At 67.9% G+C, this 57,671-nt stretch carries 48 protein-coding genes (2 of these 48 only partly in view); 13 read left to right on the plus strand and 35 right to left on the minus strand.

Translation table 11 applies throughout. The annotated features are described in order from the left end of the window. The 4 genes in view from MOQ72_RS17795 to MOQ72_RS17810 are tightly spaced (at most 53 nt apart) and all read right to left on the minus strand, a layout consistent with a single transcriptional unit that may run on beyond the window. Positions 1-502, minus strand: the 5' portion of a protein-coding gene (locus MOQ72_RS17795) for a DnaJ C-terminal domain-containing protein (RefSeq protein WP_242184857.1). 419 nt of this gene lie to the left of the window's left edge; the window shows 502 of its 921 coding nt (coding positions 1-502); its start codon is at positions 500-502; its stop codon lies off the left edge, out of view. A 7-nt stretch (positions 503-509) separates the two neighbouring features. Then, positions 510-1,037, minus strand: coding sequence for a nucleotide exchange factor GrpE (locus MOQ72_RS17800; RefSeq protein ID WP_242184859.1), 528 nt, complete (start codon positions 1,035-1,037; stop codon positions 510-512). A gap of 8 nt (positions 1,038-1,045) precedes the next feature. Then, the gene (gene dnaK / locus MOQ72_RS17805; protein WP_242184860.1) at positions 1,046-2,926 is read right to left on the minus strand and encodes a molecular chaperone DnaK; all 1,881 of its coding nucleotides are present in this window, start codon (positions 2,924-2,926) and stop codon (positions 1,046-1,048) included. Between the two features lie 53 nt (positions 2,927-2,979). Continuing rightward, positions 2,980-3,447 (minus strand): Hsp20/alpha crystallin family protein, encoded by a 468-nt coding sequence (locus MOQ72_RS17810; protein WP_242184861.1) that lies wholly within the window; start codon positions 3,445-3,447, stop codon positions 2,980-2,982. Positions 3,448-3,820: 373 nt separating this feature from the next. On the opposite strand from MOQ72_RS17810, the gene MOQ72_RS17815 reads away from it, so the two are divergent. Further along, positions 3,821-5,524, plus strand: a complete 1,704-nt coding sequence (locus MOQ72_RS17815; protein WP_242184862.1) for a PucR family transcriptional regulator — start codon at positions 3,821-3,823, stop codon at positions 5,522-5,524. Between the two features lie 70 nt (positions 5,525-5,594). On the opposite strand, the gene trxA is transcribed toward MOQ72_RS17815, so the two are convergent. The 6 genes from trxA to MOQ72_RS17845 all read right to left on the minus strand — a co-directional run bounded on the left by trxA (position 5,595) and on the right by MOQ72_RS17845 (position 13,289). After that, positions 5,595-5,951: a thioredoxin gene (gene trxA / locus MOQ72_RS17820; RefSeq protein ID WP_242184863.1), complete on the minus strand. Its 357-nt coding sequence runs from the start codon at positions 5,949-5,951 to the stop codon at positions 5,595-5,597. A gap of 242 nt (positions 5,952-6,193) precedes the next feature. Next, positions 6,194-7,573, minus strand: coding sequence for an FUSC family protein (locus MOQ72_RS17825; RefSeq protein ID WP_242184864.1), 1,380 nt, complete (start codon positions 7,571-7,573; stop codon positions 6,194-6,196). A 19-nt stretch (positions 7,574-7,592) separates the two neighbouring features. Beyond that, a complete protein-coding gene (locus tag MOQ72_RS17830; protein WP_242184865.1) occupies positions 7,593-8,534 on the minus strand; it encodes a PrsW family intramembrane metalloprotease in 942 nt (313 codons plus the stop codon). 32 nt (positions 8,535-8,566) lie between these two features. Further along, on the minus strand, positions 8,567-10,483 hold the full coding sequence (locus tag MOQ72_RS17835) for an MFS transporter (RefSeq protein WP_242184866.1): 1,917 nt from the start codon (positions 10,481-10,483) through the stop codon (positions 8,567-8,569). Positions 10,484-11,051: 568 nt separating this feature from the next. Then, positions 11,052-12,881 carry a glycoside hydrolase family 15 protein gene (locus tag MOQ72_RS17840; RefSeq protein WP_242184867.1) on the minus strand — a complete coding sequence of 610 codons (1,830 nt, stop codon included), beginning with the start codon at positions 12,879-12,881 and terminating at the stop codon, positions 11,052-11,054. A 132-nt stretch (positions 12,882-13,013) separates the two neighbouring features. Continuing rightward, positions 13,014-13,289, minus strand: coding sequence for a hypothetical protein (locus MOQ72_RS17845; protein ID WP_242184869.1), 276 nt, complete (start codon positions 13,287-13,289; stop codon positions 13,014-13,016). 175 nt (positions 13,290-13,464) lie between these two features. Here MOQ72_RS17845 and MOQ72_RS17850 point away from each other — a divergent pair, with 175 nt between their 5' ends. After that, positions 13,465-13,827, plus strand: coding sequence for a hypothetical protein (locus MOQ72_RS17850; protein WP_242184871.1), 363 nt, complete (start codon positions 13,465-13,467; stop codon positions 13,825-13,827). Positions 13,828-13,845: 18 nt separating this feature from the next. On the opposite strand, the gene MOQ72_RS17855 is transcribed toward MOQ72_RS17850, so the two are convergent. The 4 genes from MOQ72_RS17855 to MOQ72_RS17870 all read right to left on the minus strand — a co-directional run bounded on the left by MOQ72_RS17855 (position 13,846) and on the right by MOQ72_RS17870 (position 17,014). Further along, complete coding sequence (locus MOQ72_RS17855) at positions 13,846-15,561, minus strand: FAD-dependent oxidoreductase (protein WP_242184872.1); 1,716 nt, start codon at positions 15,559-15,561, stop codon at positions 13,846-13,848. 26 nt (positions 15,562-15,587) lie between these two features. Then, positions 15,588-15,854, minus strand: coding sequence for a UBP-type zinc finger domain-containing protein (locus MOQ72_RS17860; protein ID WP_242184873.1), 267 nt, complete (start codon positions 15,852-15,854; stop codon positions 15,588-15,590). 65 nt (positions 15,855-15,919) lie between these two features. Continuing rightward, positions 15,920-16,057, minus strand: a complete 138-nt coding sequence (locus MOQ72_RS17865; RefSeq protein ID WP_242184874.1) for a hypothetical protein — start codon at positions 16,055-16,057, stop codon at positions 15,920-15,922. A gap of 327 nt (positions 16,058-16,384) precedes the next feature. After that, positions 16,385-17,014 carry an STAS domain-containing protein gene (locus tag MOQ72_RS17870; RefSeq protein ID WP_242184875.1) on the minus strand — a complete coding sequence of 210 codons (630 nt, stop codon included), beginning with the start codon at positions 17,012-17,014 and terminating at the stop codon, positions 16,385-16,387. A gap of 533 nt (positions 17,015-17,547) precedes the next feature. Between MOQ72_RS17870 and MOQ72_RS17875 the strand changes: the two genes are divergently transcribed. Beyond that, the gene (locus tag MOQ72_RS17875; RefSeq protein ID WP_242184876.1) at positions 17,548-18,075 is read left to right on the plus strand and encodes a phosphate-starvation-inducible PsiE family protein; all 528 of its coding nucleotides are present in this window, start codon (positions 17,548-17,550) and stop codon (positions 18,073-18,075) included. Positions 18,076-18,324: 249 nt separating this feature from the next. On the opposite strand, the gene MOQ72_RS17880 is transcribed toward MOQ72_RS17875, so the two are convergent. Further along, complete coding sequence (locus MOQ72_RS17880) at positions 18,325-18,804, minus strand: inorganic diphosphatase (protein WP_242184877.1); 480 nt, start codon at positions 18,802-18,804, stop codon at positions 18,325-18,327. Between the two features lie 107 nt (positions 18,805-18,911). After that, positions 18,912-19,274 carry a hypothetical protein gene (locus MOQ72_RS17885; protein WP_242184878.1) on the minus strand — a complete coding sequence of 121 codons (363 nt, stop codon included), beginning with the start codon at positions 19,272-19,274 and terminating at the stop codon, positions 18,912-18,914. A gap of 365 nt (positions 19,275-19,639) precedes the next feature. Between MOQ72_RS17885 and MOQ72_RS17890 the strand changes: the two genes are divergently transcribed. Then, positions 19,640-20,179 (plus strand): YflT domain-containing protein, encoded by a 540-nt coding sequence (locus MOQ72_RS17890; RefSeq protein ID WP_242184879.1) that lies wholly within the window; start codon positions 19,640-19,642, stop codon positions 20,177-20,179. A gap of 512 nt (positions 20,180-20,691) precedes the next feature. On the opposite strand, the gene nhaA is transcribed toward MOQ72_RS17890, so the two are convergent. Beyond that, positions 20,692-22,551, minus strand: coding sequence for a Na+/H+ antiporter NhaA (gene nhaA / locus MOQ72_RS17895; protein ID WP_242184881.1), 1,860 nt, complete (start codon positions 22,549-22,551; stop codon positions 20,692-20,694). Positions 22,552-23,098: 547 nt separating this feature from the next. Here nhaA and MOQ72_RS17900 point away from each other — a divergent pair. Then, positions 23,099-24,208 (plus strand): acetate/propionate family kinase, encoded by a 1,110-nt coding sequence (locus tag MOQ72_RS17900; protein ID WP_242184883.1) that lies wholly within the window; start codon positions 23,099-23,101, stop codon positions 24,206-24,208. A 305-nt stretch (positions 24,209-24,513) separates the two neighbouring features. Here the strand turns inward: MOQ72_RS17900 and MOQ72_RS17905 are convergent, their stop codons facing one another. Further along, positions 24,514-26,103: a restriction endonuclease gene (locus tag MOQ72_RS17905; RefSeq protein ID WP_242184884.1), complete on the minus strand. Its 1,590-nt coding sequence runs from the start codon at positions 26,101-26,103 to the stop codon at positions 24,514-24,516. 187 nt (positions 26,104-26,290) lie between these two features. On the opposite strand from MOQ72_RS17905, the gene MOQ72_RS17910 reads away from it, so the two are divergent. The 5 genes from MOQ72_RS17910 to MOQ72_RS17930 all read left to right on the plus strand — a co-directional run bounded on the left by MOQ72_RS17910 (position 26,291) and on the right by MOQ72_RS17930 (position 32,176). Next, positions 26,291-27,949, plus strand: coding sequence for a UvrD-helicase domain-containing protein (locus tag MOQ72_RS17910; protein WP_242184885.1), 1,659 nt, complete (start codon positions 26,291-26,293; stop codon positions 27,947-27,949). A gap of 286 nt (positions 27,950-28,235) precedes the next feature. After that, a complete protein-coding gene (locus MOQ72_RS17915) occupies positions 28,236-29,792 on the plus strand; it encodes an alkaline phosphatase D family protein (RefSeq protein ID WP_242184886.1) in 1,557 nt (518 codons plus the stop codon). Beyond that, on the plus strand, positions 29,792-30,655 hold the full coding sequence (locus MOQ72_RS17920) for a hypothetical protein (protein ID WP_242184887.1): 864 nt from the start codon (positions 29,792-29,794) through the stop codon (positions 30,653-30,655). The genes MOQ72_RS17915 and MOQ72_RS17920 overlap by 1 nt, the downstream gene beginning before the upstream one ends. A 793-nt stretch (positions 30,656-31,448) precedes the next feature. After that, complete coding sequence (locus MOQ72_RS17925; RefSeq protein ID WP_242184888.1) at positions 31,449-31,865, plus strand: ribonuclease domain-containing protein; 417 nt, start codon at positions 31,449-31,451, stop codon at positions 31,863-31,865. Between the two features lie 83 nt (positions 31,866-31,948). Next, positions 31,949-32,176 carry a hypothetical protein gene (locus MOQ72_RS17930; RefSeq protein WP_242184889.1) on the plus strand — a complete coding sequence of 76 codons (228 nt, stop codon included), beginning with the start codon at positions 31,949-31,951 and terminating at the stop codon, positions 32,174-32,176. Positions 32,177-32,910: 734 nt separating this feature from the next. On the opposite strand, the gene MOQ72_RS17935 is transcribed toward MOQ72_RS17930, so the two are convergent. After that, positions 32,911-33,048 carry a hypothetical protein gene (locus MOQ72_RS17935; RefSeq protein WP_242184890.1) on the minus strand — a complete coding sequence of 46 codons (138 nt, stop codon included), beginning with the start codon at positions 33,046-33,048 and terminating at the stop codon, positions 32,911-32,913. 355 nt (positions 33,049-33,403) lie between these two features. Here MOQ72_RS17935 and MOQ72_RS17940 point away from each other — a divergent pair, with 355 nt between their 5' ends. Beyond that, entirely contained in the window at positions 33,404-34,099 is a 696-nt protein-coding gene (locus MOQ72_RS17940) for a GntR family transcriptional regulator (RefSeq protein WP_242184891.1), read from the plus strand. Positions 34,100-34,646: 547 nt separating this feature from the next. On the opposite strand, the gene MOQ72_RS17950 is transcribed toward MOQ72_RS17940, so the two are convergent. From MOQ72_RS17950 to MOQ72_RS17985, 8 genes are all read right to left on the minus strand, one after another. Then, positions 34,647-36,218, minus strand: a complete 1,572-nt coding sequence (locus MOQ72_RS17950) for a gamma-glutamyltransferase family protein (RefSeq protein ID WP_242184892.1) — start codon at positions 36,216-36,218, stop codon at positions 34,647-34,649. Continuing rightward, positions 36,215-36,787 carry an SGNH/GDSL hydrolase family protein gene (locus MOQ72_RS17955; RefSeq protein ID WP_242184894.1) on the minus strand — a complete coding sequence of 191 codons (573 nt, stop codon included), beginning with the start codon at positions 36,785-36,787 and terminating at the stop codon, positions 36,215-36,217. The genes MOQ72_RS17950 and MOQ72_RS17955 overlap by 4 nt, the downstream gene beginning before the upstream one ends. Before the next feature lie 37 nt (positions 36,788-36,824). Continuing rightward, positions 36,825-37,505 (minus strand): GntR family transcriptional regulator, encoded by a 681-nt coding sequence (locus tag MOQ72_RS17960; protein WP_242184897.1) that lies wholly within the window; start codon positions 37,503-37,505, stop codon positions 36,825-36,827. Between the two features lie 172 nt (positions 37,506-37,677). Further along, positions 37,678-38,802, minus strand: coding sequence for an ABC transporter ATP-binding protein (locus MOQ72_RS17965; RefSeq protein WP_242184898.1), 1,125 nt, complete (start codon positions 38,800-38,802; stop codon positions 37,678-37,680). Continuing rightward, positions 38,795-40,585 (minus strand): ABC transporter permease, encoded by a 1,791-nt coding sequence (locus MOQ72_RS17970; protein ID WP_242184899.1) that lies wholly within the window; start codon positions 40,583-40,585, stop codon positions 38,795-38,797. Before MOQ72_RS17970 ends, MOQ72_RS17965 begins: the two co-directional genes overlap by 8 nt. Then, a complete protein-coding gene (locus MOQ72_RS17975) occupies positions 40,582-41,613 on the minus strand; it encodes an ABC transporter substrate-binding protein (RefSeq protein ID WP_242184900.1) in 1,032 nt (343 codons plus the stop codon). The genes MOQ72_RS17970 and MOQ72_RS17975 overlap by 4 nt, the downstream gene beginning before the upstream one ends. A 641-nt stretch (positions 41,614-42,254) precedes the next feature. Next, a complete protein-coding gene (rocD, locus tag MOQ72_RS17980; RefSeq protein ID WP_242184901.1) occupies positions 42,255-43,487 on the minus strand; it encodes an ornithine--oxo-acid transaminase in 1,233 nt (410 codons plus the stop codon). A gap of 126 nt (positions 43,488-43,613) precedes the next feature. Beyond that, entirely contained in the window at positions 43,614-44,579 is a 966-nt protein-coding gene (locus tag MOQ72_RS17985; RefSeq protein ID WP_242184902.1) for a threonine/serine dehydratase, read from the minus strand. Positions 44,580-44,751: 172 nt separating this feature from the next. Between MOQ72_RS17985 and acnA the strand changes: the two genes are divergently transcribed. Together acnA and MOQ72_RS17995 are read left to right on the plus strand one after the other, a co-directional pair. Continuing rightward, complete coding sequence (gene acnA, locus MOQ72_RS17990; protein ID WP_277954266.1) at positions 44,752-47,439, plus strand: aconitate hydratase AcnA; 2,688 nt, start codon at positions 44,752-44,754, stop codon at positions 47,437-47,439. A gap of 148 nt (positions 47,440-47,587) precedes the next feature. Then, entirely contained in the window at positions 47,588-49,915 is a 2,328-nt protein-coding gene (locus tag MOQ72_RS17995; protein ID WP_242184903.1) for an aminotransferase class III-fold pyridoxal phosphate-dependent enzyme, read from the plus strand. A 5-nt stretch (positions 49,916-49,920) separates the two neighbouring features. Here MOQ72_RS17995 and MOQ72_RS18000 read toward each other — a convergent pair whose 3' ends face one another. The 8 genes from MOQ72_RS18000 to MOQ72_RS18035 all read right to left on the minus strand — a co-directional run. Continuing rightward, positions 49,921-51,351 carry a serine hydrolase domain-containing protein gene (locus tag MOQ72_RS18000; RefSeq protein WP_242184905.1) on the minus strand — a complete coding sequence of 477 codons (1,431 nt, stop codon included), beginning with the start codon at positions 51,349-51,351 and terminating at the stop codon, positions 49,921-49,923. 161 nt (positions 51,352-51,512) lie between these two features. Continuing rightward, the gene (locus tag MOQ72_RS18005; RefSeq protein WP_242184907.1) at positions 51,513-52,343 is read right to left on the minus strand and encodes an alpha/beta hydrolase; all 831 of its coding nucleotides are present in this window, start codon (positions 52,341-52,343) and stop codon (positions 51,513-51,515) included. A gap of 71 nt (positions 52,344-52,414) precedes the next feature. Continuing rightward, positions 52,415-53,149, minus strand: a complete 735-nt coding sequence (locus tag MOQ72_RS18010) for a cupin domain-containing protein (protein WP_242184908.1) — start codon at positions 53,147-53,149, stop codon at positions 52,415-52,417. Beyond that, positions 53,146-54,522: an NAD-dependent succinate-semialdehyde dehydrogenase gene (locus MOQ72_RS18015; RefSeq protein ID WP_242184909.1), complete on the minus strand. Its 1,377-nt coding sequence runs from the start codon at positions 54,520-54,522 to the stop codon at positions 53,146-53,148. Before MOQ72_RS18015 ends, MOQ72_RS18010 begins: the two co-directional genes overlap by 4 nt. A 39-nt stretch (positions 54,523-54,561) precedes the next feature. Beyond that, on the minus strand, positions 54,562-55,650 hold the full coding sequence (locus MOQ72_RS18020) for an isocitrate/isopropylmalate dehydrogenase family protein (RefSeq protein WP_242184910.1): 1,089 nt from the start codon (positions 55,648-55,650) through the stop codon (positions 54,562-54,564). 118 nt (positions 55,651-55,768) lie between these two features. Beyond that, positions 55,769-56,602, minus strand: coding sequence for an ABC transporter ATP-binding protein (locus tag MOQ72_RS18025; protein ID WP_242184911.1), 834 nt, complete (start codon positions 56,600-56,602; stop codon positions 55,769-55,771). A 148-nt stretch (positions 56,603-56,750) separates the two neighbouring features. Then, positions 56,751-57,563, minus strand: coding sequence for an ABC transporter ATP-binding protein (locus MOQ72_RS18030; protein WP_242184933.1), 813 nt, complete (start codon positions 57,561-57,563; stop codon positions 56,751-56,753). A 5-nt stretch (positions 57,564-57,568) separates the two neighbouring features. Then, positions 57,569-57,671, minus strand: partial view of an ABC transporter permease gene (locus tag MOQ72_RS18035; protein WP_242184912.1) — the final stretch only. 758 nt of this gene lie beyond the right edge of the window; only the last 103 of its 861 coding nucleotides appear in the window; its start codon lies beyond the right edge, outside the window — the gene reads right to left on this strand; its stop codon occupies positions 57,569-57,571.

Raw genomic sequence — 57,671 nt, forward strand, 5'->3', positions numbered from 1 at the left:
TCGTCACTTCGAAGCTGCGCGCACCCGATGGTCCGGACAGGGTGACGTTCCGCTTGCCGCCGCGGTACGCCTCCTCAACGGTCAGCTCCAGCTCGGCTTCCTGGTCTGCCCCCGGGATCGGACCGGCGGCCCCCCGCGCTCCGAACAAGCGGCCGAACAGGTCCTCGAAGTCGACCCCGCCGAAACCCTCGTCGACGCGCACGCCGCCGCGCACGCCAGCCCCGGCACCTCCGCGCCCAGCACCTTGGCCGGCACCAACCCACTCCTCGTAACCCTCCGGAATGGAGCGGAAGTCCGGGCCGAAGCGGTCGTAGCGCTTGCGGGTGTCGGGGTCGGACAGCACGCTGTAGGCCTCGTTGATCTCCTTGAAGCGTTCCTCGGCCGACGGATCGGAGTTGACGTCGGGGTGGTAGCGGCGGGCGAGTTTGCGGTAGGCCTGCTGCACCTCGTCGGCGCTGGCGTTGCGGGACACGCCGAGCACCTCGTAGTAATCGCGCGCCATGGGCGCATCACCCTGGCTTCCGGCTCACGGTCACAGCGACGGGGCGCAGCTGGTTGTCGGCGTCGCCGTAACCCGGGCGCAGCACGCGCACGACCGTGCCCGGTTCGGCGTCGGGTGTCTCGACGACGTCGACCACCTCGTGGCGATTCGGGTCGAACGCAACGCCGACCTCGTCCCGACGCGGGTATCCGAGCTGCGCCAGCAGGCTGACCGCCTGGTCGCGGATCGCGCGCACCCCGTCGAGTACCGAGCTCGGGTCCGCGTCGGCGTGCTCCAGCGCCAGCTCTAGGTTGTCGATCACCGGCAACCAGGCCGCGGTGACCTTGGCCCGCTCCTCCGCCCGCACCCGCTCCAGCTCGCGGGCGTGGCGCTTGCGCAGGTTGTCGAGGTCGGCGAGAGCACGGCGCCAGCGGTCCTCCAACTCCGCGACATCGGGCTCCTGCCGCTTCTCCTCGGGCTCGGACGGCGCGCCGTCGGAATCGACCCCGGGTTCCTGCTCGGTACCTTCGGCGTCAGGTTCCCAAGATGTCGTCATCGCACGCCTCACATCCGCTCGAAATCGGCGTCCACCACGTCGTCGGAGTCGTCACCACCCGACTGCGACCCGCCGCCGGAGGCGGCGCCCGCTGCCGCGGTGTGCGCGGCCAGCCCCTGGTAGATCTGCCGCAGGTCGTCGGTCAGCGGACGGACGCGGTCGGGCGGCGCCTCGTTCTGCACCGCCTCGCGTGCCTCGTTGATCAGCATCTCCGCGCGGGCCCGCTCGTTCGACGGGGCCGCTTCGCCCAGCTCTTCGAGCCGCTTCTCGACCTGGTAGGCCGCCGAGTCGAGCTCGTTGCGGGCGTCGACGGCTTCACGCAAGCGTTGGTCCTCGGTCCGGTTGCGCTCGGCCTCGGACACCATCCGGTCGACTTCGCTCTTGTCGAGGTTGGAGCTGTCGCTGATGGTGATGCTCTGCTCCGCTCCGGTGTCCTTGTCCCGCGCGGTCACGCTGAGGATGCCGTTGGCGTCGACGTCGAAGGTGACCTCGATCTGCGGTTCACCGCGCGGCGCCGGACGGATGTTCTCCAGGCGGAACCGCCCGAGCACGCGGTTGTCGGCCGCGCGTTCGCGCTCGCCCTGCAGCACCACCACGTCCACTGCGGATTGGTTGTCCTCGGCGGTCGAGAACACCTCGGTGCGGCGCGCCGGGATCGTCGTGTTGCGCTCGATCAGCTTGGTCATCACACCGCCGCGGGTTTCCACGCCCAGCGACAGCGGGGTCACGTCGAGCAGCAGCACGTCCTGCACGTCGCCCTTGAGCACACCGGCCTGCACGGCGGCCCCCACGGCGACGACCTCGTCCGGGTTGACGCTCATGTTGGGGTCCTTGCCGCCGGTCAGCTTCCGCACCAGCGCTTGCACGGCCGGGATCCGGGTCGAGCCGCCGACCAGGATGACCTCGTCGATGTCGTTCTCGGTGACCTTCGCATCGCCCATCGCCTGCTTGACCGGGTCCAGGCACCGGTCGACGAGATCGCTGGTCAGCTTGTCGAACGTGGACCGCATGATCGAGCTCTGCAGGTGCTTGGGCCCGGAGGCATCGGCGGTGATGAACGGCAGCGAGACCTGCGTCTGCGACACCGAGCTCAACTCGACCTTGGCCTTCTCAGCCGCCTCGAAAAGCCGTTGCAGGGCCTGCGGATCGTTGCGCAGGTCGATCCCGTTGTCCCGCTGGAACTCGTCGGCCAGGTGGTCGACCAGCCTGCGGTCGAAGTCGTCGCCGCCCAGGTGGCCGTCGCCGGCGGTGGCGCGGACCTCGACGACCCCGTCACCGACGTCGAGAATGCTGACGTCGAAGGTGCCGCCTCCGAGGTCGAACACCAGCACCGTTTCGTGGGTGCGCTTGTCCAGTCCGTACGCCAGCGCAGCCGCGGTCGGTTCGTTGATGATCCGCAGCACGTTGAGCCCGGCGATCCGCCCGGCGTCCTTGGTCGCCGTGCGCTGCGCGTCGTTGAAGTAGGCGGGCACCGTGATGACGGCCTCGGTAACTCGCTCGCCGAGCGCCTTACCGGCGTCGTCGGCGAGCTTGCGCAGCACCTGGGCGCTGATCTCTTCGGGCGCGTACATCTTGCCCCGGACCTCGAACCGGGCCAGCCCGTTCTCGCCTTCGACGACGTCGAAACCGACCGCGTCCGCCTCGCTCGCCACCTCGTCGTAGCGGCGGCCGATGAACCGCTTCGCCGAGTAGATGGTCCCCTTCGGGTTCAAGATCGCTTGGCGTCGTGCCAACTGCCCCACCAGCCGCTCCCCGGAATCGGTGAAGGCGACAACGGACGGGGTGGTACGCGAGCCCTCGGCGTTCGGGATCACTCCGGCTTCGCCGCCTTCCCAGGCCGCGATCACCGAGTTCGTCGTACCCAGGTCAATGCCGACTGCTTTGGCCATGAGTAGCTCCTGTCAACGAAAGCAGATCGAGTGGCACTGCTGTTCGGACTCGCCTACGCCTTCTCCTTCTGGCGCTCACCACGAGCCTCGACGGACTCGACGGACTGCTGGCCGGGCACCTGGGCACCGATCTCGACCTTGCGCGGCTTGCTCGCCTCGGCCACCGGAATCCGCAGCATCAGCACGCCCGATTCGTAATTGGCGGAGAGGTTGCCGGGATCGAGGTTCTCCCCCAGGAACAGCTGCCGGGAGAACTCGCCCTGCGGACACTCGTCCACTAGCACTTCATCGCCTTCCTGGCGCAGCGGACGCCGTGTGACGCGGATGTTGACCACATTGCGTTCCACCGTCACATCCACGTCATCGGGGGCCACCCCTGGCATGTCCAACGCGACGAAGAACTCGTCACCCCGGCGGAAGGCTTCCATGGGCATGGACTGCTGCATGGCACGCGCACCGCGGAACGCTTGTTCGGCGGCCCTGTCCCATTCCCGGAACGGATCGAATCGCATCAGCGCCATTGCCGGACTCCTTGATCGAATCGAAGCGGGTTGGCAACACCAGATCAGGACCTGCCCGCAGGACCGGAGTTAGTCCACAGCCGACTGCGAGCACCACATTCCAGCGGCAGATCGGCAAATTCGACACTCATCACGTGTCCAGGTGCGTGCCGAACTCGCCTGGGCCCACTGCGTGCTAGCTTGCCGCTCTCGCCCCGTCGGCGCGTCCATCCCCGGGGACGAAATCTCTGCCAGGTTTCGGCCTGTCGAAGCAATCGATCGGCCGTGCGCACCGCCGACGACTCAACACTCCGATGCGGACGTGTCCGGGTTGTCCCGTCCGTTCCACGGCGTAACGTTGCGAGGCGTAAGAAACACCATCGGGGAAAATCCTATGGACGACCCGAACACCCCTGCAAGACCACGAAACACCAGCACCTGGGCGGCAGCGTCCGGTTCCGGCCTCGACCGCCTGTTCCAGCTGGCGATGACGATGTTCGAACGGCGGGACCAGGAGGGCATCCTGCGCTTGGCGATGTCCTCGGTGCCCGCCCTGGGTGCCTGCCAAGCCCGGTCCGGTTACCTGCTGCGTGATCGGGAGCTGATCGAATTCCTTCCCGACGAGCACGATCCGCCGACCGAGCTGGTTGACCAGCTCGGCGCACTGGAGGGCGAGGACGGCCCCATAGCGGTACCGGGGGCGACATGGGCGCGGGCCTTCGGCTTGAAGCGTCCCGGTGGTTTGAGCGGCTACCTCGTCGTCACGGGGAAGGCCGAGCCAGATCCCAACGAGCTGTTCCTGCTCACCGTGCTAGCCCAACAGACGGCCGCTGCCGTGGCGAACGCCTCGCTACACCAAGTCGAACGGGAGCACGCTCTGCAACTGAGCCGGTTGAGCGAAGAACTCGCGATAATGAACCAACGTCTCAAGGACGCGGTCGCAGACCTGCAGCGCAGCCAGACCATCCACGATGCCTTCACCCACATCGTGGCCTCGGACGGCCGCGAGGACGAGATCGCGGCCACCTTGCACGAGCTGACTGATCGGGCAGTCGCCGTCGAGGATCGCTTCGGCAACTTGCTGTCGTGGGCGGGCCCTGGCAGACCCGACCCGTACCCGGAACCGAACGTGCGGCGGGAAGAGACTCTCCAACAAGCGACCATCTGCGACGGACTGACGCGTGACCGGGACCGTCTCGTCGCAGTCGCACAACTGCGGCACGAAATCCTCGGGGTCATCGTCCTGTTCGATCCGGGGCCCACGGTCCGACCGCACGTGATCTACGCCCTGGAGCGCGCGGCGATGGCCCTCGAACTGCGGCTGAGCCACGCCCGGAATCTGGCCGAGATCGAGCTTCGGTTGCGACGTGATCTCGTCGAGGACCTCCTCGCCGGCACGAGCGACCAAAGCGTTTTCGCCCGGTCCGAGGCGGTCGGCCACAACCTCCACGCGCCGCATTACGCGGTGGCGGTGCAATGGCCCGGCACGGGCACCGAGGATGAGCTCGCCGTCGCTGTCTGGAAGGCCACGAAGAAAGTGGGCATGTCGATCCTCCTGGCGCGCCGATCGGGAATGGTGGTCCTGTTCAGCAGCGGCCGACCCGACGGAGACTGCTTCTTCCCCGCGGTCGCCGACGAAATAGGCACCGACGGCGGAGCGATCGGGGTCGGGGGTCGCTGCGACTCGCCGGGAGACTTCGCGCGATCGTTCCAGGAGGCGTTGCGGTCCCTGCGGATCCGCCAACAGTCGCGGCTGAGCAACGGAATCACCTTCTTCGACGAACTCGGCATCTACCGCATCCTCGGCCAGGGCGACGGAGGTGCCGACATCGAAACGTTCGTCCAGGAGTGGCTCGGCTCCCTCCTGGAATACGACCGCAAGCACCACTCGAACCTGGTGCGAACGCTGTCGCAGTACCTCGAATGCGGCGGGAACTACAACGCCACCGCCACCGCTCTGGTCATCCACCGGAGCACACTCCGGTACCGCCTCCGCCGAATCCGGGAAATTTCGCGCATCGACATCAATGACGTCGACAACCGGCTCAACCTGCACGTCGCGACCCGCGCGTGGCGAGTTCTCGACGGGGTGACATGAGCGCCGGACGAACCCGTCCGCAGCGGGCTTCCCGGGGCTGTCGCGAGGAATTCCCGCCCGGCTTGAAGATTCAGTGGGATTGTCCCGATTCGGAGGTGCTGGCGCCGATCCCCTGCTCGACCCACTCGCGGAGGGCGGGCGCGGGCAACGCGCCGGCCTGGCGTGCGATGACCCTGCCCCTGTCGAGCAGCAGGAGGGTCGGGACGGCCTGAACGGTGAACCGCTGCGACGTGTTGGGCGCCGAGTCGACGTTGACCTTGACGAGCTTCACCCGACCGGCGAGCTCCTTGGCCACCTGCTCCAACGCCGGGCTGACCATCCTGCATGGGCCGCACCATGGTGCCCACAGGTCGACCAGCACGAACAGGGACGACTTCTCGGCGACCTCCGCGAAGTCGGCATCCCCGGCCTCAGCGATCCACGGCATCGGCCGGTGGCAGTTGCCGCATGTGGGGCGCCCCTCGCCCACCGACGGTATCCGGTTGACGCGTCCACAGTGTTCGCATCGGATCTTCTGCGGTTCCATGCCTTCCCCCCACACCCGCGCTCTGCTGAGGCCAGAAGTGCGCCGCCACCTCGAGTTTGACGATCGCCGAACCGACATTCCTGCACTGGTGAGGTCCAAATCCGCTGCGGAGATTCGGCCCGGCGGAACGAACGCAGGCCTGCTCAGCCTCGACGGCGAAGGCGCCCACGAGCGGCGCGGAGCTTGCGGCGCAGCGGCCGGAAGGTGGGCCACAGCAGGTGCAGGCGGGCTGCTGGTGTCGCCGACACGGCGGTCCTGTGCGCACCGCCGGCGGGATCGATCTCAGCGAGGATCCTGGAGAGGTCGGCCAGAACGCTGCCGACGGCCAACCAGCTCATGGTCGTCGGGCCGTCGGCGTCCCGGCGGTGCGCGGCCAGTTCCTGGCTGAGCGAGGCCAGTTGGGCACGCGCTTCTTCGATGGCGCGGATCAGCTGCTGCCGGGGCGGGTCTTCGCCGGGTCGCTCAGGTGCATCGGGGTCGTCGGCGACCAGGGTCCGTGCCCAGGTCGCGACTCCGTTGCCGATGCTGGTCACCAATTCGCCGACCCGCGCGGCGGTGGCCGTGTCCCATTCGGCGCCCGCTCGGCCTTCTCCGACGTCGGCCAGTGCTCGGGCGATACCACTGGTCTGGTCGACGATGTGGTCGACGGCTTCGGCCGCCGCTTTCGCCCTCGACAGCAGCGCCGCTGGAGCGGGCTTGCGAGCGGGGCTCACGAAGACGCTGCGGCGCGGGTTGTAGCGCAGGCTCTCGGAGGCGCGGTCCAGCTGCTCCCGGATCTCGGCGATCTCGTGGTGGAAGTCCCGTGCGGTCCACAACAGCTCCTTAGTTCGCGCAGGCGCGAACACCACCCCCTCGCCGGAGAGCTGTTCGCCGATGTCGACCAGCAGTCGAGCGAGCTTCCGCGCCATCGCGGCGAGCGAGTCGCGCGCGGCGTGCACATGCACGGGCGGAGCGATCAGCGCGTTGACCAGCACCCCGACCAGCGCGCCCAGGAGCGTCTCGTAGACCCGCTCCTGGGCGTAACCGGTTGCGGCGTCCCCGATCGCCAGCACGAGCAGCGCGCTGACCGCGACTTGGCTGGTTTGGCCGCCGAGCCGGAACATCCGTCCCACCAGCAGCGCCAGCAGGAGCACGAAGGTCAGGCTCCAGGCGTTGAGGCCAAACGACCGCCCCAACACCAGGGCGAGCAGGACGCCGAGCACCACGCCCACGACCCTGCGCAGTCCGGACTGGAGGGTCTGGTACACCGTGGCCTGCACGACGAGCACCGCGGCCAACGGCGCCAGCACCGGATTGGGTGAGCCGGTCAGCTGGCCGCCCACCGCCCACGCGATCCCGGCCGCGCCGGCGGTCTTGAAGATCAGCAGCAAGTCGCCTTCCGAGGTCGGGCCGAAACCGATCACTCGGGAGCCGAGGGACTTCACCCGCGCGACGACCGCAGGCCAACTGCCCCAGGCGGCACCAGCTCCCCGGGATCCGTCGCCGGGGTTCTCCGGATCGGACATCGCGCGTCTGGTCAGCACCGGCACCACCACTCCGACTTCACCGGGGAGGCGGCTGACCCCCCGGCCACCAGCGGCCACGCGTCGAGATCGGGTACCCACGTGCCTCCGCCCGAGGGGGCCGCTGGTAGATCGAGATCAGCGCGCCCAACCAGCCAACCCCGATCAACGCGACCACGGCGAGCCCGCTCCACGTGAGAACCATCAGGACGACGACCTGCTCGGAACTCGGGTCGCTGATCCACCCGGGCGTCTCCTCCGGGCTCCATCCGCTCGGTTCGGTCAGCGCCACCGCAATCAGAACCGCGATGCTGTGCACCGAGTCCCACAGCGCGTGCAGAAGGGACACGCCGAGGTAGGCCGCAAGCAGCCGACCGGTCAACAAGAAGCTCTCCCGCCCGCTCCTGGAGAAGAGCACACCACCGAGGATCGCCGTCCACAAGCCGTGCCCGAAGGGCGTCGCCAAGCCACGCACGAGCTCCGTGATCACCAGGTCGACGAGGGAGAGGCCCTGTTCGGTCAGGGCGGCCATCAAGGCGTAACCCGCGGATTCGAACGCGGAGAAGCCGAGACCGACGCAGGCACCGAGGATCATGCCGTCCTGCGGTGTTTTCACCTTGAGCCCGCGGGTCAGCACCGCGAGGGCGGCGAGCTTCACCGCCTCTTCGATGAGCCCGACGCCCAGGAAGAGCGTCGCCGACGGGTGCAGGAGGTAGCTCTCCAGGAGCGACGCGGCAAGTACGCCGAGCACGCCGCCCACCACGAAGGTCTGGAACACCAGCGCGGCGGTGATCTCCCCGGTGGTGCGGCGTTCGAACGCCCACGCGACGAACGCTACGGGAACGAGGAAGCTGCCGAGCAGGACCAGCGTCGGAACGAGGGTGGGGTTGGCGGTCAGGTAGGTCGTGATCACCGTGAACAGCCACAACACCAAACCGGTCCCCAGCATTCGCGCCCAGATTCGCTTCCGGCCTTTGACCATCGAGAATGTGCCCCTCCCGCCTTGCGCGGCCATCACCGGTCGGCAGAGGTGCCGCGCTCGCCCGAACTCCCGCTCGAACGACGGGGCGCGTACCGACCGGGGGGCAGCTCCTCCGCACGGCCCTCCTCCAGCGCTTCCTTCAAGGCCGTTCGGAGCCGGCCCGGGCCCCATGACCGCCCCTGCACGCGCTCTTCCAGCTCGTCTCGATCCGCCGGTCCCTGTTCCTGGAGCGCCCGGACCACGTCCTCGATCTCGTCGTCGAGCACCTCATCCGAGGTCGCCGACCAGCGGCTCGCGGTCGACGAGGTGCCGACCATGCCGGGCGAGTAGAAGCTCGACCCGGGGCCAGGCCGGAACCGGCGCAGTCCCGTGCGGTCCCGCTCCTGAATGCGGGACTTGCGCTGCCGGACCCGGTCATCGCGTTCGCGCAGCCGTTGCCGGCCCCCCGCAGACAGCCCGGCCTCGCGCTCGGCCTGCACGAACGCGGCGTGCTGCTGCGGTTCGGTCTCCGCCTCTTCGGCGGTCAGCGGCCGGGCGATGTTCTCCAGGGACTGCTGCTCCGCGCGTACGCCGAGCAGCAGCTCGGCGACACCGCCAACGATCATGACGGCTGCTCCGATGAAGAACCCCGCCGCCAGCAGGCCGGTCTGCCCGCTTTCCACGAAGTGCCCGAACAGCGCCGGGCCGGTGATGCCGCCGACGGCGGTACCGATCGCGAAGAACAGTGCGATCGCCAGCGCGCGCGTCTCCATCGGGAAGACCTCGCTCACCGTCAGGTATGCCGAACTCGCCCCCGCAGAAGCCACGAAGAACGTCAGCAGGATGAGCACCATGAACGACACAGCGGTCAACGAATGCGTCAACAGCAGGATGGCCGTGACGATGATCAGCGTCGACGACAGGAAGTATGTGCCGGAGATCATCGGTATCCGCCCGACGGTGTCGAACAACCGTCCCAGCAGCAGCGGTCCGAGGAAGTTGCCGAGAGCGAACACGGTGATGAAGTACGGAACCGTTTCCGACCCCACGCCGAAGAAAGTGTTGAGCAGCGTACCCAGGTCGAAGGTGACCGCGTTGTACAGAAATGCCTGGCCGACGAACAGCGCCAGGCCGAGGACCGCACGCCGCGGGTAACGATGGATCGCCACTCGCGCTATCTCTCGGAACGGAATCGCCTTCCGCTGGCGCACGGTGATGGCCGTGCCTGGGGACGGCAACGGCCGGGCGACTTCCCGCTGCACCTCGGCCTCGATCTCGTCGACGATGCGTTCGGCCTCGTCCTCCTGGCCGTGGATGAACAACCAGCGGGGGCTTTCCGGAACGTTGCGCCGCACGAGCAGAATCCCCAGTCCGACCACTCCGCCGAGGGCGAACGCGAGCCGCCAGCCCAGGGCCATCGGCAGCAGCGAGGACAGCAGCACGGCCGAGACCAGACCGCCGAGGGCGGCGCCGAGCCAGTAGCTTCCGTTGATGGCGATGTCGACCTGGCCGCGGTTGCGCGCGGGGATGAGCTCGTCGATGGCCGAGTTGATCGCGGAATACTCCCCGCCGATGCCCATCCCGGTGAGGAACCGCATGAGGAAGAAGTACCACGGGGCGAAGGCGAAGGCCGTCGCCACGGTGGCCACGATGTAGAGCGCGAGCGTGAGGATGAACAGCTTCTTGCGCCCGAACCGGTCGGTGAGCTGGCCGAACAGGAGCGCTCCGAAGCACGCGCCGGCGACGTAGACGGCGGCGGCGGTTCCTACGTCGGCCGCGTTCATGCTGATGCCACTGCCGGATTCGGTCATGCGCGCCGCGATCGAGCCCACGATCGTCACTTCGAGCCCGTCGAGGATCCACACGGTTCCGAGCCCGATGACGATCCGCCAGTGGAAGCGCGACCACGGTAGGCGGTCCAAACGGGCCGGTATCTGCGTTCGGATGGCACGCAGCTCTTGGGCAGTCACGGCAAGCCTCCTGCACGATCGACTGGCGAGAACTGGCATCGCGGATACCCTGCGGGGCGATGCTTCGTTGTCGTGTTCTCGGACATCGCTTTCGCTTTCGAAGCGAAGGCGTGACGATGCTGTGGGAATGCGAACGCGGCTGCGGCGCCGGCAGTGTCAAGCAGTACCCGAGCGCCAATCGCGCCCGCCGCTACGCCACCGCTTTCGACCAGGAGTACGGGAGCGACGTGGGCAACGCACCACTGTTCGGGCTCTTCCCGTTACGCCTCCTCCAGCTCGGCCGCCGGCTCGGTCGTCGACGAAACCCTCCCCGGTGAGCCGTCGGCAATGGACGATTGCCGGTCCTCCCGCACCGTGACAAATCACCGGGGCAGTCGCATGCGCCCACGAGGACGAACTTCAATGCCGGTTTTCACCCACCAGGGCGAGGTCAACAGCACCTGTCCAATGGAGACGCGCCGCGGACGACGACGAACACAATCGATCCACAGTGGACTCCTGTGCGTGCGAACGTCGAGCGGCCGGCCCCGTACATCGAACGAGCGAGTCAGCTCGTCGCGGCGGAGCATCATCCAAGGGCGCGGTCGAGGTTCATCGCGGCGCTGATCAACGACAGGTGCGTGAAGGCCTGCGGGAAGTTGCCGAGCTGGTCGCCGGTGAGGCCGATCTGCTCAGCGTAGAGCCCGAGGTGGTTGGCGTAGGTGAACATCTTCTCCAGCACCAGCCGGGCGTCCTCGAGCCGTCCCGCCCGGGTGAGGGCCTCCACGTACCAGAACGAGCAGATGGAGAAGGTGCCTTCCGCCTCGTCCAACCCGTCGGGCGAACCCCGGTAGTCGTAGCGGAAAACCAGGCTGTCGGTGACCAGGTTCTCCGTGATCGCATCCAATGTGGACAAGAAGCGCGGATCGGTGGGAGCGACGAACTCCATCATCGGCATCAGCAACAACGAGGCGTCGAGCACGTCCTCGTCGTAGTGCTGCACGAACGCCCGCCGCTTCTCGCTCCACCCGTCGCTCATGATCTGCCAGTAGATCTCGTCCCGGGTCCGCACCCAGCTCTCCAGGTTGCCGGGAAGACCGCGCTGGCGCGCGATCTGCACGACTCGCTCGAACGCGACCCAGGACATGAGCCGGGAGAAGGTGTGCAGGCGCGGGCCCGCACGCGATTCCCAGATCCCGCTGTCCGCGCGGTCCCAGTTGTCCTGCAACCAGTCAACCATCCCGATCAGGTCGAGCCAGCTGTCGTGCGTGATCGGGCGTCCGTGCTTGTTGAACAGGTAGATGGCGTCGATGATCTCACCGTAGATGTCCAGCTGGAGCTGGTCGACGGCGTCGTTGCCGATGCGCACCGGCCGCGCACCGCGATGCCCGGCCCAGTGGTCGAGCGATATCTCGGTCAGGTCCCTGCGGCAATCGACGTCGTACATGACGTGCAGCGGGCCGGCCGCGCTGTCACTCACCTCGGCGAACCGGCACGTCATCCACGTCATGAACGCGTCGGCTTCGTCGATGAACCCCAATCGCAGCAGGGAGGACAACGAGAAGGCGGCGTCGCGGAGCCACACGTAGCGGTAGTCCCAGTTCCGGGCGCCGCCGAGCCGTTCCGGCAACGACGTCGTCGGCGCGGCGATCATCGAACCGCTCGGTTCATGCGTGAGCAGCTTCAGGACCAGCGCCGAGCGGTTCACCGTCTCGCGCCAGCGGCCGCGGTACGACGAGTTGCCCAGCCACTCCCGCCAGAACGCCACAGTGCCCAGGAACAGCTCGTCGACTTCGGCCGTGGTGCGGCCCCCCGGCCCGGGTTCGGCGTCCTGGCCCAGCACCTCCAGCACGAACACCTCGGTGCTGCGGTCGGACATCTCGAACTCGGCGTGCGCGTCCCCGTGCTCGTCGATCCGTTGGGCCACGCTCGAGTTCAGCGCTAGCGTCAGGCCCGGACCGCGGAAGGTGACCTGGTACTGGCCGCGGGTGGTGCGGTGCTGGGCACGTCCGTAGTCGAACCGGGGTGCGACGTCCGCTCGCATCCGCATGCTGCCGCGCACGGAGACCACCTTGCGCACCAGGCGCTGCCGGTGCTCGGGATCGTGCGACCGCAAGATGGGCATGAAGTCGTGGATCTCGACCACACCGTCGTCGGTCAGGAACCGGGTGATGAGCACGTTCGAGTCGGGAACGTAGAACTGCTGGTGGCTGTCGACGTGCGACTCCGGGGCGATCTTCCACGAACCACCCCGATCCGCGCCCACGATCGAGCCGAAAACGCTCGGCGAGTCGAACTGCGGGCAGCAGAACCAGTCGATCGCGCCATCGGTGGCCACCAAGGCGGCCGTCCGCATGTCGCCGATCACCCCGTGCTCCGCGATGGGTGCGAACCCGGTCGCGTGGCCCTCGTCGGTCATCCGGCCAACCTCCTCGAAACCCAAGGTCCGGCATTACGAGCATCCACGCCCCGAGCGAGCGCGTGCTTCCACCCGGCACCACGAATTCGCGGCGCAGTATTGACCCCGATGCAGCAGAAAGCTCCCGCGGCGCTACTCGCCGGCGCTGTTTAGCTGCTCGCTGCGGTGCGTCAGCAGAGCCGTCAGTCGCCGCACCTCGGCGGCAACCTCCGGATCCTGGTCGCAAATCCGGTCCGCGAGTTCACCGACGCGGGTCACCAGTTCTGCGCAGCACCGCAGGACGTGCCCCCGCACTTCCCGGGTAGGCCAGTAATCCTCGTGCTTCAGGCAATTGCCGACCAGCCAGCCCGCCAGGCTGAGCTCGTGGACGACCCGGTTGTGCAGTCCGGACACTTCTTCGTCGTACATGTCGGTGGGGGTGCGGGATGCGACGGGCTTCAGCCCATCGAACCGGTGCCGGAGGGCCTCGGAAAGCCGAGCGCTGTGCTGAGCGCCACCATGAGGCGCAGGCCGGTGCGGCATGCGCAGGCATCGCGCAAGGGCGCGCGACCTGGACCAATTGTCGACTCCCAGGAGGAACGCCATGCCCTCGGAGACCATTCTCGACCTCCGGGTCGGACCGGTGACACTGGACGTGCCCCGTTCAATCGGGTACTTCGGCGGGGTGGCACTCGCCGTCGGCGTGGGGTTGATCGACCCGCCGCTCGCGGCTTTCATTGCGGCGGTCCCGCTGTGGAAGACCCTGACCCATCGCGCCTTGCCGCTGGCGGCACGCACCGCCGGCGCGATCCTGGAAGGCGCGTCGAGACCGATCGGTGGTGACGCGGAAGGGACCGTTCGGCTCGACGACCAGCAGGAGGCCGACGACCGGGCCATCGCCATCTCGCGGGAAGCCGCCTACGGCGACCAGTTGCGCCGCCACCGGAAATCGGATCCTTGCCGGTGACCGGTAGCCCTGCCACGGTCACGACGACGCCGCCTGCGGTGCCGACACGCGCTGCTGGCGGGTGGAGCCCGCCGGCCGGTCCACGTGTTCGTGCACGAGGCGGACCGCCATGGAACCCTCACCCACGGCCGAGGCGACGCGCTTGATGGAACCGCTGCGCACGTCACCCGCGGCGAACACACCGGGCAGGCTGGTCTCGAGGAAGTACGGCGGCCGATCGACGTGCTGCCACAGGTCCGTCGCCCGCATGGCATCGGACCCGGTGAGGATGGAACCGCGTTCGTCGAGCGCGATCGCGTCGCTGAGCCACCGCGTGCACGGCGTCGCGCCGATGAAGACGAACAGGGCACGTGCCGGCACCGTTCGCCGCGTCCCGTCCTGGTTGTCCTCCACGACCAGCGAGTCCAGCGCCTTGGTGCCGTTCACCCTGCGCACCTCGCTGTGCATGAGCACCTCCACGCGGGGGTGGTGTTCGACCTGTTCCACGAGGTACCGGGACATGTTCTCGCCGAGGTCGGCTTCGCGGACCACGAGGTACACACACTCCGTGTGATCGGCGAGGAAAACCGTCGCCTGCCCTGCGGAATTGCCGCCACCGACGACCGCCACGGGATCGACTCGGCACATCCGCGCCTCGTGCAGCGTCGCGGCGTAGTACACGCCCGCCCCCTCGAACGGCTCGATACCGGGGACCTGGAGCCGGCGGTAGTGAACGCCAGTTGCGAGCACGACCGCGCGGCACGTCACGTCGCTCCCCCCTTCGACGCTGATGACGTAATGACCGTCTCGCACGCTCAGGGCCTTCGCCGCGGCGGGAACGTTGATCTGAGCGCCGAACTTGTCCGCCTGCAGGACGGCGCGCTCAGCGAGTTCCGCACCGGAAATACCGGCGGGGAAACCGAGGTAGTTCTCGATCCGCGACGAGGTTCCCGCCTGCCCGCCGGCGGCCAGGCCCTCCAGCACGGTCGTGGTCAGTCCTTCGGAGGCGCCGTAGACGGCAGCGGCAAGCCCGGCCGGGCCCGCGCCGACCACCGCCAGATCGCAGGAGATGTTCTCCGGGATGCGGTGGCCCAAGCCGAGGGCTGCGGCCAGTTCGGCGTTGCTCGGGTTCCGCAGGACGACCTCCCCGTGGAGGATGACCACGGGGGTCTCCGACGGTCCGACGCCGAACCGGCGCAGCAGTTCCTCCGCTTGCTCGTCCTGCTCGACGTCGGTCCACCGGTACGGCAGGCGGTTGCGCGCGGCGAACTCGCGCAACCGCCGCGCGTCCGGGGAGTAGCAGGATCCGACGATGCGGAAGCCGGCCCCGAGGCCGATCAGCAGCGAGCGCCGCACCAGGTACGCCCGCAGGATCAGGTCTCCCAGCACGACGTCCTGCCGCACCACCTCCCGCAGCCAGTCCACCGGGACTGCGAGGACCTCGCCGGGTTCCACGACCACGGCGGTGAGCGGTGACGCCTGTCCCGCCAGCAGTCCCAGCTCGCCGAGGAACCGGCCGGCGCCGTGCACCCGGAGGATCTGCTCCTTCGGTCCGCCGTACCCTTCGACGACCGCGACCTTGCCGGCGAGGATCACGAAGAACTCGTGGACGCGCTGTCCTTCCTCGAAGAGCAGGTCGCCGCGCTGGGTGGGTCTGCGCTCGCTGTGGGCGCTGAGGCGGTCGATCTGCTCGTCGCTGAGCCGCGGGTACGCCCCGTGCAGGTCTGGCGTCTCGGCCGCAACACCGCTGTTCATAGTGGACTCCCGTCGCGGATCTCCGATCAGACGAACGTCTCGTCGACATAGCACCAACGCCAGTTCTCACCGGGCTCCGCGGAGGCCACGACGGGATGGCCCTGGACATGCGCGTGCCGGCTCGCGTGCTTGAGCGGCGAGGAATCGCAGCAGCCGACGTGCCCGCAAGTCAAGCACAGCCGGAGGTGCACCCACGGCGAGTGGAGTTGCAAGCATTCCTCGCAACCTTCGGGACTTCTCGGGACCACGGGCCGCACGTGTTCAAGATGCGGGTCCACCCACACGCCGGTCATCCGGACCACCTCCAACGAAACCACCGGTCTGCAACACTGCTGACGTATCCATGTCAAAGCCACCTTCACTGCCCGGCGGCGGCCACTGTGGACGGTTCTTGGCCGTTCCCCCGGTCACCTCCGGACACCGAGATGCTGCGCAGCTCGTCGACGGCCGATTCCCGCCGCGCGTCAGCACGGGCGCCGGCCGATCGAAAGAGCACCTCGGGCACCGGTGCCCGGTGCTGCGAAGGTGAACTGACCGTGACAACCATCGTGCCGATCGCCGCAGTCACCGACCTCGACCCGGCAGCCGCAAAATGCCTCCGCCGGCTGACCCAGCGGGACGAACGGCACATACCCGTCACTACTTCCGGTCATCAGGGCCGCTCGGAAAGGCCCGCTGATAGCTCAGTCATGCTTTCGCCTCGGGTAAAGCCCGACAGCCGGCTGACACCGGTGTGAGCGCCGTCGAGCGCCTGGCGGCAGAATCCCGTCCGATGATCTTTCCGTTCGAGGAAACGGCCCCGCGCGACGGCTCGGCAGTTGACCTACTCCGGCGTGCTCGCGACCCGGCCGCCCCTCGGCCGGGCGCTCACGTCGAAGATCGAGCGGTGCCGCCGCGCCGTGCGGGGTTCAGGCACTTCGGCGAGCCCCTGCGGGCAGCGCAACGCCGCCCACGACACGGCTTGCGGACCCGCCTCCTCGAGGGTGGCCCGGTAGAGCGCGAAGACCTCCGACAGCGGCCCGTCCTCCATCGCGTACAGCACGTTCGGCGCCAGGCCCGTCAGCTCGAAAACGCCGTTGCGCGCCAGCACCCTGGCCTCGACCCGGCGCATCAGGTCGAGGAGGTTCTCGTCCAGGTTCGTGACGCGCGACAGATCCACCACCAGGTGGTGCGCTCCGGCGTTGTGCAGCCCGTTGAGGTGGGCGGCCAGCTGCCGCGTAGCCCGGGAGTCGACGGGACCGCTGACGGCCACCACGGTGTAGTGGGCACCGCGCTGAACCGAAGTGATCGTCATCTCGTCCGCCTCGTCGGTGAGCGCGGCCACAAAAGCATGCCCGGCCATGTCCGCCAGCTCGGCGAGCGCAGCGCGGCGCCACAGGTCGGCACGCACGTCGGCTGATCGGAACAGCAGTTCGCTTGCCGGGTCCGGATGCAAAGGACGTCGAGTGGCCATGGGCACGATCGTCCTCCAGAGCTGTCTCGATCACTTCGACCCGAAGGCGGCAACTTCCCGCTCGCGACCTGCCCCAGCAGGGCGAACCGTCAGGGCTGAGACAAATGTGAGCGTGACGGCGAGCGGAATCCCCGTGCCGGTCGCCGCTGTCCGGCTCGGCCGGTCGCCGACGTCGAGTTCCCTCGTCGCCCACGGCTGCCCGCCAGGGACAAGGCCCGCCTCGCTCGGTCAAGTCGAACGACGCTGCCGGGATTGGCCCCATCAGGGGCACGCGTGGGTCCGCCACGCCTGCCACACTCCCCGATGGGGATGCACGCCAAGACCTGCGGATGGCCTCGCGCCGGCTCCGCACGGTGCGCGCGATGGGTCTGCGAGTGCTCAGCACGAAGACTTCCGCTGTGCCCCCGGCAGACGCTCAAGCCCGCTCACCTCAACGCGATGCTGCGATTGCGGGCGGCGGGACCAGTGGCCCGCCCGTTGCCGAACCTCCGGGCCGGAAGGTGCGCAGCGGTCGATCTGAGATGGCGGGTGCCATGGCGAACGAGTCAGACGGGTGGCAGGACGGCGGAGCGTCCTCGCCGCGGCAGCCCGACCCGTTGCGAACCGGCGACCGCACCGCACTGGGAGCGCTGGTGCTGCGCCTGCTCCTGTTCGGCGAGTACTACCTGCTTTACGTGATCTCGCTGGTGCTCCTGGTGCTCGCCGCCGCGATCCTGGTCGTCGCGGTCGTCTCCGTCGTCCAGAGCCCCGCCCCCTGGCCGGAGCAGTTCATCGGCGTGATCGAGGAGCTGTTGCTCATCCTGATCGTGCTGGAAATCTTCGTCACGGTCGTGCACCACCTGCGCGGCGGGCATCTCCAGCTCGAGCCGTTCATCGTCGTCGGCGTCATCGCGATCGTCCGGCACATCCTGTCGATCGTCATCAGGCTAGCTGTTCCCGGGGCCGCGCCCGTGACCCATGACCAACTCGTCGAACTCGCCGTCAGCGCCGGGGTGGCGTTCGTGCTGGTCGCCGCGCTGGCTCTGGCACGGTGGTCCCGGCCCCGGGCATCCATCGACTAAGAACTCGCGCGGATTGGGCATGTCGAGGGGGTCGTCAGGCAAGCGGCGTCAGCCGCTTCCTCCCACCCTCGCAGCTTGCGCCGCCGCGGGTTCACGGCGGCCCACCCCTCCGGGGTTCTCCCCGCGAGGACAGCCCCGACGTGGTGCATTGGACATACATGATGTCGGGGATCCCGGAGACGAGAAGACCTCTGAGGTTCCGCTACCCGCACCGCCACGCAAGCCAATCCGCGCACCCTCCAAGCCTCATCAGCCACCGAAGCGGGCGAAGGCCTCGTGCGCGACCTGTTCGGCAAACGCACGGTCCTGCCACCCCCGCACCTCGGTGCACTTGCCAGGCTCGATCTCCTTGTAGACCGCGAAGAAATGAGCGATCTCCTCGACCAGGTGCCAGGGCAGGTCCCCGAGCTCTTCGATGTGCTGCTGGCGTGGATCGCCCGCGGGGACGCACAGCAACTTCGCGTCGGGGCCGCTCTGATCCCGCATCCAGAACACCCCGACGACACGCGCAGCGATCTGGCAGCCCGGAAAAGTTCGCTCCGCGACCAGCACGAGCGCATCCAGTGGTTCGTCGTCCTCGGCGAGGGTGTTCGGTACGAATCCGTAGTCCGCCGGGTACTGCATGGCGGTGAACAACGTCCGGTCCAACCGGATCCGACCGAGCTCCTGATCCATCTCGTACTTGTTGCGGGACCCCATCGGTGTTTCCACTACGACGTCGAGTTCCATGATGCCTCCCGACGGTGCAGGGCGGCTCGCGCCTCCCAGGAAACGCCGGTCGGGCAATGGATGCAACGACGTCGACAGGTTCAGTACCTCCGCCGTGAGCACCAACGTCAAGCGGCTTCGACGGCAGTACCAACGGCGTTTGTCCTCCCCTTCACGGATTTCTCGATTCCGAGTCGATCGATTACCGCCGCCGCCTGTGGTTCGAGCAGGGTTCGGCAAAGTCGCTTTGGTTTGTCAGGGGGTGATTCCGCAGAGGTGAGTGGTCTGGTGAAGTCGCGGGCGATGTGGCGTAGGGCTTTGGTGATGTTGGTGTGCCCGATCAGGCGCCGGGCGCTGATGGCGAGGTTGCGGAGACTGGCCACGGTGCGGGGTGCGTTGCCGGCCGGCGCGCTGCGTCTACCAGGACGTGCGGCGCTCGCACCGATCGGCGCAACGTTTCTCATGCTGCTGATCAACGGCCAGGAGATCATCGGTCCGACACCAAAGGCGTGCCCAGCTCGCTCTGGGTAACGCTGAACCTCTGTGGGACGGCCTCGGCGCTGGTGCTGTCCGTCTTCGAATACCGGCAACTTTGCCGGGGTCCTGGTGGTTCGGCGAATCGTTTTATCCCGGCGGGCCTAATCGCCGCGCGGATTTCGTCCCCCAGTGCGCACGCGCCGAACAGCCCGCGTTTGGCAAGCTGAGGGCAGTCGGCTCGGAACCGTCGTTCCTGCTCGAAGGTTCCTCCGCCGGTGCTGTTTGTTGTACATCGCCGGGTCGCGACCGGACCGCCGGGCCGGCAGACCGTCGAGGCTCGCCAATCCCAGCGCGGAGGGCGAAGACCTAGGAGTCGACGATGGCCCAACAACCGCCCCCCGCGCCCGGTGCCGGGGAGTCGTCACCCATCGAGAGTCCGGCACGCAGACCGGTCGCCTCCTACGCGACCTACGGGGAAGCCGAGAGTGCGGTGGACTACCTCGCCGACCAGCGGTTCCCGGTGGAACGGGTCGCGATCGTCGGTCACGACGTCAAGCTCGTCGAGCAGGTGGTCGGCCGGATGAGCTACGGGAAGGCCGCACTGCACGGCGCCAGCGGCGGGGCGGTGACCGGCGTGCTGATTGGCTGGATCTTCGGCTTGCTCAGCTGGATCGAGCCGTTGTTGGCCAGCCTGACGCTGGCCGTTTACGGACTCATCTTCGGTGCCATCGTCGGCGCCTTGATCAGCTTGGTGGCCTACGCCCTGCAAGGCGGGCGTAGGGACTTCGCCGCGGTGCAGGCCATGGTGCCGAACCGGTACGAGGTACTCGTTGACACCGAAGTCGCAGACGAGGCCGCGCGGCTCCTCCAGCAGCGGCAAGGCACGCCGGAACGTGGTGCCACCGGCCCAGCGTCCTGATCGAACCGCGTCGCCAGCGGTCACATCGTCTGGCAACGATCCACTGTAGATGTTTCAGCCCGCAGCTCGGCTGCTCGCCGACGACTCGCCGCGTCTCCGGGATCCGACAACGTCGCAACTTTGTTGAACGACGTGGGAAGCCACCAGCCTGGTGCCGCAGCTCAGAATCCGGCGGTCGAGCACGCTGCGGCGCGGGCGAGCTGGCGCCGCCGACCGGGCTACGAACCTTAAACCGCATCCGCACCACTGCCGACGCGAGACGGCCCCCGGAAAATCCCGAGAAATTCGATCGTCACCGAATCTGCCAGGTCTGCCGGGAGCCTAGCCGGGTCCGCGAGCAGGGGCCTTCTAGAGTAGGCGTCCCCGCAGTTCAGGTGCCCTGCTCCGGTTGGCCAGCCTACGATTCAAGGTCCGCCGGTAGCCCCCTGGTGTCAAGCCATTCGCAGGGTTTCTCGCGCGAAGATGTGATCCGCCCGATGCCGCATGCTTGCGCCGTCCCGAGATGAGACGTCTCAGGACGAGAGGGCCTCGTCGATGGCTGCGCTCAGCGACGCCTCATCGAGCGGTCCGGAGTAGCGCCTGCCGTTGATGAACAAGGTCGGCGTGCCCCTAACACCGCTCGCTCGCCCGGAGGCGATATCCGCTGCCACCCGCGGAAGGTGCACGCGGGAGCGCGCGCCCACCACGGCATCACCGGGTACGCCGATCCGCTCCGCGTGACGAGCGAGGCTGCGGTCATCCAACTCGCGTTGGTGCGCGAACAGCTCTTCGTGCATCTCCCAGAACCGCGCATACTCGTCGGCGGCCTCGCTGGCTAGTGCCGCCGCTACCGCGCGCGGGTGCACCTCGTCCAGTGGGAAGTGCCGAAACACAAACCGGAGATCGTCCTCGAACCGCTCGCGAAGCCGCTGGGTGATCGGGTGCAGCCGACCGCAGTGCGGGCACTCGTAGTCGCCGTACTCCACTACCGTCACGGGGGCCGTATCCGGGCCGGCAATGTGGTCGCGGCCCGTGACCGGCTCCGTGAGCATCTCGGGCCGGTCTTCCTCCTGATCTTCGCCCACCGCCAGCGGCGGTTCGCACGCCGCTCCCCTGTTCCAGGCGAACGCGAAGATCAGACGCCCCAGCACCGCGGCGATCAGCAACCCGAGGAGAATCCCGATCTTGGCATCCTCTTTCCAGACCTCGCGCTCGAACGCCAGCTCGGCGATGAACAGGGACACGGTGAACCCGATGCCCGCCAAGGCCGCGCCGCCGGCCAATTGCCCCCACACGAGATTCCCCGGCAGCGCACCCATCCCAGAACGCAGCGCCACCCAGGTCCCGACGCAGACCCCGACGAACTTCCCGACGACAAGCCCCACGACGACGCCATGCGTCACCGGCGAGACCAAGGCCCGCGACAACGTCTCCGCGCTGATCGGCACTCCGGCGTTGGCCAATGCGAACAGGGGGACGATCAGGTAGCTGGTCCACGGGTGCAGCAGGAGCTGCAACCGCTCGTTCGGCGGCACCGCCGTCCGCAGCCCCAGCACCGCCTCCCGGCCGCGCTCCGGTGTCGGATCCCGCAGGAACATCTGCGTGAGCTCACCCATGCGAAGGACATGCGACTCGTGCGGTTCGTACACCTGAACGAGAACCCCGAGGGTCAGGCCGATGACGGTCGGATGTATGCCGGACTCCACCGTGGCACCCCACATCGCCAAGCCCAGCAGGAGGTATACGGACGAACGCCACTCACCGAAGCGCCGCACCAGAAGCAACAATGCGAACAGGCAGAGGGCGATGCCCGCCGCTGTCCAGCCGATGTGCCGCGTGTACGCCACCGCGATGACCGCGATCGCACCGACGTCGTCGACCACCGACAACGTCAGCATGAACACCCGCAGCGGATCCGGGCACCGGGGCCCCACCAGGACCAGCACCCCGAGGACGAACGCGGTGTCGGTGGCCATCGGGATGCCCCAGCCCACTGCGGTGGGGCCGCCCGGGTTGAACGCCAGGTACAAACCGATCGGGAAGATCAACCCGCCCACTGCTGCGAGCGCCGGAGGCAGCGCTCGGCGCCGGTCGCGCATCTCGCCGACGCTGAACTCGCGCGAAACCTCCATCCCGATCACGAAGAAGAACAGCGCCATCAGGCCGTCGTTCACCCAGTGCCGGAGGTCGAGATCGAATTCGAGGTCGCCCAACCGCAGCGCGAACGGGGTCTGCCACAGGGCCTCGTAGGTGTCGGCGAACGGCGAGTTGGCCCACACCAGCGCGATGAGCGTGGCTGCGAGCAGCACCATGGTCCCGCCGGACTCGGTGCGCAGGAATGCGCGGATCGCGCGAGTCAGGCCCTTTTCCGGGGTTACACCCGGCACCTCCATCCGCAGCCTCCCGCTCCCATCGCACCCGGTGCCATGCTCCCGTCAGGACACTCCGACCGCACGACGACCTGGATGCGGGGCCTCGATGCGCGGACGACGCCCCGGTGCGGGCGTGGCTGCGCGCCCGTCGGACAACCCGGCCTGTGCGTCGACTTTGGACTTGGGATGCCCGCCTGCCGTGGTCCAGAGGAAGCAGATCGACCTCGTGTGGCAGGGCCGTGGGCTGGTCGTCGAGTATTCGTCTCGGCCGTGTGGTCCGCACCAACGCCGTCGCCTGCTGCGCAGGGCACTACGGCCTTCGAAGACTCGCGCTGCCGGGCCGAACGCCGCCTGCGAATTCGACCTGCGGGGCGGACGCGAACGGACTCGGCTCTTGTCAGGGTCGTAGGCGCGCGGGCTTGGGGCCGGCCCACGACTTCGCTCAGAAAGGCACCCCGAGCCAAAGGAGCCAGGCCACGACGTTGATGCGGTTGAGAACTGGTGCCTGGAGGGCACGGGCCGGGGCGTGACAGCGGTACCGGCCCTGACCGGAGTGGGAGGTGGCTCGATGGCCCTGGTGCTAACCGTGAATCCAGGCTCCTCCAGCTTGCAGCTGCATCTCGTCGATGCTCAAGCGGATGAAGTGCTCGATTCATCGGCCGTGGAGCAACATGCGCACAGCGCGGAAGCGCGACGCGCGCTCGAAGGACTGCTGGAACGCGTTCAGGACCAGCACATCGCAGGAGTCGGTTACCGCCTTGTCCACGGCGGCCAGAAATTGCTTTCTCCGGTCACTGTCGACGACTCCACGCTTGACGCGGCACGCGCAGCGGAATCGCTGGCGCCATTGCACGTTCCACCGGTGCTCGATCTCGTGGACACCCTGCGCGCGCGTTTACCACGGCTTCCGCACGTGCTGTGCCCTGACACGGCCTTCCACGCCGAGCTTCCCGAGGTCGCGAGAACTTACGCCCTGCCCGCGGATTGGCGGTTCCGCTACGGAATTCGACGCTACGGCTTTCACGGGCTCTCGTATTCCCGGGCCCTGCGGCGCACTGCTCAGCTGCTCGGCCGTCCGGAGGATGATCTGCAGCTCCTACTGACCCACCTTGGCGGGGGCTGCTCGGTATGCGCGGTCCGCAGCGGGCGAAGCGTGCAGACGTCGATGGGCTTCACCCCGCTTGAGGGCGTGCCGATGACCACACGTTCCGGCAGCGTCGACCCCGGTTTGCTCCTGTGGCTGCAGCGCGAAGCCGGACTCGGCATCGACGACATCGCCGAAGCGCTCAACCGGAGGTCGGGCTTGCTCGGGCTCTCCGAGGGGCTTTCCGCGGATACCCGGGAGCTGGTGCAGGCGGCCGAAAACGGCGACGCCAGAGCCGAATTGGCCATGAAGGTGTTCGCCCACGGCGTGCGGCGGGAGCTCGCCGCGGAGGCCACCAGCCTGGACCGCGTGGATGCGGTGGTCTTCACCGGGGAGATCGGCTGGGACCAGCCCGAGCTCCGCGAAGCGGTGTGCTCCGGGCTGGGGGTGCTGAGCATCTCCGGAGGCTTGAGCGGCAACCGCGACGACGATGGCCCGGTCAGCCCGCCCTCCGCGGCCGTACCCGTCCTCGTCGTGCGTCCGCGGGAAGAACTCGAAATCGCCAGGTCCACGATGACCGCCTTGCACAGCTGAAGCCCGACCGTTGGAGACGTCACGCCAAAGCCCAACAGGCGGCCGGAAGCCTCTCGGTTCCGGCCCAGGTTCACTCAGAGAAGTAGATCGTCAGCTCGTACGTCTCCGGATTGGGGGCTCGTCGCCAGGATACGTCGAGGAGGGTGCCGTGTTCCCGCTGATTCCCAACCACAGGTTGGCCTTGTTGAACGCCTCCTCCTGAGTCTCCCCGTGGCACGACTGTCGGTAATCACTTCCGCCGTTAGCCCACGTTTCATAGCAGTCAAACTGTCCGTGCGCCCGCCGAAGCGAACCGGCGATACCGGTCACTTTGCCTTCTTCTTGGTCTTCGGTGGCATGACGATCCGCGCTTCGATTCCCTGCTGATGACAAAGCCACAGCAGCCGGGTCCCATCGTAGAGCTGAAGCGGTTTGCCGTTGGCGAACTCGTAGCTGCTCGGACCGAAACCGCTGGTCGTGATCAGGATTCCCTTCGTAGCCCCTTCCGCATGCACCACGCCAAACAGGTCCCGGACCGCCGACGGTTGCACGGTGTCCTTGTAATGCTTGACCTGGATCACGTACTTGCCGCCGCGGATAGGGGTTGGGTCGTAGGCGATGCAGTCGATGCCACCGTCACCGCTGGCCTGGAACTGCTTGGTGTCGAAACCCATCCGGTCGAAGAGGTTTTGGATGAAGTGCTCGAACTCCTTGTGCTCCATGTCCATCAGGTTGGGGCGTCGGTCGAGCTTACTCAGGATGTCGACCGGGTCTACCAAGCGTGGATCTGCCATGTCGAAGCTGAGGTAGGGCTCCACAGAGGCAAGAGCTTCTGGGTGGTCAGTGACCTCGGCGCCGAAGAACCTGCGCACGCATTCCACCGCCTTAACCTGGTGGAGGTTCACCTTGTCGTACTGTGCCCGCGTCGCCCGCAGGGTTATCCGGCACGGCCGGACCGGCTGCCCGATCGCCGGGTCGATCATGTCAATCATGCCGTTGACTACCACGGTGTCGACGAGCTCGTTCAGATCGGCAGCAAAGGCAGCGTGCACCGCTTGTAAGGCGATCTGGCAGATGATGTCCTGATAAGTGCTGCGAATCTCCTCGATCGGACGCTTCTTACGCACCTCAATCGTCTTGCGCGTCTTGACGAACTGGAACTCCTTCTCCAGCGGGACGATGTCAAGCCCCGGCACGTCCCATTCGATGACGAGCTCGGTCGACTCCGGCACGTAAGCGGCGCGGCGTGCCGTAGGAAACCCGGTCGGCATAGTGATGTCGTCGATGAGTCGCTGGTAGTACTCACTGACCGCGAAGCGGTCGCCGTTCAGCACCTTCTCGCGGAAGGTATCGATCTCGGCATGCTGAGCCTCGATCCGCTGACGTTGCTTGGTGATCCGCTCGGCATGGGCCGCCCGCTTGGCAACGACCCGCTGTTGGCGCGCGATTTCGCGTTCGGCATGGTCGCGTTGGGCGCGTTCAAAGCGTTTATCAGCGGCCGCCCGCCGGGAAACGTAGCGATTGGCGCCACCGAACGCCCGACTGATCGCGCCTGGTGTGTGCGGCGCGTAGTCCTCCCACTGGGGCGCCGGTTCTGGTTCGGCGTCTCCTCCGAGGTCCAGGGATGGCAGCACCAGGGGTATCTTCAACGCCTCGAAATCAAGCGGCCGGACCGAGCGGTCGAGAACTCCGGCCAGCACCCCGGTGATCTCGATCAGCCTGCGTTCGACGGTCGCCGTTTGCTCGGCCGCAAGTTCGATCTGCCGTTGGAGTTCCGCTTCCTGCTGCTGCTTTACCTCAAGCTTGCGCAATCGTTCGGCCTCGGCAGATTCCCGTTTGCGCTCCTGCGCTTCCCACCGTTGGCGCTGGAGATCAGCCGCCTGTCGGCTTGGTGGCCGCTTCCGCGACTGTGCCATTACGCCCCCAAGGAACGTAGATCACACCACTACAACCGACGGTAGCTGACACGTAAGTCCGGTGACACCGCCTTGCCAGTGATAGGGCTAGCGATCAGCACGTTCGCATTCACAGGATCATGATCAACTGCGTGGACAAGCGTGCAGGAATCTGCGCAAGGCCGACGACCTCGGCATTCTCGGCCCGGTGCTGCCTGAGTTGCAGTACGACGTACTCGCCAGCCTCGCATCCGGGCTCAGCCCCGAAACTGTAGAGCAAGAACTCTTCCAGAACCTTCCCCGGGCAGATGGGCAGAACCGCAGCACCGCCGCGCCGGAAGCGACAAGCACGTTCACCGAAGCGATGAAACGGTCCCAGGGCTACATCGTCGTTGTGAATGACTCGAAGGAACTGGGCGACATCCTCCATCGACCATTCGATCGTTGGCGCGTGTTCCTCCATCCAACGCAGCAACGCATCGCCGAACATCCGCCCTACAATGGACCTACACGCGTCACGGGCGGGCCAGGAACCGGCAAGACAGTGGTCGCACTGCACCGCGCTCACCACCTCGCGCGAAACGCTCAACTCGTTAAGAACTCGATTCTGCTCACCACGTACACCAAGAATCTCGCTGCGGAAGTCGCCCGCAATCTCAGCCTGCTCATCACGGACCCCGTCGTCCGCGGCAGGATCGAGGTCGACAACATCGACGTGATCGCCCACCGCTACTTCCAGCAGCTGCACCCGAATTCCGGCGACCCGATCGAGAGAAGAGACCGCTTGCCCCGATGGCAGCAGCTTGCCCGCCGCCACCACCTCGACCTCCCCGATTCCTTCCTCGACCAGGAGTGGCGCCAGGTGGTGCTCGGCCAGCAGATCACCACAGCTCAGCAGTACCGCGAAGCCGACCGAAAGGGGCGCGGAAACCGCCTCTCTCTCGTGCTCCGGGACAGGCTGTGGGCCGTGTTCGAGGAATTCACCGCGCAGCTCCGCGGCGAGAACACATGGGCGTTCGAGGAGATCGTCGCCGAAGCCGCGCGGCTGCTGCACAAGCGCGACGAGAAGCCGTACCAGCATGTCATCGTCGACGAAGCCCAGGACCTACACCCCGCGCACTGGCGCATGCTGCGCGCCCTCGTCGGAGAGCACGAGGACGACCTGTTCATCGCCGGCGACACCTATCAGCGCATCTACGACAACAAGGTGTCGCTGCGCAGTCTCGGCGTCCGAGTCACCGGCCGGTCCACGAAGCTGCGCATCAACTACCGCACCTCCCGGGAGATCCTGCTGCGGAGCACCGCCCTGCTGCTGGGAGAACGTGTGGACGACATGGATGAAGGCGAAGAGAACCTCGTCGGCTACCGATCGAGTTTCCGGGGACACCAGCCCGAAACAGCCAGTTTCACCGACGAAGCCGCCGAAATCGCGGCCATCATTCGGCGAGTCCAGCACTGGCTGAGGCAAGGCATTCGTCCGGAGACCGTCGCCATCACCTCGCGCAGAAGACACTTCGGCGAACGCGCGGCGGAGGCGCTGGCAGCCGCTGGGATCAGCACGTCCCAGCTCGATGATGTCGCGACCACCGGCGGAGTCCGGATCGGAACGATGCACAAGATGAAAGGCCTCGAGTTCCGTTGCGTCGTGGTCGCCGATGTCAGAGCGGGCATCGTCCCGTTGACTGCCGCGGTCACCAATCCGGAAGTCGATCCGCAGCAGCACCAACAGGACCTCCAGGCCGAGCGCAATCTGCTGTTCGTCGCGTGCACTCGCGCCCGCGACTCGCTGTTCGTCTCCTGGCACGGGGAGCCCAGCACGTTCCTCCACCCCGCCCTACCCACCGAGCACACAAGAGGATCACGCTGAGGACCACCTCACTGCGATGTTCTAGACCGACCCGGCGATCACGGACTGACGGAGCCACAGAAGGGATCGAGCGCCCCCAGTCAGGCACCAGCCCGTCCCACCCTTGCAACACCGGCTCCTGCGGGCGCACACAGTCATGTGGTGCAAGTGCCTCGCGACCTCGTCGGCTAACACCAGACGGCCCCTACGGGCGAAATTCCACGGATGTTCGCGGAATGGTCAAACGGCGATCGTCCCTCGCTACTACCCGCACCGAGGATCTTGATGTCTCTACGAAGGGAACATCATGGTGCACGATGTGGGGCCGAGGGCACCTCTCGGCCGTCGGAACTTCCTCAAGCTGAGCGGGGCGACTGCCACCGCGGTCGCCTGGGGTATCAACGCGCCGGACGCGAAGGCGACTCCGGCCCGGCCGGCCCCTGACAACGTGTTCGGTCTCGGTGTCGCCTCCGGCGATCCGCGCCCTGACGGCGTGGTGTTGTGGACCCGTCTCGCTCCTGAGCCGCTGGCGGCCGACGGCCACGGTGGTATGCCGCCCGATCCGGTCCCGGTGCAGTACCAGGTGGCCGAGGACACCCTCTTCCGTCGTGTCGTACGCAGCGGCCAGGCGCTCGCGTCGCCCGAGCTCGCGCACGCGGTACACCCAGAGGTGACGGGGCTCCGGCCGGACCGTGAGTACTTCTACCGGTTCCGTGTCGGGACGCAGATCAGCCCGGTCGGGCGGACCAGAACCCTGCCGGCTCCCGGCCAACCGGTGTCGTCGTTCAGCTTCGCGTCGGCTTCCTGCCAGGCGTGGTACCACGGCTACTTCAGCCCCTACCGGCACATGGCCGAGGAGGACCTCGACATGGTGCTCTTCCTCGGCGACTACATCTACGAGTACGGCATCGTCGCCGGCGACAACCTGTGGCGGCAAGGCGCCTCGGTCGGCTCCGAGCACGGCGTGGAGATCCAGACGCTGGAGCAGTACCGGCTGCGCTACTCGTTGTTCAAGACCGACCCACATCTGCAGGCTGTGCATGCGGCGGCGCCATGGCTGATCACCTGGGATGACCACGAGGTCCAGAACAACTACGGCGCTGACGAGTCGCAGTACGGCATCAGTCCACAGGATTTCCTCTACCGTCGCGCGATCGCGTACCGCGCGTTCTACGAGAACCTGCCGCTGTCGTTGTCGACCCTGCCGCAGGGGCCGCAGGCGCGGATCCACCGACGGTTCGACTACGGCTCGCTCGTCCGGTTCAACCTCATCGATGAGCGCCAGTATCGCGGACCGGTCCCGGCCAATCTCGACGAACAGTACGCTGAGCAGCGCAGCATCCTCGGTTACGAGCAGGAAAAGTGGCTCTACCAGGGGATGACCAACTCCCCAGCGACCTGGAACGTCGTCGCCACCGGCGACGTGGTGACCGCTGTCGGCGACAACAACGTGGACATGTGGGACGGCTTCCCGGCAGCGCGCCGTCGACTGACCGACGTGATGCAGCACACCCGTAACCCGGTGGTCCTCGCCGGGGACGTCCACAAGCACGTGGCCAGCGAGCTGAAGGCCGACTTCTCCGACCCCGCGTCGACAACAGTGGGCGTGGAGCTGATCTGTACCTCGATCGCGTCAGATGGGGACGGGTCCCAGGATACGGGTTCGTCTGCCTGGGTAAAGCATCCCTACGTCCGCGGGTACGACGCCAGGCGAGGATACCTGCACGTAAGGATGACGCCGAACGAGCTGATTTCCGACTTCAAGATCGTGCCCTGGATCGAACAGGACGCCGACGCACCCATCCAGACCAGTTTCCGCTTCGCCACACCGGCGGGACGGCCCAGCCTGGAGAGGCTGATCTGATGCTGAACGCCCAGTTCGCCCCGAGCCCCGAACCCCGACCGGTCGCGAACCTCAGGGCGACGGGCCACCTCAAGCGCAATGACCTGGTGTGGACTCCCGCGCCGTGGTCCACGGTTCTCGACCACTACCGCGTCTACGGCATGCGGGGCACCGGCAAGGTGCCGATCGGGCCGGAAACACTGCTCGCCAAGACTCCCTACCCGCACTACGAGCACCGAGGGCTCGACGCAGGTGGCGAGCGGTGGACGTATCAGATCGTCGTCATCGACGCCGCAGGGTCGGCGAGCATAACGTCGAATCCGGTCGAGGCGACGAGCACGCGGTCGGTTACGGTATCCGGCAGCCCGATCGCCATCGTCGGGACCTTCGACGGCAAGGGCCTTGAGATGGCGCTCTCGCCCAACGGCTACTCGCGCTATCCGACGACCTTTCCCGACGACGTGGACTTCCGCCATGGCGCGGACTCGGCGAGCAGCGGATGGAGCTACCTCCAGCCGGGGCCGGCAGACGCGTGGGCTGGACGGCGCAACCATCTGTTCCGGTTGCGGTTCGACCTATCCACAGTGCCAGCGCAGGATGTCGACCTGGCGCTGTGGCTCATCGACAGCCACGCCTCTATACCCGGCTCAGCCGTCCTCAGCGTGAACGGGACCACGGTCGACCGCCTCGCCTTCGCGCTAGGTGCGACCAAAGGCTCCACCATCGGCGACAGCACCGTACCCGGATCGCCACTCAAGCCGTCGTACATCGAAAGACCACTCGCGCGCGAGCTGTTCCGGCAGGGAGGGAACGTGCTGGAGTTGTTCAAGGACGACGGTTCCTGGATCGCCTACGATGCGATCGGCGTGTATGCCCGCCGTTAGTGCCGTCGAGCCACGTCCGGGCCGTTAGCCAGAGCGTCTGGCGAGCGGTCGTCGGTGATTGGTCGGGCGGCGCCACCACGCTGACGCCGCCCGACCCGGCCGTGGAACTCGCGGGGCTGGCGACCACTGGCCGCTGGCGCCTGCCGGTCTAGGTACGCCGGAACGCAGGGACAAGATCCGGCCGGGTCGGCTGAGGTCGTATCGCCGGGATCGGGGCGCAGCCGCCGTACCATTCCCAGCTGGTCCAACGCAGCCCGGCGATCGCTGAACTCGCTGCGTGTTCCGTCGCCGGACGTCTGGATCCCGTGCGGCTTCAAACTGGTTTCACGGCCTGTGATCTGGGGTTTAGCCGGGCCCTCAGGCTTGCGGGTGCCGATTAATCATCCAGCCTGGTCAGGCGGCATGTTGGTACTCGTGGAGGGTTCCGCCGAGTCGGTCTCGTCGGCGGACTTGCAGGTGCCGGATCTGCGCTGGCACGTTGCCCCGCCGGTGTCCGGGCTGGCGGAGATGTCCCCATGTCGCATGGAATCTCTTTTCTGAGAGGGATATTTCGCCTGTGCCGGCCCGTCTGCAGCGTCCCTCGGAACGACCGGAGCCTCCGAAACGGTTGGAAAACCGGAATTTATGGCCAGATACACGCGAACAGATGATCTCCTGCCCGCCCCGTCTTCACGTAACGCCGCTGAGCGAACACCAACCGTCACATAGTTGTTCATCAATTGGTGGTGCAGTTGTCCGGTTATCGCAGGAACGATCGGCGAATCTCAGGTGTCCACAAGTTTCGGGAGGATGCGTGTCCAACAGGAATCGCTCTGTACTCACCCTGCTCAAGCTGCTCGTGGCGACGTTCGCCGTCACCGGTCTCCTCGGCGTCGGTGTCGCGACCGCGCCTGCCGCGAATGCGGATGTCTACGACTCCTGCACCCACAGCGGTTGCGCGGAGGCCCGCGACTCCAACGAGATCTGGGCGTCGATGGGATACCCGGGCTCCCGCGACTGGTACGACTGGCCAGACGGTCAGTGCAACTTCGCCGGCGGTACCTACAACAACTACGAAGCCGAACTCCCGGAGGGCCACTCCTATCGCGAGTTCGATGTGACCCCGCGTGCATGCGGTGCGGCCCGGCAGGCCTACCGGCTCGTGGTGGACCTGACCACCGGTGAGGTCTACTTCTCCCCCAACCACTACGACGACTTCTACCGACTCTGAGCCCGGCCGCCTCAAACCGACGGAGGCCTGGGACTGAACAGGCAATTAGCGCATGAGGCGAATCCATGCACTAGCAGCAGTGCATGGATTCGCCTGTCAAGCCCGGAGGGCAGGCGGTAACCTCGGGCGGTGGCCTCGCATCCGTGGACCTGGTATTGAACGCAACCACACGACTGGAAAAGACCTCGAACAACAGACTGGCCGACGTCGCCGACATCGTCATAAACACCGCCGACATCGGCGTCGCGAAACCCGATCCCCGCGTTTACCTCATCGCCGCGCGACAAGTCGGCGTTCCCACCCACCGATGACTGTTTATCGACGACACCGCCGTCAACACCACGGCCGCCCAGGCGATCGGAATGACCGCCGTCCACTATCGACCGATCGACGATCTACGCCAAGCCCTCGCGCCAATCATCAACACAACAGGCCGGCTGGTGCAGGAGCCCTGAAAAGGCAGGCATTCAGACGGTTCCAATACCTCACGACTCTGCGGAACAGGTGGCCGCGTCCCGAAACCTCTCCCCCACCACCGGTGCCATAACGGCTACTCAGGCACACGCCGGGACACCCGACAGCACCTGTCCGACCGTGCTCCAGTCGACTTTTTCGCAGCTCACAAGGAAAACTCGCCTGCCCCATAGAGGCGTCCCAAGTGGACGCCTGGCGGGGCAGGCGGGGACAGCAAAAAGCCCCGCCCGCAGCGTTCTCGTCGTGCACCCGCCCGCTGTGCTGGACGACATGATCACCCACTGCCACGCCACGCGGCTGGACGGTGATCTCGCATGACCGCCCACCAACACCAGCCCTCGGGCGCGTCGCAGGCCGATCTGGACGCCGCGCGCCTGCTTCTGGCCCGCCTGGGTGTCGGCCGAGGACCTCCCTGCCACTCCCTCGAACCGGGCGCCGGTGCCCCGCCTTCGCCGAATACATCCCCATCGTCTCGGCCGCTGTCACCAACGGCACCCGGCGGGTCTACGGCTCCTACTGGAACCGCATCGAGAACCATTGGGGCCACCGACGCCTGGACGAACCCACCCCGTCAGAGATCCAGCAACTCGTCGAGTACATCAAGACCCACGTCGTCGCCCGCCGCAACGCACGCGGCGGACGCAGTGCCGGCGAGCACCTCATCGCCGCCCTGCGCTGTCTTTACCGCCATGCCGAAGACGACGGACACATCTCCCCGGCCGGTAACCCCGCCAGCAAAGTCGCCAAGCCCCGCCGCCTGCCCTCCAGCCGCCGCTGGAGGCACGTCCTTGCGAACCGGTCCTGGCCACACCTCACTACGCCAACCACTTGCAAGACCGTGCGCCAGACAGTGACGCACCTGCATCCACCCTTTCGCATCATGTCGTGCTTGATCCCAGGTCAACGAGTGCTCAGCGAAGAACGTCGTCTTCTCCGGTATGACTAGGATGCGATCAACGAACGACGGACACAACAGCGACGTCAGAGAAGCGTCACCGGCCGCGTGCGGAACGCACGGGAGCCTTCTCGGTGGCATCGCAACTCGATGGTGGGAGGAGGCAGGCATGCCCAGACCCGAGGACGGCTTCTTGACGAAAAGCGAGTTCGCCTACTCGTGGCTTCGAGACAGGATCATCTCTCACGAGTTCCCGCCCGGCGAGATCATGAACCAGACGCAGATCGCCAAGGACCTGGGCATCAGCACGACCCCGCTCAGAGAGGCACTGCGCAGGCTCAAGTCCGAGGGGCTCGTCGAGCTCGACGCCCACCGCGACGCGCGGGCCACCGCGCTGTCCGCGGAGGAGGCGCGTGACCTGATGGAGACCAGGCTCGCGCTGGACCCCCTCGCCGCGGCACTGGCCGCCGAGCGGCGGTCGAAGGCGGACATCGCCGATATGCGCGCCGCAGCCGATTTCGACGCGCTGCCCGACCGCGCGGCCATGCCCGACCTCGCGGCGCATCGGCGGTTCCATCGGTCGATCTACCGGGCCTCGCACAACGAGATCCTGATCTCGACCCTCGACGCGCTGTGGGACAAGGCCGACCGCTACCGCCTCATGGGCCTGCGTGATCGCGGCGGCAGCGCGAAGGCCGACCAGACTGCGGAGGAGCACCGGTTGCTGCTCGGCGCCGTGATCGCCGGCGACGCCGACGAGGCGTCAGCCGTCATGACCCGCCACATTCGCGGCAGCCTCGGTGCAAAGGCCGCCGCCCGGCTGGCCCGGGCGGCGGCCGGCTCCCGCCCTCGCGACCAGCACTGAAGATCCACCATCTTGAAGTCGCTGGTCATCGGGCTGGTGTGAGTCGGTGACCTGTTGGCACGCTGTCCGGAAGCGGTTGCCTGCGTTCAAGCTCGTCTGTCAGCGATCTTGGGCCTCTACAACCACCCGCGACTAGCGCCCTCTCGCTACCGGTCAAAGCGACGCCGCGCACGCGGAAGTCGTCGACCAGCTTGGCGATCTGCTCGATGCTGCTGAAGAGATTCGTGTAAGCCCCTTCCGGAGCTCCACCGACCACAGTCGACGGCGCCGTGTGCCGGGCCTGCGGCGGGAGGAGCTGGCGCAGCTCGCCGGAGTCTCCGCGGCGTACTGCACGCGATTCGAGCAGGGCAACGCCCGCAACGTCTCACACGAGGTGCTGGACGGGATTTCACACGACATTGAACGGCCTCGGCCCGCGCGGCAGAGAGGCCAACCAATTTCTCCTGTCGCTGTGGCCCAAGAGGATCTGGGGGCCAGCGCCTACCGGGACCAGTCACTGACCGCCGGAGCATCGGCGAGTCCGCGCAGCGCGATCACGTGTTGGCGGTCATCGCGCGGGTAGCTCGACCTCCACGGCCGCTCCATCCGAGCGCGGGTCGCTGGCCGCGTCGAACCGGCCGCCCGACCCGACCTCGATCAGGTTGGCGTGCCCCAGCCATTCGTCGTGCGGGGGCAGCAGTTTGGGGACGAAGCCGTGCTCGGCCAACGACCGCGCGGCGTCGGACGGGGCGTCGCGTTCCAGGTAGACCGTCCGGTTGGTGTCACCGCTGTCCTGCACCCCGACGATCCACCGGGGAGCGCCGACCGCCTCCGCGGGCGTCTCCCCCGCCAGCGATCGCAACAGCAGCTGGGCATGAATCTGCGGTTGGCCGTGTCCTCCCATCGTCGAGCTCACCCACCTCACCTGATCGTCCTTGACGACCAGGACCGGCATGAGCGTGTGCCGGGGCCGCTTGCCGGGTTCCACGACGTTGGGCGAGCGCGGATCGAGCGAGAACGACCTCCCCCGGTTCTGCAGGAGGATTCCGGTTGCGGGTTCCAGCACAGCCGAACCGAACGAGTTGTAGACGCTCTGGATGAGGGAGACCGCGAACCCGTCCGAGTCGATCGCGGAGATGCCGACCGTGTCCCCGCCGACGCGCCGCGGCCCCTGCACGCGCTTTGCCGGGTCCAGCTCCAGGCCGATCAACCGCTCGGCATCCACGTCGGCGAATCTCGGATCGGCCAGCAGGAGATCGCGGACGGCGTTGCTCCGCTCGAAGATGGCCGCCAGTTCACCGGCCCGTGCGCCCAGGACGTCGGCGGGGTCGCCGAGCCGCTGAACCCGGTCCAACGCCCTCAGCAGCATGAACCCCTGGGTGTTCGGCGGGCTGGTGATGACCTCGTGCGCGCGGAACATGCCCCGGACCGGGTCTGCGAGTTCGGGATGGAAACCGGCCAGGTCCTCGATGGTCAGCACCGAGCCGAGCCGCCTCAGACCATCGGCCAGACGCCGGCCCACGGATCCGCCGTACAGCGCGTCCGGCCCCTCGGCCCGCAGCTCGGCCAGCGACTCCGCCAGCGCGGGTTGGCGCAGGAGCTCACCCTCCCGCAGCGGGGTCCCGCCGGGGAGGAAAACCTCGCGACAGCCGGGATCCCGCATCAGGACGTCGTGTTTGTCGGCGATGGCCGCCGCGACAGACCTGCTCACGGGCGCGCCCTGCGCCGCCAGCCGGATCGCGACGGTGAACTGCGCCGCCCAGTCCAGGCGGGCACCGAATGCTCTCAGCGATTCCCAGCCCCGGACCGCGCCCGGCACGGTCACGGTGTCGATGCCCCGCATGGGGAGTTCGGCACCGTGTGCCGCCCGCAACCGCTCGACGGACTGCCCGGAAGGCGCGTACCCCGTCGCGTTGACGCAGCGAACCGTGCCATCAGGGGTGCGGACGAGCGCCACCACGTCGCCACCGAGCGCGGTGTTGTTCGGATACACGACGTTCAGCACGACGGCGGCGGCGATCGCGGCGTCGATCGCGTTGCCGCCGGCGCGAAACGCCTGCTCTCCCGCGTTCGTCGCCAGGTGGTGCGGGCTCGCGATCGAGCCGTGCCCGGTCGTTGCCGTTGCCGAGGCGTGCGTCATGCCGTGGCTCCCCGTTCTGCGGGCCGGGCCAGGGTCCGTGTGATCACCTGCGCCAGGATCGGTATCAGCGAGGTGTAGCTCTCGCCCGTGAGGTGCAGTCCATCGCCTTCGAGTCCCCGGGCCATACCGCCGGGGCTGAGGATGCGATCGGTCTCGAGGCAGGCGTCAGCCCCGACGGCGGAACGCAGAACCTCACGATATTGGTCGAGCTCGTGGTTGGTGCGCATCCCGAGGCCCGGCCGTTCGATCTCCTCGATCACCGGAGGCAGGAAGGCCACGAGGCGGGCACCGTCGAACGCGTCGACGATCGCACCGATGTTCGCCGTGAACTGGTCGAGCGCGACCCGCTTCCACGGGGCGCAGTCGTTGCCGCCGAACGACAGCACCACGGCCGAGCAGCCGAGGCCGGCGAGAACCGGGGCGCGCGTGACCCCGTCGGTGCTGTCCCAGCCGCCGGCGGCGCAGTTGTACAGCGTCGCGTCGCCGCCCAGCTCCCGCTCCAGCTGCTGGATCCGCGGCTTGGTGAACCGCGCCAGCATGCTGTCACCGAAGAGCATGATCTTGTCCATCGGTTCCCTTCCAGCTCGCGATGTCGGGCCTCCCGCGTCACGGGTGATCCGGCCTCGTGGTCAGGCGCGACAGAGCCGTCGCGCCGAGACTGCTGCGGATGTGCCTGCGCATCACCTCGGCAGCGCCAGCACTGTCCCCGGCGATGACCGCGTCCAGCATCGCCCGGTGCTCGGCTGCCGTCTCGTCCCGCCTCGCCTGATCACGCCGCTCGCGCAGGCCCACCATCCGGTAGCGGTCGGCCTTGTCCCAGAGGCCGTCGAGCGTGGCGATCAGCAGCTCGTTGTGCGAGGCGACGTAGATGGATCGGTGGAACCTGCGGTGTGCCACCAGATCGGACACGTCAGGCCGGTCCGGCAACGGCCTCAGCTCCTCGAACGCCGCCCGCATCCTGGCGATGTCCCTCGACGCGCGACGCTCCGCGGCGCGGGAGGCGGCGAGGGGGTCCAGGGCGCGGCGCATCTCCAGCAGGTCCCTGGCCTCCTCCGCCGACAGTCGGCTCACCCGTGCGTCGCGATGCGCACCGAGCTCCACCAGCCCCTCCGACTCGAGCCGCCGGAGCGCCTCCCGCAGCGGGGTGGTGCTGATTCCCATGTCCCGGGCCAGGATCGCCTGGTTGAGCGTCTCTCCCGGCCCGTAGTCGTGGGCGAGGATCTTGTTCCGCAGTGCCGCGTAGGCGAACTCGCTCTTCGTGGAGAAGTTCTCGAAGCTCCCGTTCATGGTCGTACCCCGCGAGACACCGGCAGACATGTGGTGTTCAGGTCGGCTCCTCGAGAACGGAGCGGAAGAAGTCGAACACGATGCCGATCACCTTCGTTCCCGCCCGAGCGCCCCCTCGACCAGGAAGTGGCTCGCGGAGCTCGCGCCGGTCCGGCATCTGTCGATCCTCCTGTCAGGCCACTGTCGAGAGCTGCTGCGCTTCCGCCGAGGGCACCGCGACACCCGGGTACAGGAGCGCGTCCTGCCGGTCGAAGACCAGCCGTGCACCGCCCTCCAGCGTTCCGTCCTGGGTGATCACCTTGACCACGCTCGTGCCGAGCCGCAGGTCGTACTCGAACCGGGAGCCGATGTACGCCCGGGTCAACACGTCGGTGTCCAGCACGTTCGCCGCGGGCGGCTCGCCGCCGGCCGGGATGATGGACAAGCGCTCGGGGCGGATCGCCACGGTCACGTCTTGGCCTGTGGTGAACCTGTCCGGCGACGCGGCCTCGACCACCGCGTCCGCGCTCTGCAGGCGGACCTCGACGACACCGGGCCTCCGGTCGGCGACCTTCCCGAGCAGGAAGTTGCAGCTGCCGACGAACCCGGCCACCTGCGCCGTGACCGGCCTTTCGTAGATCTCGGCGGGCGTGCCGATCTGGCTCATCTTCCCGTCGAACATCACCGCGATCCGGTCGCTCAGCGACAGCGCCTCGTCTTGGTCGTGCGTCACGTAGACGGTGGTGATGCCGAGATCCGCCTGCAGGCGCTTGAGCCAGGCACGAGCCTGCTCCCGCAGCTTCGCGTCGAGGTTCGACAGCGGCTCGTCCAGCAGGAGCACCGAGGGCGAGTACACGAGCGCACGCGCGAGCGCGACACGCTGCTGCTGGCCTCCGGAGAGCTCGTGCGGGTACCGGGCCCCCAGATGAGCGAGACCCACCTTGTCGAGGGCGTCCTCGATGAGTTTCGCCCGGTCCTGGCGCCGGACCTTGCGGATGGACAGGGGAACGGCGAGGTTCTGGGTCACCGTCATGTGGGGCCACAGCGCGTACGACTGGAAGACCATGCCCAGGTTCCGCTCCTCCGGAGGAACGAGGAACTTGCGCTCGGTGTCGACGAAGGGCACGTCGCCGACCGTGATCGTGCCCGTCGTCGGTTCCTCCAACCCCGCGATGCAGTTCAGCGTCGTGGACTTCCCGCACCCGCTCGGACCGAGCATGGTGAAGAACTCACCGTCGCGGATGGTCAGGTCGACCGCGTCCAATGCGGACACGTCCCCGAATCGCTTGGATACCTGCGAAAGCCGGACGTCAGGCATTGGCGTGTCCCTTCATGAAGCGGCTCGCGATTCCTACGACCACCGCGGTGATGACGATCTGCAGCGTGGCGAGCGCGGCCACGGACCCGGTCTCCCCTTCCCCCCACAGGACGAGCATCGTCGTACCGATGACCTCCGAGTTCGCCGAGGCCACGAACAACGCCGACGCGTAGGCCTTGAGCATCGCCACGAAGGTCAGGATCATCGCGCCGACGAAGGCGGGGATCAGGAGTTTCCACAGGATCCGAACGAACGCGCCCAGCCAGTCCGCGCCCGACGTCCGTGCGGCGTTGTCGAGTTCGGAACCGATCTGCGTGATCGACGACGCGATCGAGCTGAACGCGGTGGGCACCACGCCGAACCCGAACACGATGATCACGGCGATGAGCGTCCCCTTTGCGATGACGCTGAACGGACCGCTGCTCGGGAGGAGTGCGAAGGTCCAGAAGAAGCCGATGCCGACGATGATGCCGGGGATCGCCTGCGGTGCGAACGCGAGGTATTCGACCGCGCGCCGGAAGCGGAACGTGGACCGCCGCGCCACGACGACGGCGATCATGGCGATCAGGCTGACCACCACGGCGCCCACCGCGGCGACGATGATGCTGTTCGTGATGGACCGCGTGTAGTCGGCGAACATGAAGATGCGGGAGTAGTTCTCCAGCGTCACCGTCCGGAACGGGTTCTGCATCGGGGTGAAGACCAACGTGAACGACCGGAACACGAGGCCGAAGATCGGTATCGCGGCGCCGAGGACGACGTAGGCGGTGACCAGGATCGTCCCCACCCACTTGACCCAGCCGAGTTCGAGGCGGCGCGGGCGGCTCGCCTTGCCGCGGACCGAGACGAAGCGCTGTGCCTTCTTCAGCACACGCGCCTGGAGGAACACCAGTCCGATCGTCACGACCAGGATGATCATCGACGCCGCGCCGAGCACACCGTAGTCGGGCTGGACGGACTCAAGCCCGTTGCTGTAGAGGAACGTCGAGAACACCCGGATGTCCGTCCGCGCGCCGTACAGGAGCGGAACGCTCAAGGACTCGATCGACGACGTGAACGTCAGGATCGTGGCGTACACGATCGGCGGCCGCAGCATGGGGACGACGATGGTGCGGAGAATCCGCAGGGGCTTCGCGCCGCACACCCGAGCCGCGCTCTCCAGGGCAGGATCGGCCTGCCGCAGCACGTTCGCGCAGAAGACGTAGGCGATGGGCGCGAGGGCGACCGCCTCGGTCAACGCCATGCCGGGCAGGCTGTAGAGGTTCCACGGCACGAATCCGAGCAGGTTGCGCACCGCGACGCTGACGAAGCCAGCGGGCCCGTACATGGTGATCCAGCCGAACCCTAGGATCAGCGACGAGATGTAGAACGGCCACTGCATCGAGCCCGCGAGGACCCTGGCGAAGGGCAGCTTGGTCCGGACCACGAGTACCGCCATCGGCACCGCGAACACGAGGGTCAGGACCGTGGTCAGCACGGCCAGCAGCACCGTGTTGACGATGACCTGACCGAACCCCGCCTCGGCGAACAGCTTGACGAAGTTGTCGATCGTGAAGATCTTCCCCGGCTCGTACAACGGCCGGTCGATGAACGACTGGTAGAGGATGGGGGCGATCGGAGCGATGACGAACAGCGCGAGAAAGGCCAGGGTGGCGTACTGCAGCAGCACACCCTTGTCGACGCCGAGGACCCGCCGGTACTTCGGCGCAAGCAACGAGGTTCTGGGAGCAGCCGCCCCCTGAGCCTCGGGACGGCTGCGAAGGCCGGTCGCGTTCGGGGTCATCGTTTCATCAGTTCCTCGAACCGGCCCCGAAACCTGTCGAGCTCCGCGTCAGGGGTCGCCTCGAACGGGACGATGACAATGGAGTCCGCACCGATCTCCTTGACCAGATCCTGGTACGTCCGCAGGCCTTGGGTGCCGGAGATGCCGTCCCGGTAGGCGGTGAGCCCGCCCTCCGCCACCGCGCGCTGGCCCTCTTCGGAGAGCAGGAAGTCCACGAAGAGCCTGGCGGTGTTCGGATGCGGCGCCTTGTTCATGATCCCCACACCACGACCGAGCAGCAGCGTGCCGTCCTTCGGCAGGACGAACTTGACCAGACCGGCGCTCTTCTGCTCCTGCGAATAGCCAACCGCACTGCTGATCAGGAACCCGGCCGAGTACTCACCCGAGAGGATCTTCTCGATCTGGGTGCCGGACGACGTCTCCGCGTTGGAGAGGGGAAGCAGCTGCTCGAACGTCGACCAGGCACGCGGGTTCTTCGGGTTGTCCTCCGTCCACGCCTTCGCCACGGTGAAGCCGAATTCGGTATCCGCGCTCCGGACCACGACCTTGCCGTCGAGCTCGCCGGGGTGTGTCCGGGCGTAGTCCGCGAGGTCTCCGAGGCTGGTCAGGTCCTCAGTGATCAACGAGGTGTTGTACACCATGCCCATCGGGTCCATGGACATCGCGTACACGTTCGGGAGGAGCTCGGCGAACTCGGGCAGCTTCTCCAGTTCCGGCGACCGGTACTCGGCGAGCGCGCCCTCGTGCGCGGCGAATTCGCTCCATCCCTGGGTCGAGCTCACCACCAGCATGTCCGACTGCACCGAGTTCGTCGCCATCTGGCTCAGCAACTGCTGGTAGATCTCGACGCCGCTCTCCTTGGCCAGGATCGACTTGACCCAGGGGTACTTCTTCTGGAAGTCCCTGAAGACCGGGGCCCAGTTCTCCTTGGCGGTGCCCGAGCTGATGATCAGCTCTCCGCCCTCGGCCTTGGACCCTTCGATGATCTTCTGGTAGTCCACCGGGTAGTAGCTCGGCACCTGCTCCACGGCGATCTCGTTCGGTGGAGCGGTGGGCTCACTCGCGCAGGCCGCCGAGAGAAGAACCGCCGCGGCCGTCCCCACGGCACCCGCTCGTCGCAACCATCGAGTTCGTTCAGCCATTTCGCACGCCCTCGTGACTCGTGAGGTGACTCAAATTGGCCGGTAACCTACAGCCTATAATCTAAGGCTGTCAATCACGTCACACCCCGAAGACAGCGGTCGGCAAGCCCATGCCGACCTCGCGGTAACGCGGTCTCCACACCCCGGATGGGCTCGGATCTGCTTTTACTCAAGGGAAAATCAAGACAGCACCGGGCCATGGGAAGACCCTGGTGCACCGCGTACCGCGCCTCGTCCGCGGCACGGCAGCCGACGCCGATCCCCAGCGGGCCGGTTCCGGACTCGACCCTCGTCCGCCATTCGCTATAACCTGTGGATGCCGTGCCATCCAGCTCGCACTAGTCATCCAGTCCTTACATTTCGGTAATGCGAGAAACCAATCCAGGGACTCCGCCGCGACATCGGAATGCGCGACGCGCATCGATTTCCCGACAGAATCCGCGCAACGGTTCGACTCCCGCGTTCTCGTCCGCCGGTGCCGGTGGCGCAGTCGCGCCGACAGCCTCGACGAGATGCCTGCAACGCCACTACCGCGGGCGTACCACTTCTTCGAGTGCATCGAGTCCTTGGTCCAGTTCGTCGTGGGTGATGACGAGCGGGGGTGCGAGGCGAAGGGTGTGGCCGTGGGTTTCCTTGCACAGCACCTCGCGCCGCAGCAGCGCCTCGGAGACCTGGCGGCCGGTCGGTCCGTCGGCGGGGAGGTCCACCCCGGCCCACAGCCCGCGCCCGCGGACCGCGGCGAGGCCCTGACCGAGCATGGCCGCGAGGCGCTGGTGCAGGTGCGTGCCGAGAGCGGTGGCCCGCTCCTGGAACTCCCCCGTCGCCAGCAGCCGCACCACGGCGCGCCCGACCGCGCAGGCCAGGGGGTTACCGCCGAAGGTGGAGCCGTGCTCGCCGGGGCGCAGCACGCCCAGCACGTCGGCGCGGCCGGCGACCGCCGAGACGGGCAAGATCCCGCCGCCGAGCGCCTTGCCCAGGGTGTAGAGGTCCGCGCGGACACCCTCGTGGTCCAGCGCGAGCACCTGGCCGGTCCGGGCCAGCCCGGACTGGATCTCATCCGCGATCAGCAGCGCCCCCGCCGCATCGCAGAGTCGGCGGACCTCGGCCAGGTAACCCGCCGGCGGGACGATCACCCCCGCCTCACCCTGGATCGGCTCCACCAGCACCGCCGCCGTCCGCTCGGTGATCGCCCCGGCCAACGCCGCCGCGTCACCGTAGGGCACCACCATGAAACCCTGGGTGAACGGCCCGAACTCCGCCCGCGCGGTCTCGTCGGTGGAGAACGACACGATCGTGGTCGTACGGCCGTGGAAGTTCCCGCCGGCCACCACCACCTCGGCCGCCCCGTCCGGCACCCCCTTCATCCGGTACGCCCACTTCCGCGCCACCTTGATCGCCGACTCCACCGCCTCGGCACCCGAGTTCATCGGCAACACCAGCTCCGTGCCCGTCAGCCCGGCCAGCTCACGGCAGAACAACCCCAGCTGATCGTGGTGGAACGCCCGCGACGTCAACGTGACCCGGCTCAGCTGCTCCACCGCCGCCGCCACCAGCACCGGATGCCGATGCCCGAAATTCAACGCCGAATACCCGGACAGGAAATCCAGATATCGCGCCCCCGCCACGTCGGTGACCCACGCTCCTTCCGCCTCGGCCACCACCACCGGCAACGGGTGGTAGTTGTGCGTGCTCCACCGCTCATCCAACGCGATGAACTCAGCGGGCGCGGTACCGGTGATGTCCTCGGCAAAAGTCGTCATGGTTACAGGCTATAGTCTATGAACAGTCAGCCACAGCCAAGATCCGTTGCCGGGGTCATTCGATCGTTGCGCTTCTCCGGAGGGCATGCATCGATTCGTTGCTCGACCGCGCCCGCGGGCGCACGCTCAGCTCGCCGCGCGTGCCATGGCAGCGAGGAACGTCTCGACCGAGACATTGCGGCCGCACAGCACGACGGCCACCTTCTTGCCGCGGTAGCGTTCGGCGGTCTGGAGCAATCCGGCGACGGCGACACCGGCCGAGCCCTCGATCATCCACCGCTCCCCCTCGGCGATCTTCCGCATCCCGCGCGCGATCTCGTCCTCGCTGACGGTCACGGTTTCGTCGATCACCTCCTGGCAGACCGGGAAGGTGACCGAACCCGGTTCCACCGCCCCCGCCGAACCGTCGGAAAGGGTGTCGTACTCGGGCGTTTCGACGATGTGGCCGGCGTTCAACGAGTCGAGCATGCACCTCGACGCCGCCGGCCACACGCCGACCAGCCGAGTTCTAGGGCTCAGCGCCTTGAGCGCGGTGCCGACCCCACCGGCGAGACCGCCCCCGCCGACGCACAGGAAAACCGCGTCGAGATCAGGGGCCTGCTCGACCAGTTCGACCCCCAGGGTCCCCTGCCCCGCCATCGTGTCGAGGTCGTTGTAGGGGGCGACGTACGGCTGGCCCCGCAGCTCCGAATGCCGACGTGCCGCGATCTCCGAGTCGAGCGGGGATCCGTCGATCACAACGAGCTTCGCACCCAGCGCCTCGATCGCGGCCATCTTCGAGGGCACGGCGGTATTGCTGACGTATACGGTGACCCCGACACCGGCCAGGGCACCGGCACGAGCCACCCCGAGTCCGTGGTTGCCGGTGGACGCGGTGACCACACCGGACCGCGCGGCCTCGCCCAGCGTACGAATCTTGTTCGCGGAACCGCGCACCTTGAACGAGCCCGTGGGCATCAGGTGCTCCGTCTTCAGCCAGACGTCGCACTGCGTCTCCCGCGACAGAAACGTACTGAGCTGGAGCGTGGTCACCGGAACATCGGGGCGGATACCCTTGTGGGCAGCCAATATCCTCTCGAACAGCGTGACCATTCTCGAACTCCTGGGGTTGTCGGGTCTGCGGAACGGTGTTCGTGCGGCGGATCCGAACTCTACTGACTGCCCGCTCTCGGCCGACAGGACCAGCGCCCGGTCCACGACGATGGCATGCGTGGTTTCGTCGAGCTATGTTATAGCCTATAGTCTGGTCCACGGAGGGGGCGACTTGAGCACGGTGCGGACAGCGCTGAACAGCTATCAAAGCCTCGCTCTACTCGATCTCGCAGGTGAGCGCTTTCGTGTGCACCGTCTCGACGCGGTTCCCGGCGCGGAACAGCTGCCGCTGAGCCACAAGGTGCTCCTGGAGAACCTGCTGCGCCACGAGGACGGGCACTCCGTGACGACCGAGCAGATCGCCGCGCTCGTCCGCGGTCGGGCGGACGGGGCCCCCGACGTCATCTCGTTCTCGCCGTCCCGGGTGTTCCTCCACGACACCAACGGGGTTCCGGTCCTGACCGATCTCGCCGCGTTGCGCGACGCGATCGCCGAGGCGGGTGGCGATCCACGCCGCGTGAGCCCCCTCATCCCCAGCCACCTGACCGTCGACCACTCCATCGCCACCGAGGTGTCGGGCAGCCCGGACGCCGTGCGCCGCAACATCGAAATCGAGTACGCGCGCAACGCGGAGCGGTACCGGTTCCTGAAATGGGGCGAACGGCTCGACGGTGTCCACGTCGTTCCGCCGGGCAGCGGCATCATGCACCAGATCAACCTGGAGTTTCTCGCGCAGGTTGTCGAGCGCCGCGACGGTTGGGCATTCCCGGACACCTGCGCGGGAACGGACTCGCACACCACCATGGTGAACGCGCTCGGCGTCCTGGCGTGGGGCGTCGGCGGCATCGAGGCCGAGGTCGCCCTGCTCGGGCAGCCGCTGAGCATGGTCGTCCCACCGGTGGTGGGCGTCGAGTTCGTTGGCGAGCTCCGGCCGTCCGTGACCGCGACCGACCTGGTGCTCACGATCGCCGAGACGCTGCGCGCGCACGGTGTCGTCGGCAAGTTCATCGAGTTCACCGGCGCCGCCGTCACCGGGATTGCGCTGGCCCAGCGGGCGACGATCGCAAACATGTGCCCGGAGTTCGGCGCCACCGCCGCCATGTTCCCGATCGACGGTGCGACGCTCGACTACCTGCGGCTGACCGGTCGGCGGCCCGATCACATCGCCGCCGTGGAGACCTACGCGAAGGAACAGGGGCTCTGGCACGAGCCCGCCTACAGCCCGCGCTACGACGAGCGGTTGCGGATCGACCTCACCCAGGTGACCGCGTCACTCGCCGGCCCTCGCCGGCCCCAGGACCGCGTTCCCCTGGGCGACATGCGAAGCAACGCCGCCGCAGCAGTCGAGCGGGTCCGCACCGCCGGGCCCGCACTCCGCAGCGGCGGATCGGTCGCGGGCCCTGGAGTGGGCCACGGCCAGCAGGTCCAGGACGGCGCTGTCGCCATCGCCGCGATCACCTCGTGCACCAACACGTCCAATCCGCACGTCATGGTCGCCGCCGGTCTGCTCGCCCGGAACGCGCGGGCACGGGGACTCAAGACCAAGCCATGGGTGAAGACGAGCCTGGCACCGGGTTCGAAGACCGTCACGGACTACCTGCGGCGCTCGGGTCTGTCCGACTCGCTCGACGAGCTCGGCTTCAACCTGGTCGGCTACGGCTGCATGACCTGCATCGGCAACTCCGGACCGCTGCTGCCGGTCGTCGCCGAGGCGGTCGCCGAACACGGCGTCGTCGTCGCCTCCGTGTTGTCGGGCAACCGGAACTTCGACGGGCGCATCCACAACGACGTCTCGATCAACTACTTGGCGTCGCCACCCCTGGTCGTCGCCTACGCCCTCGCGGGCTCGGTCACGCACGACCTGCTGTCGGAACCGCTGGGGACGGACGCGGACGGCAGGCCCGTCATGCTCGCCGACCTGTGGCCGAGCGACGCCGAGATCGACGCGGTGATCAACGCGCACCTCACTCCCGAGCTGTTCAGCGACGCCTACACCGGCATCTTCGACGGCGACCGGAATTGGGCCGATGTGCCCGCGGCGACCGGTGACCGGTTCGGCTGGTCGGCCGAATCCACCTACCTGCGCCGCCCGCCGTTCCTGGACGCGGCGGCCGAGGAGGCGCCGAGGCCGGACGACATCGTCGGCGCGCGGGCGCTCGCGCTGCTCGGTGACTCGGTCACCACCGACCACATCAGCCCGGCCGGCCGCATTCCCGTGGGGAGCAGCGCGGGACGCTATCTCACCGGGCTCGGCGAGACCGACCTGAACACCTACGCCTCTCGTCGGGGGAACTTCGAGGTGATGGTGCGCGGCGGGTTCGCGAACCCCCGGCTGCGGAACCTGCTGGTGGCGGAGGAGGGTGGCGGGCTCACCCCCGATTTCACGCGGGACGGCGCCGTCGTTCCCATCTATGCGGCCGCGCGGTCGTACGCGGCGGCGGGCGTCCCCCTGATCGTCGTCGCCGGCGAGGAGTACGGAACCGGGTCATCCCGGGACTGGGCGGCGAAGGCGACCGCGCTGCTGGGCGTCAAAGCAGTGCTCGCGCGGTCGTTCGAACGCATCCATCGAGCGAACCTGGCCCAACTCGGCGTGCTGCCCCTGCAGTTCCTCGACGGACAGAGCGCCCGGTCACTCGCCCTGGACGGCACCGAGACGTTCGACATCATCGGCATCGAACGCGCGCTGCGGACCCCGTCCTCCTCGGTGACGATCCGGGCCCGGCCGGAGAGCGGCGACCGGCCCGGCCTGGAGTTCGACGTCAGGGTGCGGCTGGACACGCCGCAGGAAGCCGTCTACTACGAGAACGGCGGCGTCCTGCCCTTCGTCTACCGGCGGTTCCTGCGGGGAGACATTGGCTGAGAACTCGTCTTTGAGCTCGTTGTGCGCGGCGGTGCGGGTGGCGGCCCCGGGAGTTGCCGTCGCCGTCTCGCTCCGCCGAATTCCCGACATCACAATCAAGATCAAAGACAGGCTCTGAGCACATTCGGCGGGGAAAGGACACGGCGTCATGACCACAGAGTGGGCCGGACCGGACGGATCGGCGACCGACGTCTTCGCGGAGCCCGCACCGGTGTTCGCCGCCGGTCGGCTCCGGGACGTGCTGCGCGAGCATTGGGACCTGCCTGATCCGGAGCTGCGATCGCTCGACAGCGAACGCGACCTCAACGCGCTCGTCGACGGCCGGTTCGTCGTCAAGGTCTCCAACCCCGCCGAGAGCGCCGAAGTGGTCGACATGGAGGTCCGCGGGCTCGCCCACGTCCACGACTCGGACCCCGGACTGCCGGTCCCGATCACGGTCCCCGCCCAGTCGGGCGCGCCGATCGTGCGCCTGCGCGATGACACCGGCCGTGACTGCCTGGCCAGGCTGATCACGCTGCTGCCGGGGAACCCGCTCGAAGGAAAGCCGCTCGACATCGGACTCGCCGAGCAGGTCGGCGCCGCCACCGCGCGGATGTCCGTTGCCCTGCGGGGTTTCTTCCATCCGGCGGCGGGCCGAACCCTGATGTGGGACATCAGGAGGATGCCGATCGTGCTGGCCGATTCGGGCATCGGAGCCGGGCCGTGGCAGGACCTCGCGGTCCGGGTGACGCCAGCGCTCGAGGCGACCCGCACGCTCCCGTCCGGTGTCCAGCACGCCGACGTCACCCTCACCAACGTGCTCTCCGAGTCGGGGACCGTCAGCGGCGTGATCGACTTCGGCGACATGCACCACACAGCCGCCGTCTGCGACCTCGCCGCGAGCCTGACGTCGGTACTGCGCGGAGCGGGTGGCGACGGCGACATGTGGCGGCTCACCGATGCCGTGCTCCGCGGCTACCAGCGTCATCGTGAGCTGGCTCGGGCTGAAGTGGCTCTGCTCGGCGAACTCGTGATCGCCCGCCTGCTGACGACGCTGGCGGTGTCGGCGACACGACGCGGTCCGCATCACGACAACCACCGGTACATCACCCAGTACGACCAGGGCAGCGAGCAGGTCCTGGAGTTGCTCGGCCGGCTCGGTCCGGACCAGCTCGCGGACCGGATGGAACGACTTGCCGGTACCCGCGAGCTCGCGAGCGCCATCCCCGGGCACAGCCTGCCGCGCCGCCGAGCCGAGGCGATGGGCGGCGGACTGTCGCCTCTGTTCTACGGGCGGCCGGTCGAGGTGGTGCGGGGCGAAGGCCCGTGGCTCTTCTCCCCCGACGGCACGCGTTATCTGGACGCCTACAACAACGTCGCCGTCATCGGGCACACGCACCCCTCGGTCACCAATGCGGTCGGCAGGCAGCTCGCCGCGCTGAACACCCACTCGCGATACCTGCACGCAGGCGTCGTCGACCTCGCAGAGCGCATCCTGGCCACGATGCCACCGGAGCTGGACACCTGCCTGTTCACCACATCCGGCACCGAAGCCAACGAGCTCGCATGGCGGCTGGCGACCGAGTACACCGGCGCCACCGGAGCGATCATCGCGGAGCACGCCTACCACGGGACGTCCAAGTGGATGGCCGACCTGAGCTCGAACGAGTGGCCGGAGGGTTACCGGCCGCAGCGCGTCGCAACGTACCCCGCGCCCCGCGGTCCCGCCGCGGAATTGACGCGAGCCGTTGCGGCGCAACGCATCACCCGTGCTGCGGCGGCGCTGCACGGCACGGGTGAGAGCCCCGCGCTGGTGCTTGCGGACTCGCAGTTCACCTCCGAAGGCGTCCTCGACATGCCCGGCGAGTTCGCCGCCGGGCTCGTCGACGGCGCGCACGGCGTCGGCGCCCTGTACCTCGCGGACGAGGTGCAATCGGGTTACGGCCGCAGTGGTCCGCGCCTGTGGCGCTTCGCGCTCGCCAGCGTCACGCCGGACATCGTGACGCTGGGCAAGCCGATGGGTGCCGGTTACCCCATCGGCGCTGTCGTCACCCGGCGCGAGATCGCCGACGTCCTCGCCAGGAGCTATGAGTACTTCTCCACCTTCGCGGCGACACCGGTCGCCGCCGCCGCCGGTCACGCCGTCCTCGATGTCCTGCAGCTGACCGGCTTGCCCGAGCAGGCGGTGGAGGTCGGAACCCGGCTCCGCCAGCGGCTGCGCGACCTCGCCGCCGCCGAGCCGTTGCTCGGTGACGTTCGCGGCATCGGACTGCTCGCCGGCGTCGACGTGCTCCCCACCGATGGGGCGAGTTCCCGCGCGATGACCCGCGCCCTGCTCGACGGGCTGGTCGAGCAGGGCGCGCTCGCCGGTTCGACCGGCCCGCGCGGCGATGTGCTGAAGATCCGGCCGCCGCTGGTCTGGGAGCCCGCGCACGTCGACCTGTTCATCGACCGGCTCCACCGGGCGCTGTCCGGGCTACGGGCCGAGCGGGCGTGACGCCGTTACCGGTGCCGGGGAACGCCTCGGACCGGTGGCAGCTCGGTCGGGCCCGAGTTGACGTTGACCTCGCGAGCGACCGTGACGCCAGCGGCGTCGAAGCGCAGCGTCAGCTGGTCGATGAACGGCGATTCCAGGAAGTGCCAGGTGAGGAGCAGGACGTCGTCCGTGGTGGGATCTTCGTCGCTCGGGGCGGACCACTGCGCGGCCGCCAGGATGGCGGCGGACGCGTCCTGGTAGGAGTGGTGGAGCCGCCACACGCTCGCTCCGGTGTCCTGCCTGATCCAGTGGCCAACGCCGTGTTCGACATCGTGCCGACCGAGCTCGTCCTCGACGACGAGCAGCACCGATTCCTCCCGAACCTCGACCGACAGGGCACGCAGGCCGTGCTCGTTGGGTTCGAAGTCGTAGGTCTCCCGGAAGCCGACCCGGCGCGTCCCGGCACGCAGCGGCTCCGGCTCCTGGGCGCTTCGCACCCACCGGCCGACCTCGTCACGTTCGTCCGAAGCGGACCCCTGGCCGTCGGCCATGGCGTCGAAGGCGTCGCGGAACGTCTCCCTGAGCATTTCCGGGAGGTCGTGGTAGGTGCCGTTGCCCATCGCGCCGGTGACGACGACGACCCCGTCCTGGTCGGGGAAGACCATGCACTCCTGGCCGAAGATGCCCGAGGCGTTGTAGATCCCGTCCTCCGTCGTCCAGAACTGGAAGCCGTAGCCCGAGTCGGCGACGGCGTCCACGGCAGGCCCGACGAATTCCTTCCCGTTCCACTCCCCGCCGAGGGCGCGCCGGACGTGCAGGGCCGAGGCTTTCCGCGGCCAGCCGGACGGCAGGACCCGCTTGCCCTGCCACACGCCGTCCTGGAGGTAGAGGACACCGAAGGAGAGCAGGTCCCGCGGCCGCATCGACAGACCGTTGCCGCCGCTGGCCACGCCGTCCGGGTCCCGTTCCCAGTCGAAGTCCACGATGCCCAGCGGTTCGAACAGGCGCGGGCTCAGGTACTCGTCGACGGGCTGCCCGGACACCTCCTGCACGATCGCCGAGAGGACGTGGCTCGTCGTGCTGCTGTACACGAACCTGCGGCCCGGCAGCTCGACCACCGGTTCCTCGAGGAACTCGCCGACCCAGCCGGTCCGCCGCAGCCGGGTCGTCGCCCCCGACAGGCCACGACCGTGCCCGGTCTGCATGGTCAACAGGTCACGAACCCGCATCCGGCTCAGGTTCTCGCTGGGAGCCGCGGGCAGCCGACCATCGAAGAAGTCCACGACCGGATCGTCGAGCCCGAGCAGCCCCTCGGCCTCGGCGAAGCCGACAGCCGTGCCGGTGAAGCTCTTGGTCGCCGAGTGGAGCTTGTGCTTGAGGTCCGGGTCGTGCGGCCATTGCCACAGATCGAGCACGGTACGGCCTCGCCAGTGCACGAGCAGCGAATGCAGTCGCATGCCTCGGTTCGACAGGTCCCGAAGAAGGGTGCTTATGGGGCCTATGCCCACGGTCGCCAGATCGTTCGCCATGGTCACCGTCCTTTCGTGGGTGGGCCGAACGTCGGCCGATATCGTTGCGGCGCTGGTTCCGTGCCGGCCGAGGTGGTCCGCAGGCCGGATCACCGCCGGCTCACCAACTCCGCCATGAACTCCTGGACCACGGGAATCACCTCGCTGCCCTTGTGGGCGACGCCGGGAACGACGTCGAAACGGACCTCGATCCCGTGCGCGGTGAAGTTGTCGCGCAGCGTCTCCAGCCGCTCGATCCGGGTGCTGCCGGTCTTCTCGACACCGTCCATCCAGTTGGGCCCGCCGGGGTTGTTGATCTCCCAGCTCTCGACGTCGTCGCCGCCGACCACCATCTGCACCGGAACCCGCCGCACGGCCTCGATGTCGATCTCGACGCCGAAGCGCTCCGCGAACCCTCCGGTCCCGAGCCACCAGGGCAGCGAGTCGTCGAGCTGGGTGATCCGGCCGGGCGCGCCGATCGAGATGCCGGCCAGCCGGTCGGGATGCGCGTAGAGGAAGCGGTGCGCGAACTGCCCGCCGCCGGAGAAGCCATGCAGGTAGAACTTCTTGGTCTCGGTGTTGAACCGCTCGCCGACCTCGTCGACGATGTGCAGCAGTTCGTGGTCGAACCGGATCCCCTTGTACTCCAAGAACTTGAAGCTGTGCAGCTCCCCGGGTTCCACCAGCCCGGCCGGGAACAACGGCGTGAGGATGACGCAGCGGTGCTCGATCGCGAAGCCCTTCCACCGGTCCCGGTAGAGCTCTGCCGACCGCCCGGTACCGTGCTGGATCACGACCAGCGGCAGCGGTGCCGCGTCGGGCGTGTGGTCCTTGGGCACGTACAGGGCGTAGGACAGGCGCTGGTCGTGCCGCGAGGCGAAGAACGGCGTGCCGCCGATGAAGTGGGCGCCCTGCGAATCGCGTTCGGCGGTGTTCACCATGGTTTCGTGTGCTCCTTGCTCGTCACTGGCTAGTTCCGGTCGCGGGGTCGCGACGCGCGCGGGATCCGCCGTCAGAAGGCGGTCAGAACGTGGTGGAAGTGCTCGACCTCCGGCAGCCCGGCGATCGAGTCGCCGATGAGCTCGCGCCAACGCCGGAACTCCGGCGAGTTCCGGAACCCCAACGTGTGATCGTCGACCGACTCCCAACCGACGACGAGCCGGTACCGCAGCGGGTTCTCGTGCGAGCGCTCCAGGACGAACGTGCGTGCTCCCTTCGCACGCTGGAACAGGGGCGCGGCCTCGGCCACCGCCGCCTCGAACGCCTTCTCCCGGCCCGGCAGCACGGTGATCAGCGCCGTCTCGCGCACGATGCTGGCCGAGCTCACGGGCCCGTCGGGGTGCTCGGCGTCGATCCGGGAGCGCTGCCCCGACTCGACGATCGTTCTGGTCGCCTCCGGCGAGGCGTACGTCCAGAAGATCTTCATCGGCTCGGTGTCCGAGGCGTTCTCGAAGTGATGGGGGATGTTGGCCGGCACGAACGTCGTGTCGAATACGCGCAGCCGGGTCCGCTCGCCGTCGATGTCCACAATGGCCTCGCCCTGCACGATGACCACCGACTCGGCGACGTTGTGGGTGTGATGCGCGATCGCCGCTCCCGGCTCGAAACTGGTGATGCCGTTGAGAAACGCCGTGGCACCCCGCGCGCTCGTCACGAGCGGCACCGTGCGCGCGCCTGCCCCGCGGTCCTTGGCGGGCAGCTCGTCGGGGCGCAGGATAGATGGCTGCTGCCGGTTGTCGGCGGTCATGCCTGGACCACCGGGCCGATCCACACGGTCTTCACGTTGACGAACTCCCTGATTCCGTGCCAGCCGAGTTCGCGGCCGTAGCCGGACTTCTTGATCCCGCCGAAGGGCAGGCGGGGGTCGGAGGCCACCATCCCGTTGACGAAGACGGCACCGGCGTCGATGAGCGGAACGAGCCGCCGTGCCTCGTCGAGATCCGCTGTCCACAACGCAGCACCCAGCCCGTACTCGGTGCGGTTGGCCAGCTCGATCGCCTCCGCGGCGCCGCTGACCCGCGTCACGCTCGCCACCGGGCCGAAGGTCTCCTCGGTGAACGCGGCCATTTCCGGGGTGACGTGGTCGAGGACGGTCGGCGGGTAGAAGAAGCCGGGGCCGTCGACAGGGTGCCCGCCGACGCGGCGGGTCGCCCCCGCGGCCACGGTGCGCTCCACCTGACCATGCAGCACGTCGCGCAGGTCCCCGCGCGCTAGCGGCCCGATCTGGGTTTTCTCGTCCAGCGGATCACCGACCACCAGCGCAGCGGCCTTGTCGACGACGAGATCGACGAACTCGTCCGCGACGCTCTCGTCGACGATGAGCCGCTTGGCGTTGACACAGCTCTGGCCGGTGGTGTTGAACCGCGACCGGACCGCCGCCGTCGAGGCCGCGTCCAGGTCGGCGTCGGCGAGCACGATGAACGGGTCGGAGCCGCCCAGCTCCAGCACGTGCTTCTTCAGCTGGGCACCGGCCTGCGCGGCCACGATCGCGCCCACCTCGGTGGAGCCGGTGAGGGTGACGGCCGCGATCCGGTCGTCAGCGATGAGATCGGCCACGGTGGCGGGCTCGACCAGCACCGTGGAGCACAGCCCCTCTGGTGCGCCGGCCCGGCGCACGATCTCCGCTAGCAGCACCGCGCACCCCGAGACGTTGCTCGCGTGCTTGAGGATCGCCCCGTTTCCCGCAGCCAGCGCGGGCGCGAGGAAGCGGAAGAACTGCCAGAACGGGTAGTTCCACGGCATGATCGCGAGCAGCACGCCCAGCGGCTCGAAGACGACCACGCTCTCCGTCGCGCTGGAAGGGACCGGCTCGGCGGCGAGGTACCGTTCGCTGTTCTCCGCGTAGTGGTCGAGCGTCCAGGCCGACTTCTCGATCTCGGCGCGGGCTTCCGCGATGGGTTTGCCCATCTCCCGCGTGATCAGCTCGGCGTAGCGCTCCACATCGGAACGCAGCTCGCGCGCGATCGCGCTCAGCAGCGGCAAGCGCTTGTCGAGTGGCGTCGCGCGCCAGTCGTGCTGCGCTGCCGCGGCGGCGGCCAGGACGGCTTCGAGTTGCTCGGGTGGGTGCACGTCGTACCCGGCGATGCGGTCGCCGGTCGCCGGGTTGACGGACAGGGGCATGTCCATTCCTTTCAACAGTGGGGATCGCGAGGATGGACGTCAGTTCGGGGTCGAGACCGCACGTCTCCCGGTGAGCAGCCGCGCCACCACGTGGTCGGCGAACTCGGCGGTGCCCAGGCTGCCGCCCAGGTCGCGGGTGCGCGAACCCGGATCGTCGAGCGTCCGCGCCACGGCGGACTCGATGCCTGCCGCCGCCTCGACCAAGGCCTCGTTGCGGTCGCGCCGGCCCCGCCAGTCGAGCAGCATCGCCGCGGAGAGGATGAGCGACGTCGGGTTGGCGATCCCCTGCCCGGCGATGTCCGGCGCGGAACCGTGCTGTGCCTGGGCCACCGCGACGTCGTGGCCGACGTTGAGCGAGCCGCCGAGGCCGAGGCTGCCCGAGAGTTCGGCAGCTTCGTCCGAGAGGATGTCGCCAAACATGTTGGTGGTCACGATCACGTCGAAGGTGTCCGGCCGCCGGATCAGCGCGGCCGCGGCGGCGTCGACGATCAGTTCATCGAGCTGGACGTCCGGGAAGTCCTTCGCGACCTCGCGCACCTCGCGGAGGAAGAGCCCGTCGGAGAGCTTGAGCACGTTGGCCTTGTGCACCGCGGTCACCTTCCGGCGGCGTCCCCGGGCGAGCTCGAACGCCGCCCTGGTCACCCGGGCACAGCCCCGGGCACTGATCTTGCGGATGCTGAACGCGTTGTCAGCGTCCGGCATGAACTCGCCGGTGCCCGCGTACATGTTGCGGTCGGAGTAAAAGCCCTCGGTGTTCTCGCGGACGAGGACCAGGTCCATCGGTGCCCGCAGGACGCTCAGCTCCGCCCTCGACCGAGACGGGCGGACGTTCGCGAACAACTCGAACCGAACGCGGAGCTCGGCCGACGGGTTGAGCCCGCCCTCGTCCTTCGGCGGGTACTCGTAGTGCGACACCGGGCCGAGGACCACGCCGTCGACCTCGGGGATCCGGTCGAGCACCGCCGGTGGGAGCGTCGTGCCCTCGCGGGCGAGGCTGGCGAACCCGATGTCGGCGGTCTCGAATTCGAGGCCGAGGCCGTACGCGGCGTCGGCCGCGTCGAGCACCTTTCGGGTCGGGGCGACGATCTCCGGACCAATGCCGTCCCCAGGCAGTACGAGCAGTCTCATCGTGGCGACCTGTTAACCTTCCGAATCTTCGTCCGGGCGGATGACGCTGTCCGGCGAGGACGCCGGGAGCAGCCGTGCGGTGTGTTGTCTGCGGGTTCGACGGCCCGCTCGGAACCCGTCACCGCGTGCTCGCGAAGGCGGCCCGCAGTTCGGCGACGCGCTCGGGTTTCCAGTTCGGCCCTGGTGCGGACGACAGGAGCATCTCGGTGTAGGGGTGCTGGGGGCGGCGCAGCACATCTGCCGTGGCACCCTGCTCGACGGCCTCTCCCTTGTACATCACGAGAATCTCGTTCGTCACTTGACCGACCACGGCGAGGTCGTGCGTGACGAACACCAGGCTCACCCCGGTGTCGGCGCGGACCTCGTTGAGCAGCCGCAGGATCTGCGCCTGAACGGAGACGTCCAATGCGGACACCGCCTCGTCGAGCACGAGCACGGCGGGGTCCACCGCGAGCGCCTTCGCGATGGCTACCCGCTGCCGCTGGCCGCCGCTGAGTTGGTGGGGCCGGGATCCGAGATGCTGCTCGGAGAGCCCGACGCAGTCCATCAGCTCGGCGATCCGGGCCCGCACGCCCTCCTTCGCCGGATCGGGCAGATGGCGACGCAGGACATCACGCAGTGCTGCCTCGACGCTCAGCCGGCGGTCCAGGGAACCGTACGGATCCTGGAAGACCATCTGGACTTCCCTGGCCCGGCGCAGGCGCGCGGACCTGCCGCGCTCCTTGCGTTCCCTGGCCCGACCGTTGATCGCGATCGTGCCCGCGTCGGGGCGGGCCAGGCCCACCAGCATGCGGGCGATCGTGGTCTTGCCGGAGCCGGACTCGCCGACCAGCCCGAGCGCCTCGCCCTTGCGCAGGCCGAAGCCCACGTCCTTCACCGCGACCACGCGGGGCGCCCCACGACGCCCGGGGAAGGTCTTGGTCAGGCCATCGACCTGCACCGCATCGCTCATGACTGGTCCGCCTCCAGTTCCGCCTCTCCGCGATTCGCAGTGGTGGTTGCGTCCGGCCCGATCTCCCGTTGCGTGGTTTCTGGTGGCTGGTTCGCGCCACGGTCCCCTGGGGCGCAGTTGCGGAGGACTGAGGTCGACACAGGGCTCCTCATGACTGGGCCTCCATCACGTTCGGTTCCCGATCGGGAAGCTTGGGGACGGCGTCCGCCAAGGCCTTCGTGTACGGGTTGGCCGGGTTCACGAAGATCGTGCTGGCCTTCTGGTGGTCCACCACGGAACCGTCCTTCATGACGTAGACGCGGTCGCAGTACGCGGCGGCGAGCTGCAGGTCGTGGGTAATGAACAGGACACCCATCTCCCGCTCTCGCTGGAGCCGCCGGAGCAGCGCGAGCACCTCCGCCTGCGTCGTCACATCGAGTGCGCTCGTCGCCTCGTCCGCGAGGAGCAGACTGGGACTGATGCTCAGCGCCGCGGCGATCACCACGCGTTGCAGCATGCCGCCGGAGAGCTGGTGCGGGTACGCGCGCAACAGGCGGTCCGTGTTGTCGAGGCCGACCTCGGCGAACAACGAAGCAATCCGCTCCCGCGCCTGCGCCTTGGCGACACCGTGGACGTGGACGAGTCGCTCGGTGGCGGAGTCGCCGATGCGGCGCACCGGGTTGAGCACCGCACGCGGCTCCTGGAAGATCATGGCGGCCATTTCCGACCGGACCGTCCGGACCGTGGCCTGGTCGTCGGCGACCATGCTGCATCCGCAGGTCGTGACGGTGCCCGACAGGGAAGCGCCGTCCGGAACCAGGCGCAGCGCCGCTCTCGCCGTCGTCGACTTTCCCGAGCCGGACTCACCGACCAGCCCCACCGTCTCGCCCTCGGCGACGTCGAGCGTCACGCCGCGCAGGATCTGCCGGGGGCCCTCGGGAGTCGGTACCGACAGGTTGAGGTCTTCGATCACCAGCAGCATACGAGTCACGTCCTCACGGCGAGCTTGTCGGAAAGCCGAACCCCGACGACGTTGGTCGCGACCACCACGATTGCGATCGTGAGGCCCGGGATGATGGCGGGGCCGAAG

Origin of the sequence: Saccharopolyspora soli, from assembly GCF_022678645.1 — a bacterium.
Taxonomy (GTDB): domain Bacteria; phylum Actinomycetota; class Actinomycetes; order Mycobacteriales; family Pseudonocardiaceae; genus Saccharopolyspora; species Saccharopolyspora soli.

Bases quoted from the DNA above. Each gene is read 5' to 3' on its own strand.
- MOQ72_RS17930 (WP_242184889.1), top strand. From the start codon at position 31,949: ATGGATTCGCCTGTCAAGCCCGGAGGGCAGGCGGTAACCTCGGGCGGT.
- rocD (WP_242184901.1), bottom strand. From the start codon at position 43,487: ATGACGACTTTTGCCGAGGACATCACCGGTACCGCGCCCGCTGAGTTC.
- MOQ72_RS18010 (WP_242184908.1), bottom strand. From the start codon at position 53,149: ATGACCGCCGACAACCGGCAGCAGCCATCTATCCTGCGCCCCGACGAG.
- MOQ72_RS17830 (WP_242184865.1), bottom strand. From the start codon at position 8,534: ATGGTCAAAGGCCGGAAGCGAATCTGGGCGCGAATGCTGGGGACCGGT.
- MOQ72_RS17850 (WP_242184871.1), top strand. From the start codon at position 13,465: ATGCCCTCGGAGACCATTCTCGACCTCCGGGTCGGACCGGTGACACTG.
- MOQ72_RS18020 (WP_242184910.1), bottom strand. From the start codon at position 55,650: ATGAGACTGCTCGTACTGCCTGGGGACGGCATTGGTCCGGAGATCGTC.
- MOQ72_RS18000 (WP_242184905.1), bottom strand. From the start codon at position 51,351: ATGCGACTGCATTCGCTGCTCGTGCACTGGCGAGGCCGTACCGTGCTC.
- MOQ72_RS17840 (WP_242184867.1), bottom strand. From the start codon at position 12,881: ATGACCGACGAGGGCCACGCGACCGGGTTCGCACCCATCGCGGAGCAC.
- MOQ72_RS17810 (WP_242184861.1), bottom strand. From the start codon at position 3,447: ATGGCGCTGATGCGATTCGATCCGTTCCGGGAATGGGACAGGGCCGCC.
- MOQ72_RS17870 (WP_242184875.1), bottom strand. From the start codon at position 17,014: ATGGCCACTCGACGTCCTTTGCATCCGGACCCGGCAAGCGAACTGCTG.
- MOQ72_RS17970 (WP_242184899.1), bottom strand. From the start codon at position 40,585: ATGACCCCGAACGCGACCGGCCTTCGCAGCCGTCCCGAGGCTCAGGGG.
- MOQ72_RS17860 (WP_242184873.1), bottom strand. From the start codon at position 15,854: ATGACCGGCGTGTGGGTGGACCCGCATCTTGAACACGTGCGGCCCGTG.
- MOQ72_RS17880 (WP_242184877.1), bottom strand. From the start codon at position 18,804: ATGGAACTCGACGTCGTAGTGGAAACACCGATGGGGTCCCGCAACAAG.
- MOQ72_RS17985 (WP_242184902.1), bottom strand. From the start codon at position 44,579: ATGGTCACGCTGTTCGAGAGGATATTGGCTGCCCACAAGGGTATCCGC.
- MOQ72_RS18015 (WP_242184909.1), bottom strand. From the start codon at position 54,522: ATGCCCCTGTCCGTCAACCCGGCGACCGGCGACCGCATCGCCGGGTAC.
- MOQ72_RS17955 (WP_242184894.1), bottom strand. From the start codon at position 36,787: ATGGACAAGATCATGCTCTTCGGTGACAGCATGCTGGCGCGGTTCACC.
- MOQ72_RS17890 (WP_242184879.1), top strand. From the start codon at position 19,640: ATGGCCCAACAACCGCCCCCCGCGCCCGGTGCCGGGGAGTCGTCACCC.
- MOQ72_RS17960 (WP_242184897.1), bottom strand. From the start codon at position 37,505: ATGAACGGGAGCTTCGAGAACTTCTCCACGAAGAGCGAGTTCGCCTAC.
- MOQ72_RS17950 (WP_242184892.1), bottom strand. From the start codon at position 36,218: ATGACGCACGCCTCGGCAACGGCAACGACCGGGCACGGCTCGATCGCG.
- trxA (WP_242184863.1), bottom strand. From the start codon at position 5,951: ATGCCGTGGATCGCTGAGGCCGGGGATGCCGACTTCGCGGAGGTCGCC.
- MOQ72_RS17915 (WP_242184886.1), top strand. From the start codon at position 28,236: ATGGTGCACGATGTGGGGCCGAGGGCACCTCTCGGCCGTCGGAACTTC.
- MOQ72_RS17900 (WP_242184883.1), top strand. From the start codon at position 23,099: ATGGCCCTGGTGCTAACCGTGAATCCAGGCTCCTCCAGCTTGCAGCTG.
- MOQ72_RS17940 (WP_242184891.1), top strand. From the start codon at position 33,404: ATGCCCAGACCCGAGGACGGCTTCTTGACGAAAAGCGAGTTCGCCTAC.
- MOQ72_RS17875 (WP_242184876.1), top strand. From the start codon at position 17,548: ATGGCGAACGAGTCAGACGGGTGGCAGGACGGCGGAGCGTCCTCGCCG.
- dnaK (WP_242184860.1), bottom strand. From the start codon at position 2,926: ATGGCCAAAGCAGTCGGCATTGACCTGGGTACGACGAACTCGGTGATC.
- MOQ72_RS17965 (WP_242184898.1), bottom strand. From the start codon at position 38,802: ATGCCTGACGTCCGGCTTTCGCAGGTATCCAAGCGATTCGGGGACGTG.
- MOQ72_RS17800 (WP_242184859.1), bottom strand. From the start codon at position 1,037: ATGACGACATCTTGGGAACCTGACGCCGAAGGTACCGAGCAGGAACCC.
- MOQ72_RS17905 (WP_242184884.1), bottom strand. From the start codon at position 26,103: ATGGCACAGTCGCGGAAGCGGCCACCAAGCCGACAGGCGGCTGATCTC.
- nhaA (WP_242184881.1), bottom strand. From the start codon at position 22,551: ATGGAGGTGCCGGGTGTAACCCCGGAAAAGGGCCTGACTCGCGCGATC.
- MOQ72_RS18005 (WP_242184907.1), bottom strand. From the start codon at position 52,343: ATGGTGAACACCGCCGAACGCGATTCGCAGGGCGCCCACTTCATCGGC.
- MOQ72_RS17995 (WP_242184903.1), top strand. From the start codon at position 47,588: ATGACCACAGAGTGGGCCGGACCGGACGGATCGGCGACCGACGTCTTC.
- MOQ72_RS17845 (WP_242184869.1), bottom strand. From the start codon at position 13,289: ATGTACGACGAAGAAGTGTCCGGACTGCACAACCGGGTCGTCCACGAG.
- MOQ72_RS18025 (WP_242184911.1), bottom strand. From the start codon at position 56,602: ATGAGCGATGCGGTGCAGGTCGATGGCCTGACCAAGACCTTCCCCGGG.
- MOQ72_RS17855 (WP_242184872.1), bottom strand. From the start codon at position 15,561: ATGAACAGCGGTGTTGCGGCCGAGACGCCAGACCTGCACGGGGCGTAC.
- MOQ72_RS17920 (WP_242184887.1), top strand. From the start codon at position 29,792: ATGCTGAACGCCCAGTTCGCCCCGAGCCCCGAACCCCGACCGGTCGCG.
- MOQ72_RS18030 (WP_242184933.1), bottom strand. From the start codon at position 57,563: ATGCTGCTGGTGATCGAAGACCTCAACCTGTCGGTACCGACTCCCGAG.
- MOQ72_RS17815 (WP_242184862.1), top strand. From the start codon at position 3,821: ATGGACGACCCGAACACCCCTGCAAGACCACGAAACACCAGCACCTGG.
- MOQ72_RS17885 (WP_242184878.1), bottom strand. From the start codon at position 19,274: ATGATCTCCTGGCCGTTGATCAGCAGCATGAGAAACGTTGCGCCGATC.